Source organism: Effusibacillus lacus, assembly GCF_002335525.1.
Lineage (GTDB): Bacteria > Bacillota > Bacilli > Tumebacillales > Effusibacillaceae > Effusibacillus > Effusibacillus lacus.
In genome coordinates this window covers 1-57,671 of the sequence record NZ_BDUF01000011.1, presented here as the reverse complement: position 1 = coordinate 57,671, position 57,671 = coordinate 1, and the positions used below count along the sequence as shown (strand labels likewise).

The window sequence follows — 57,671 nt, the reverse complement described above, 5'->3', positions numbered from 1 at the left end:
CCTTTTTTCCAGAATTATACTCAGTTCACCTGACGGGTCCTTCCCTCCCAGTATTGATCCCGCAGCGTACGCTTGAGGATCTTGCCGGCGCCTGACTTGGGAAGCGCTTCCACGAAATCAACCGATTTCGGCACCTTGTAATTGGCCAGCCGTGTTCCGCAGAACTCGATCAATTCCTCCGCCGAAACCGTTTGTCCCGGTTTCAGAACGACTACCGCCTTGACCGCTTCTCCCCATTTTTCATCCGGCACTCCGATAACAGCCGCCTCCAAGACGGCAGGATGCTGGTAAATCACATTCTCCACTTCGACAGAATATACGTTCTCGCCGCCGGTAATGATCATATCCTTCTTCCGGTCGATGATGTAGACAAACCGGTCTTCATCCATGGCCCCCATGTCCCCGCTCCAGTACCACCCGTCCTTCAGCGCAGCAGCCGTTTCTTCCGGCCGGTTCCAATATCCTTTCATGATGTTTGGCCCCCGGGCGATGATTTCACCCACAACCCCGTAGGGAACTTCTCTTCCCTCCGGGTCGACAATCTTTAGATCGACATTGAACAGCGCTTGGCCGCAGGAAGCAAGTCTTCGCGTGTCTTTCTGACTTCCGTCCACCACATGATGTTCCGAGCGCAGAATCGTTAGGCACGGTGATGCCTCAGTCATCCCGTAAGCCTGGAAAAACTCGCATCCGAGAACTTCAATCGCCTTTTTCAGCACCTCCGCGGGAATTGGAGACGCCCCGTACATTAATTTCTTTAATGACGACAGAGTATAGCTGTTTACATCCGGATGATTGACCACCATATTGATCATTGTCGGAACCAGGAGCACACTCGTTACATGCTCCCGCTGGATCGTCTCAAGAACCAGTCTGGGATCAAATGACCTGATATGGGCGTGGATGCCGCCAACCATTGTAACAGCAAATGTGCTGGCGCCATCGGCAGCATGGAACATGGGAGCTGCGTGCAAGTACACGTCATCGTGACGATATCCGATTGCCACCGCTACCTGATAGGCATTCACCGCAAGGTTCTTGTGTGACAGCATAACCCCCTTGGGCAGCCCGGTTGTACCCCCTGTATAATAAATCCCGGCCAAATCGTCATCTGCCAGCGCTGCTTCCCGCAACGAAACAGGTTCACTCACCAAGTCTTCGTAAAATACAGCGTTTGCCTCGGCAGCCGGTACCTCCTCGGCCAGCACGTAATGGCTAATCGCAGGCAATTCTGCCCTCAGTCGGGAAACGACAGGTATGAATTCCCGGTGAAAGAACAGAACTTTCGCCCCCGCGTCGTTTAAAATAAAGGAAATTTCCGGCGGTGCCAGCCGGATGTTCAGTGGCACCACAACCGCCCCCAGCAGGAAGCTTGCGTAAAAAATCTCCAGGTATCGAAAACTGTTAAACATCAACAGGCCGACGCGGTCCCCTTTTTCCACACCCATCTCCTGCAGCTTGCCGGCCAGCCTTTTGACCCGTTCGCCAAACTCCCCGTATGTGAATTTGGCATCCCCGTCAATAATGCCTACTTTGTTTGCATTGTTGAGCACAGTGTTGCGAAACTGAGTTGTCAACAGCATAAAATCGGTTCCTCCCCCGGCGAAAATAATGGTCATTCTCTGTATTCCAGAAAATTCTGCACTTTTGAGCCAAATCCTTCTTCTGGTCGATAAATTTCTATGTGAGACCCAAGACAAGTATGAAGAGGAATACATGGGGCCGCCTGAACGCCCATCCCAAGTACCCTGTGATGGGCGTCCCCGTAATCAATACACCAATTGTCCGTTGGAGACCACTGTTTTTCCTTTTTTAATCACCGTATCCACATGGTTGATGCCAAAATGGTAGGGCAGGTAGGCAAGGTTGGGAGCGTTATAGATCACCAAATCCGCCTGTTTGCCCGGCTCCAGACTTCCGATGACATCCCCGCGTCCGATCGCATAAGCGGCGTTGATCGTCATGGCAGTGATCACTTCTTCCGGCGTCATTCTCAAGTTGAGACACCCGAGCGTCATCACAAGCTGCAGGGATTCCGTCGGGGAACTGCCGGGGTTGTAATCGGTAGACAGCGCGACTGGCACTCCCATTTCGATCATCTTACGGGCCCTTGCGTGCTTCTGCAAACGCAGGTTAAAAGAGGTAGCCGGCAGACAAACTGCAATCACGCCTCCCTGCCGCATTTGCTCAAATCCTTCATCTGTTGCTGCAAGCAGGTGTTCGGCGGAAATGCACTCCAGTTCACCCGCCAGCTCCGCTCCTCCCATCGGCTCAATCTCATCGGCGTGGATTTTGCAGCCGAATCCCATCTCTTTCGCAGCGGTCAGGATTCGTCGCGACTGCTCCACGGTAAAGACCCCGTGTTCACAGAACACGTCGCAGAACTCGGCCAGTCCCTGCCGTTTCACTTCCGGCAGCATTTCATGGATGACGAGATTCACGTAGTCGCCGGATCGCCCCTTGTAATCTTCCGGCACTGCATGGGCGCCCATAAACGTGGAAACCAGATCCGCCGGATGGGTCTCGTTCACTCTTTTGGCCACACGAAGCTGCTTGAGCTCGTCTTCCAGCGTCAATCCGTAACCGCTTTTTGCCTCAACGGTGGTGGCTCCATAAAGCAGCATGATGTCCAGACTTCTGCGGGCTTTCCGGTAAAGTTCCTCTTCGGTTGCCCTCCGGGTGGCCCGCACCGTACTCAGAATTCCGCCGCCCTGGGCCAAAATGTCCAGATAGGATACGCCCTGGAGTTTTAAAGCGAGTTCATGTTCGCGGGACCCGCCGTGGACCAGATGGGTATGCGGATCCACCAGCCCCGGCGTGACCAGGCGGCCTTGTGCATCCAGTTCTTCTGCAACATAGAGACCGGTAATCCGGTCGCGCACCTCTTTCTCCGGACCTGCTGCGACAATTTTTCCATCCGCAATGGCCACCGCTCCATTTTCCAAATGGGACACTTCCGACATCGCTTCTCCGGCACGGGGACCCGGATGACCCTGCATCGTCACCAGATTTCCGATATTGTAAACCAGCAAATCCACTTGCTGCACGTTCATGACTTCCACCCTTCCAAAAACCAAGCTGCCCGAAGCTCTCTTCGGGCACGCTTGGATTGTTGTTCTGACACATTCCGGTTAGATTCCGAGCATGGGAACGCGAATTCCATGTTTCTTGGCGGTTTCAATCGCCAACTCATACCCTGCATCCGCATGGCGGATCACACCCATCCCCGGGTCGCTGTTCAACACGCGGGACAGCCGTTCTTCCGCTTCCTTGCTGCCGTCCACAACGACCACCATGCCTGCGTGAAGCGAGTATCCCATTCCGACGCCGCCGCCATGGTGAACTGATACCCACGATGCGCCCGCCGACGTATTCACGAGCGCGTTGAGGATCGCCCAGTCTCCGACAACATCGCTGCCGTCCTTCATGGCTTCCGTTTCCCGATTCGGAGAAGCGACGGAACCGCAGTCAAGATGGTCGCGGCCAATCACTATCGGAGCGGAAAGTTCGCCTTTTCTCACCATATCGTTGATGGCCAGCCCCATTTTTACCCGTTCACCGTACCCCAACCAGCAAATCCGTGCCGGCAATCCTTGGAACGCCACCTTCTCGCGTGCCATGGTGATCCAGCGGCGGAGATGCTCGCTTTCCGGGAACAACCGGAGCACCAGTTCATCAGTCTTATAAATGTCTTCCGGATCGCCCGACAGCGCTGCCCAGCGGAATGGGCCTTTCCCTTCACAGAACAGCGGACGGATGTACGCCGGAACAAATCCGGGGAAGTTAAACGCGTCTTTGACGCCTTCATCCAATGCGACCTGGCGGATGTTGTTGCCGTAGTCAAATACGACGGCCCCAAAATTCTGCAGATTCAGCATGGCCTGTACATGGGCAGCCATCGACTGTTTCGACAGCCGCACATATTCTTTCGGATCTTTCTTCCGCAATTCGGCTGCCGCTTCCAGTGAGAATCCGGCCGGAACGTAGCCGTTCAGGGGGTCATGCGCCGAAGTCTGATCAGTCACAAAATCAGGAACAATCCCTCGTCTTACGAATTCCGGATAAATTTCCGCCGCGTTGCCGAGAAGTCCAATCGACAACGGTTTTTCTTGTTCTTGTGCTTCCCGTGCCAACATCAAGGCTTCATCCAGATCCCGCACCATCACGTCCAGATAACGGGTTTCAATACGGCGCTGAATCCGTTCCGGATCCACCTCGACACAGATGGCAACCCCATCATTCATTGTCACGGCAAGCGGCTGGGCGCCTCCCATGCCTCCCAGTCCCGCTGTCAGGGTCAAAGTGCCTTTTAGAGTGCCATGTGCATGCTGGCGGGCCGCCTCGGCAAATGTTTCAAACGTGCCCTGCAGAATCCCTTGCGTGCCGATGTAAATCCAGCTTCCCGCCGTCATCTGGCCGAACATCATCAAGCCTTTCTTATCCAGCTCATGGAACGTTTCCCAATTGGCGTAAGCAGGTACCAGAACCGAGTTGGAGATCAGGACCCTCGGCGCCAACGGATGCGTTTTGAAAATCCCGACCGGTTTGCCCGATTGGATCAGCAGGGATTCGTCCGCTTCCAAATGGGTCAGACACTCCACAATCTTGTCGAAGCAGTCCCAATTGCGCGCAGCTTTCCCGATTCCGCCGTATACCACAAGGTCTTCCGGCCGTTCCGCAACTTCCGGGTCAAGATTGTTCATTAACATCCGGAGAGCGGCTTCCTGCTGCCAACCTTTTGCTGTCAACTGAGTGCCGCGCGGTGCACGAATGGTACGATTGTTCACTATTGTCATCCTTATCTCTCCCATCCCAGATTCATTTCCTTTACTTTCCTCGTTTCATGTACCCTGCCAGGAATGTCAGAATCGTATACAATGCGGTTCGCACGGTAGCTCTGCGGGGATCCTGCACCGGATCCACACACACAATATCAAATCCTTTGACTTTCGGATTCTGCCCGAGGATGTGGACAGCCTCGAACAACTGCCAGGATGTCATTCCCGCCGGCACCATCGCCGGCACTCCCGGAGCGTAGGCTTGGTCCAGGACGTCCATGTCGACCGTCACATAGATGGCGTCCGTGCCGTTCCCAGCGACCGCCATGGCCTGTTCCACAATCGGCTCGATCCCTTCTCTTGCCACCTGCCGGGCAGTGAATTGGGTAATTCCTTGCGAAACCGCATATTCACGATACGGCTTGGAATTGGCAAAACTGTGAATCCCGATTTGCGCGATATGCTTCCCTTCGACCGTTCCCGATTCGAGCAGTCCCCGGATCGGGGTACCGTTGGAGGGCCCGCCGTCCTCAAGATTCCGCACATCCATATGGGAATCGATCTGGACAATGCCGACGGGTCCGGGATACCGTTTCTTGAACGCTTTCACCGACGGGCAGGTAACCGAATGATCGCCTCCCGCGATGATCGGAAACAGATTTGGCAGAGCCTGATACACATTGGTCAGTCCCTGTTCGATATTGGCGTGACATCTCTGCAGATCGGTAACATGCATCTGAATATCGCCCATATCGCGGGCGTTCAATTCCTGCAAATCCACATCATAGTCAATGCTGTACGTTGTCACATTCGGGAACAGCTCGCGCAATGCGTTCGGTGTCATGGAGGCGCCCGATACGCTGATCGAGGTCTTTGAGAGCGGTACGCCGATAAACCCGATTTCGACTTCGTCTTCCCCTTCCCAAGGCACGAGCCACTGGGCCACTTTCGTTTCATACCGGTCGCGCCAGTTTGACCGGCGCACCAGCTCGGGCGGGTTGAGCAAATGGATCTTTTTCAAACTATCACCCCTCAAAATACGGAATTAAGCGCCCAAGTAAGCTTTCTTGACAATGTCTTGCTTGCGCAGATTATCGGCCGTATCGTTGAAGCGAATCTCACCGTTCTCCAGGACATAGCAGCGGTCCGCAACCGATAAAGCCATGCTCGCATTCTGCTCCACCAACAGGATCGTCATGCCGCGTTCTTTGATTTCGCGTATCGTCTTGAAGATATCTTTCACCACAATCGGGGCAAGTCCCATCGACGGTTCATCGAGAATCAACAGCTTCGGATCGGCCATCAGCGCCCGTCCGATCGCCAGCATCTGCTGCTCTCCGCCGCTCATTGTCCCCGCCAGTTGATTCTTTCTTTCCGCCAATCGCGGGAACAAATGATAGACAAAATCCGTTTCCTGCTGCAGGATCGACTTTGAAATCTTGCGGGAGTAGGCGCCCATCAGGAGATTGTTCGCAACCGTCAGCTTCGGGAACACCCGTCTTCCCTCCGGCACCATGACAATTCCTTCTTTTACGATTTTATGGGTGGGCAGTCCGTTGATTTCTTTCCCGTTGTAGCGGATGGAACCGCGGGAAGGGATTACGCCGCAAATCGCGTTCAGGGTGGTGGTCTTTCCAGCGCCGTTTGATCCGATCAGGGATACAACTTCCCCTTTCCGGACATGCAGGGACAGGCCGCGTACCGCTTGAATGCCGCCATAGGATACGTCCAGTTTTTCTACCTCTAACATTCAGACCACCTCCGTCATCTCTTCTTTACCGATATAAGCCTCGATGACATCCGGATTCTCTACGATTTCCTGCGGCGTGCCGTCCGCAATTTTGATCCCGTGATCCAATACGGCCACGCGGTCGCACAAACCGACAACCATTGCCACATTATGTTCAATCAGAATCACGGTGGTTCCGTTTTTGCGAATCTGCCGGATCAGGGACGACATTTCCTGCACCTCTTCCGCGTTCATCCCCGCAGTCGGTTCATCGAGCAGCAGAAGCTTCGGTTTTGAAACAAGGGCCCGCGCAATTTCCACACGTCTTTGATTTCCGTAAGAAAGGCTGCCGGCAAGACTCCCCTCATATCCTTTCAGACCTACTGTCTCGAGAATGCGCAGGCTCTCCTCCTCTGTCAGTCTCTCTTCTTCCTTTGCCCTCTTCAGACCGAGAATGGAAGACCACAGACCCGATGAGGTCTTGCCAAACATGCCGACCTTCACATTCTCCAGAACGGTTTCTTCCTTCAACAACCTTATATTCTGAAACGTTCTCGATATTCCGCAGTTCGCAATCTGGAAAGGCTTCAGCCCGTGAATCGCCCTACCTTCAAACTCAATCGATCCTTCGTCCGGTACGTAAAGACCGGTCAAGATGTTAAAAAAGGTGGTTTTTCCTGCCCCGTTCGGTCCGATCAGCCCCAGGATCTCTCCCTGACGGACTTCCAGATTGACCCCGTCAACCGCCAGCAATCCGCCAAACTGTTTGGTGATACCCTGAACCTTAAGCAACGTGACCACCTTCCTTCGCCTTTGCTTTACGGAAAAAGCGGAACTGCGACCGTTTGATGCCAAAATTGCCGAACAATCCCTTTGGCTTGAAGCGCATGACCAGCACCATCAACAGTCCGTAAAGCATCATTTTGTAGATATCAAGGTACTTGGGATCAATCAGGTCAAATTCAAAGATCCGGAAAATTTCGGGCAGAAAATACAGCAGAGTGACGCCAAAAATCGTTCCCCGAATGCTTCCGAGCCCTCCCAGCACCACCATGCTGAGAACAGTCGCCGACACTGAAAATCCGAAGGACTCGGCGCTGATGAACGAAACTTTGTGAGCGAACAGGCTTCCTGCAAGACCTGCATACGCTCCCCCGATGGCAAATGCAAGAACCTTATAATAGGTCGTATGAATTCCCATAGCTTGCGCCATCGTCTCATCTTCACGAATGGTTCTCCATGCCCGGCCGATCCGCGAGCCGGTCATTTTCTTCAACGCGTAAATGGCGAGCAGCATCACGACTGTTGAGAGAATGAGATATCCGGCATTTTTCAACTCGATACCAAATATCGACGGTGCGGGAATCGAATCAATTCCGAAGGCGCCCCCGGTAATTGCAGCGTTTTTAAAAAACGACTGGACGATCAGTCCCAACCCCAATGTGGTAATTGCCAGAAAATCCTCGCGTACCCGGAGACTCGGCAATCCCAGCACCGCACTTACAACAAACGTGATTCCGATCGACACTATCATCGAGATCCAGGGATTCACGCCGTAGGTGACTGTCAGTATGGCTGACGAATACGCACCAATCCCGAAAAAGGCTGCATGCCCGAGAGAGACCTGACCCGCATAGCCTGTAATGAGATTTAAACCGAGGCCAAGCAATATATAGATGATCCAGAAAATCACGATATCGACGTAATAGGGATTCAAAATCGCATCCAATTGCAATCACCTACACTTTCTCAACGTTTTGGCCAAACAGTCCGGATGGTTTGACCAGGAGGATTGCAATCAATATCACAAACGCAATTGCGTCTTTATCGATAATCATCCCTGTCAGAAAACCGTCGCTCAACGATTCGATAATCCCGAGGATCAATCCGCCGACAACCGTTCCGGGAATCGAACCGAGTCCGCCAAGAACTACCACACAGAATGCTTTCAAGCCCGGAATGGAGCCCATGGTCGGAAACAGGGAGTTGAAATTCAAGGCTACCAGTACACCCGCCGCGGCGGCCAGCGCGGAACCGATCATAAAGGTTACGGACACCACCCGGTTCACGTTGACCCCCATCAGCGAAGCGGCACGCAGATCCTGCGCCGCCGCCTGTGTCGCAATCCCCATTTTCGTAAACTTCAGGAAGAAATAGAGGAATGCAAGCCCCAAAAGCCCTGCGGCTATGATGTACAACTTCACGTTTGTCAAACTGATCGATTCCGTCAACTGCATGATCGATACTTCAATTCCGGCCTCGGGAAATGCTTGCGGTTCCGAGGAAAACAGGATCTGGAACAGATTCTCGAGAAAAATCGCCACTCCAATCCCGCTGATTAACGTAGTGATCGGGTGGACTCCCCGCAGCGGACGGTAGGCGTATTTTTCAATCAACATCCCTGCACCGGCCGCCACAGCCATCGCGAAGAGCATGGCCACAAAAAAGTTCATTTTGAGATACAGGATGCCGACCATTGCCGCAAACGCACCGACCATGTAAATCACACCGTGTGCGAAATGCAGCAGTTTCAGGACACCGTATACCATCGTTAAACCGACGGCAATCAGCACGTACAGGAACCCCAGCGTCACACCGTTTACTAACTGTTGTGCAAGCACGTCTTGCATCACTCCTTTCCGGGAAAAGAGAGGTGAAAAAAAGGGACCTCCGGGGGTCCCCTTTCCCAGAACTCTTCAGATTGTCGGGTTTTATTGATAAACTTTCGATGTTACGTATTGGAACTTGCCATCCTTCACGTTCATGAACACGACCGGTTTGATGACCTCGTGATCTTTGCCGAACGTAATCTTGCCGGAAGTCCCTTCGAAATCTTTTGTTTCACTGATCGCCTTGGCCAGCTTTTCCTTGTCGGAACCCGCTTTTTTCAACGCTTCCAGAATCACCATCGCCGCGTCATAGCTTTGGGACGAAAGCATGTCCGGCTCCCCTTTGTATTTGGCGCTCCAGGCTTTCACGAATTTCTGCACGACTTCCCGCTGGTCGCTTGTATAGAAGGAAGTGGTGAAAATGGAGCCTTCGGTATTGCTTTTGCCAAGCTCCAGATATTTCGGGGAGTCAAATCCGTCCACTCCCAGCAATTGGGCGCTGATCCCCAATTCCTTAGCCTGTTTCACGATTGCGGAAGCTTCATTGTAGTATCCGACCACATACAAAGCATCCGGGTTGGCCGCTTTGACTGCGGTGAGGATGGAACTGAAATCTTTGTCCCCCATTTTGAACGGGCGATCAATGACAACTTTTGCGCCCATTTTTTCGACTTCCGCTTTAAATGCGCCATAGATGGATTTTCCATAGTCGATTTCCACATAGAGAACGGCGAAATTCTTTTTCTTCAATTGGTTCACCGCGTAGTCCGCCATCGCCTTCCCCTGAACCGGTCCCGTATATATGACACGGTTCACATAGTCGCCGCCCTTTGTCACATCGGGATGCACGGCGTAGGCCACGACCATCGGAATCTTGGCTTCCTGAACTTTCGGTGCAACGGTTTTTGACGGGCCGCTGTAAGCGCCTCCGACAAGTGCCACCACTTTGTCGCTGTTGATCAATTTTTGAACCGCTTTCAACGCCTCTTCCGGCTTGCCCTGATCATCCTCCGCCACCAATTCGACTTTCTTGCCGTTAATGCCGCCTGCCGCATTCACCTGTTCCACTGCCAGCAGCGCTGCGTCGCGGCTGTGGGTTCCGTCGGTTGCGGTGGGACCGGTCAAGGGTCCGTACCAGCCGATCTTGATGGTATCGGCTCCGTCTTTTGCATCCTTACCGGAATTCGTTTGCGTTGACTTGCCGCCCGCACACCCGGCAACGAGCAGCGAAACACTTAACAGACTCGATAGAATAAAAGAAAGCTTTTTCAATGTGAGACCCCCTGTCCATCCGTTTCGTCTAATCTTATAACTATTTAGAAAATTTCTTCTGCACCAAATTCTACAATGAATTCTGCCGATTTTAAGCGGATGAAGTTGCCCAGAATTAGCACAATTTTGCTTTCCGGTATTCGGTGGGAGTCGTGTTCATGTATTTTTTAAAGATACGGCTGAAATAGTTGGCGTCCTGAAATCCTACGTGCATTGCCACCTGCTGTACGGTGAAATCGGTCGTTTCCAGATAATACAAGGCTTTCTCCAGGCGGATTTTGTTGAGATAGTCCACAAAACTGCAGCGGGTTTCTTTCTTGAACAAGCGGCTGAAATAGTAAACGCTCAAACAACAATATTGTGCTACTTCACGCAGAGAGACGGCTCTGTCCAGGTTCTCTTTCATGTACCGGACCGCTTGTCCGATTAAAGGATGGCAGCTTGAAAGTTCCGGGTCTTCCACTTGTGTCGCCAAATGGTCCACGTAGTCGCAAACTTTTTTCTCAAACTTGTCATAGCGGATGGTACTGTATAACCCCTGAATGAATTTGGCGTTTTCCGAGAGAACGGTCGCAGCGTCAGCCCCCGATTCGATCACGATTCTTGTGATGCTCATGACCAGATCGACCACTTCCGACTTAAACATGTTCACATTGTACTTATGGACTTGGGCCAGTTTCTCCATCAGGTTTTTGAGCAGCGTCACAGTCCCCCCCTTATCGCCGATCCTCACCCGTGCCAGCAGTTCTATACGTTCCCGGGAAGAAAGCGGATGGTTCCGGGCGGTGTTTGTGCTCCTTTTCTTTTCATAATGAAAAATCAGGCGGTTTCCTTGGAAAAAGCGATCCACCATCGATTCTTTCGCTTCTTCATACGAATATTGCAGCAAATAGGGGTTGTCACAATACGTCCCGATGCCAATGGAAACCGACACACCCCGGGAAGAGGCGTGCCTTTGAATTTTGCGTGCAATGTTCCGGGTGACCGCTTCATAATTTTTCTCCAGCGGATGTTCCAGCGAGAGTTCCAAAAGAACCGCCAATACGCCCTCCTCTGCCCAAATCCGGAGGAACGGCTCTTTTATGGAGTCCTGCACGCTTTGCACGATTTGTCTTCCGATCAACATCCGCCATGCAAGCGGCTTCCCCAGCGCCAAATCCGGATACCGGTCGATCGACACCACCATTACCGTATTCGGGCGAACATGGATGCCGAATTTATGCTGCAAATCTTCAAAACCTGCCTCATGAACAACCGTCCCCGAGATTAAAAGGTGAGAAAAGGCGGTATTGTACGGTTCCTGGTCCATTTCCGATCCCTCGCTCCGTCAAGTTTTCCCTCCCTGGGAGACTAATTGATTCAACCATACACCATCCAATAACAGGTTCGCCACATGTTCAATATCCGGCGTGAGCGATCTGTCCTGCAAAAGAGGTTTTACCGTCTCCCGGACCAAGTCGTGCAATCTGCGGGTGGCAGGGGCCAAGAGATGGGGTCCGTGATGGTCGGCTGCTTCACAAGCGGCAATCAATTCGATTGCAAGCACCCGGGCCACATTCTCAATAACCTCTTTCGCGTGCCGTGCCGCATTGGTTCCCATGCTGACATGATCCTCCTGGTTGGCGGAAGACGGAATCGAATCCACACTGGAAGGGTGACACAACACTTTGTTTTCCGAAACCAGTGAAGCCGCCACATACTGCGGAATCATCATGCCGGATTCAAGTCCGGGACGCCGTGACAAAAACGGCGGCAGCCCGCCGGAAAGCTGGGAGTTGACCATTCTTTCCAGGCGCCGTTCCGAAATATTGGCCAGTTCGCTCAAGCCGATTTTCAAAAAGTCCATCGCAAACGCAACCGGCTGTCCGTGAAAATTCCCGCCCGAAATCACCTTGCCGTTCTCCAGAAAAATCAAAGGGTTGTCGGTTGCGGAATTGATCTCGATCGAAAGTTTGTCTTCCACGTAGGTTAAGACCTGTCTTACCGCACCATGCACCTGAGGGATGCAGCGAAGGGAATAAGCGTCTTGAACCCGCAGCTCCCCTTGTCGGGTCGTAAGCTTCGAACCCTGCAGAATCTCTCTCATATTGGCCGCTACAGCCGCTTGTTCAGGATAGGGGCGCACCTGTTGAATCCCTTGATCGAACGCGTCGGGGATTCCGCGAAGCACCTCCACTGTCATTGCGGCAATTAAGTCGGCGATGCGGACCAAACGTTCGGCCCTTGCATAAGTCAATGCTCCAATTCCGGTAATCGCTTGGGTACCGTTAATTAACGCCAACCCTTCTTTCGCTTTCAAACGGACCGGATACAATCCCGCTTTGGAAAGCGCCTGTTCCGCCGGCATTCTCATTCCCTGATAGTCGGCCTCCCCTTCCCCCATCAGAAGAAGCGCCAAATGGGAAAGCGGAGCCAAATCCCCGCTCGCTCCAAGCGACCCTTTCGCCGGAATCACCGGATGCACCCCGTGATTCAAGCAGTCCTCCAACAATCGAAGCGTGTCGGCCGAAATTCCGGAATACCCTTTGGCCAGTGCATTGGCGCGAAGCATCATGATGGCGCGCACCACGTCCTGCGACAGGGCCGGCCCCACCCCGCAGGCATGGCTGCGGATCAAATGGGTCTGCAGTTGTTCGACATCTTCCGGTGAAATCGATACGTCGGAAAACTTGCCAAACCCGGTCGTCACCCCATACACCGTCTCGTGATTGGCAACCATTTGCTCGACGCGATTGCGGCATCGCACCACCCGCTCCCAGGCTTCCTTAGAAATCGAAACTTTTTCCCCCTCCTGCGCAACCCTGATCACATCTTCCAATTTTAGTGTCAATCCGTCCAACGTTACCATAGCAGTTATCTACCCCTTTCCCGCTTTATCAAAATAAAAGGGGCTGCATGAAAGGTTCATCTTCCATGCAGCCCTTTTATTGTGGGCCTATGTTCAGTTGTCCTGCTACACCTGTTCATATGCCTCGCCACCTTATATACAATTATTGTATTTGTGAAACTTTCGTCCGTGAAGACTTTCTTCCTCCTTGCGCCCACTCAATTTCGCTGCGGACACGGGTCAATTCCTTCTCAACCTGCAGAATCTCTTCCAGCTTGGCGCCTTTGGCGACCGGTTTTGGTTCCACCTCAATAGACTTTGGCTTCCAACATTCGGTTACTGTCAGACATTCAGATTTTTCACATTTAATTCACAAAATGAATTAGTATGTAACAATTGATGAATATGACATATTATAATACAATCGAATTTAGTAAAGGTACCCCATATTGGGTGGAAAGGATATGATCTGTCGCATGAAAGCTAACGCTTATCCTGTGGAATTGCATGATATTTTACAAACGGAACGGGTGCATCATAACCTGTCCGTGCCCAAACTGGTGGAAGCGGCCCTGTCCCGGAACGAAGGGATTCTTGCCTCGTCAGGCGCTTTTCGGGCCACGACCGGCAAATACACCGGTCGGTCACCCAAAGACAAATTCATCGTCGACGAGCCCTCCATTCATCATAAGATTGCGTGGGGGCCGGTTAACCAGCCGATTTCCCCGGAACAGTTTGACCGCCTGTACCAACGGGCTTTGGAATACATGAAAGAGCGTGAATTGTTTGTATTCAACGGATTTGCCGGAGGGGACATTCGTTACCGTTTGCCAATTCGCGTAATCAACGAATATGCTTGGCACAATCTGTTCGTTCATCAATTGTTTGTCCGTCCCACCCCGGAAGAACTTGAGGAGCATCAGCCGAAATTCACGGTGATCGGACTGCCGGGGCTGAAGGCCGATCCGATTGCCGACGGGACCCATTCGGAGACCTTTATTGTTGTATCCTTTGAAAAACAGGTAGTTCTCATCGGCGGTACCGAATATGCGGGTGAGATGAAAAAATCGATTTTCAGCGTTCTTAATTGCATGCTTCCCGAACAGGGCGTCTTCCCGATGCATTGTTCCGCAAATGTCGGGGAGAAAGGAGATGTAGCCCTGTTCTTTGGATTGTCGGGCACCGGGAAAACCACTCTCTCCGCTGACCCCGACCGCCGGTTGATCGGGGATGACGAGCACGGTTGGTCTGACCGCGGGGTGTTTAATTTTGAAGGCGGTTGCTATGCAAAATGCATTGGCCTGTCCGAAGAGAAGGAACCGCAAATCTGGAACGCCATCCGCTTTGGTTCCGTGCTGGAGAATGTGATTCTCGACCGTGACACCCGTGTGGCCGATTATCACAATAACTCCCTGACCGAAAACACACGGGCGGCCTACCCGATTGATTACATCCCGGGCGCTGTCATACCCGGAATTGCAGGTCACCCCGAAGTGATTGTCTTCCTGACGGCAGATGCATTCGGAGTGCTGCCCCCGATCTCGAAGTTGACCCGGGAACAGGCGATGTACCATTTCCTGTCCGGCTATACTTCGAAACTGGCGGGAACCGAACGGGGCGTAACCGAACCGGAGGCAACGTTCTCCACCTGTTTTGGCGCACCGTTCCTGCCATTGCGACCATCTGTTTATGCCAATATGCTGGGGGACAAAATTGACGCCCACAACGCCCATGTGTATCTTGTAAATACTGGATGGTCGGGCGGTCCTTACGGCATTGGCAAACGCATGAACCTTTCTTACACACGGGCCATGGTAACCGCCGCCATCAACGGAAGCATTAAGCATGCAACCTTTACGGCCGATCCGGTCTTTGGCGTCCTGATTCCTGACCGCGTTCACGGAGTGCCGTCCGAAGTGCTCAATCCCCGCAACACATGGGCAGACAAAGCGGCTTATGATGAGAAAGCCCGTGAGCTGGCGGCCCGCTTCATCAAGAACTTCGAGAAGTTCCCGGACGTGGCGGACGAGATCCGGCAGGCCGGCCCCAAAATGATTTAGATTGTTGTATTAAAAGCACCCGATCTCCTTCTAACGGGTCCGGTTTTCGGGTGCAAAAATGAAAAATGACATGTAAAATGACGTGCTACTGACATACAGTTTTGGCACGTCATTTTCTATTGTTTTAACAGGGTCATTTAAAATCTCATTTAAAATGACACTGCTTTTGACAGGGGAATTGTTAGCTAATGGAGTTATGAAAATGATTTATGAAGAGTAAGTAAACTGCACCAATTGTTGTGTCAATTTTGTTGAAACCAAACAACAATTATGATGAATTATGACAAAATTGTGTGGTATTTTTTTGGCATAAATAATTAATTTTCACGAGCAACATCTTACATTTTTATAACCATTGTGGAGGCTAAAATGAATTTCTTAGAAGTGCTACGGTTACTTGAAAAAAAGATCCCCATGGATAGAAGTAATCGTGCCCATTGGCTCAGCTACCATACACATATGAGAAGTAGGACGGGGATGATACACCCGTTTATCAAAGTTTTATGTCAAATTCTCACGAATATTAATCAAACATACCCGGGCTATGCCACTATTATGGCGGAAAGAATAAGTAGTTACAAGGGAACACAGATTGACCAATTTGAACAATTGCTTCAACTGTTTGCTGAAGTATTGGTGCTAAACAGAGCCCTTGAAGTATCGGATATCATCGAAGGAAATAAATACTTGTTATCTGAACCAAGAGAAAGAGAAGGAGTTAAAAATCCCGAATTTCGCACTATAATAAACGGTATTCCTTGCGCTGGTGAAGTGAAGGCACCTTCTCTTCTGGAATTTCAGAAAGATCGCCCGAGCAGCTTCCAGTATACGACTCGTTGGCCGTTTACCATTGATGCGAAAGATCAGGGGACAAAAACACTTCTACCGTTAGACAACCGTATTAAAGATTTTTTAAAATCTTCTCAGAACAAATTCAAGGAATATGTCAAAAATAATGCATTTGTGAACGATTTTCGATTACTCTTTATCGTTTGGGATGATTTTATTTATGAACCCATAACTGCTTTACTACATTCTGCTTCGGGCCTTTTTACGCCTAACTCGTTCTACGTGGATAAGAATGGAGAACCCGTTAAGTTTCCTTTAGTTGATGGCGTAATTATTATTCGCCATCTTCAACAGTTTGTATTAGCACTTCAAGACCGTACCTTGGTCCACGGCTTGAGTCATCCTTTTCAACTCATTAATCCTCGTACTCCGTGTGCCTTCATTCAAAACCCTTTTGGGCGATCCGTACCACAAGTATTATTAAATACCTTTAATGCGGTTGACCCACGGAGCCTTCCAGCGTCGGAATATCAGATTACCGACTGGGTGGATTGGACAACCGGTATCAGTTACACTGGTTTAGATCAAATACCACAAGAACTTTATCCAAAAATATTCGAAACGATAAGAAGGGCGACAAACAGGGAAAAACGCCAACTATTGGAAGAAAAAGGGAAACGATTGTCGATTGAACGTGGAATACCTTATAGGAATTTAATAAAAGTGGGGAGAAACGATCCTTGTCCATGCGGGAGTGGGAAAAAGTATAAAAGATGCTGTCTTTAAACAACCAACTTGGTTCGAAGATGTCTTTTTCTCAGATTTTATGAGTACTACTCATTACCAATAATATCGCTGTTTGGAGCAGCTGGCTTGCAATAGCGGCACCGAGTGCCGTTAAGGTAGCAACTGGCTTGCGATAGCGGCACCGAGTGCCGTTAAGGCAGCAGCCGGGTTGCAATTGCGGCACAGGGTGCCGTTAAGGTAGCAACTGGCTTGCGATAGCGGCACCGAGTGCCGTTAAGGCAGCAGCTGGTTTGCAATAACGGCATAGGGTGCCGTTATTCCCTTCTCCTGGGTCTCTTGCATCGCAATAATGGCACCGAATGCCGCTGGACAGGATTAGGAACCGGTGTAAACAGTTTCTCCACCGATCACAGTTTCCAGCAGCATATCCGGATCTTCCCGGCAGATATCCCGGTCCAGGATAGTCAGGTCCGCATATTTCCCCGGTATCAACGTTCCTTTGACCGCTTCCTCCCGGGTGGCATAAGTGCCTCCCACTGTAAACAATCTCACTGCTTCTTCCATTGTCAACCCGCCATCGGGGGGATCCAGGGTAGTTCGGGTAATGCCTGCACGTGCAAATGCCACAGAATTGGCGAGATACACATGGTTACAGATCCTTGTAAGAAAAAGGGGATGGTGCGGCACCGCTTCATCAAGTTCTGCCAGTGTGGGAATGTGTGCATCTGGGAAATTGTTGGTGTGATCCATTGTACAGAATCTTCCATGGGTAAAGATTGTTGTCAATTGGTTTACCCCCACCACAATAATAGTACACACACTCCGGAAACTACCGCCAGTGCTGCAGTGTCTTGCTTCGTCCACCGCAATTGATACCATGGGGTCCGCTCCGCAGTCCGGTTGTACCCCCGGGAATCAATCGCCGTTGCCAGATCATCTCCCATTCTTAAGATGGAGATCAGCAGAGGCACCGCCAGCTTTGGAAGATAAATGGGAGACAACTTCCGGCTGCCTGGCTTCCGGTTCCCCTTGGCCAGCAACGCTTTATGCAGTTGGCCCATTTTTTCCAGAATCCAGGGTACAAACTGCAGCGCAACCGAGACAGCAAGCGACAGATCCCGCGTTGGGACACCCAGTTTCCGCAAAGGACGGATGCCCCACTCAAACCCTTCCCGCAAGGGAGCCCCCGATGTGGTCTCCGTAAACACAAGCCCCAGCAAAACCACCAGCAGAAAACGGGCCACCCCGATGGCCCCGTTGGTTGCCCCTTGATAAGAGATGCCAACCGGTCCGATCCACAAGTCCGGATTGCCAAAGGAGATCGCCGATATCAGAAACAGGAAGATGTACATCACAGATAGGGAGCGGAGGAAAGTGCCGGCTCTCCGCCAGTTGATCTGAGCGATCATAAGCAGAGCGATGGCCAGCAGAAAAGCAGTTGCAATCCCCCATAAGGCGGTCAACTGGAGACAAGCCACGGACAGTCCCACCATCGCCGCCCATTTGGCCCTTGGATCCAGTCGGTGAAGCAGGGACTTGCCCTGGCGGGGATGGGGGTTCCAAAGAGACTGTGAGTCATTTTGCACAACCCCAACGGGTGTTGCCGGGACTGTTGTGACCGCCAGGCTGCCTGTGGGCACTTGCTGTTCGTTGGTCCCCATCCTGCTCTCATCAGATTTCTCCAGGGATGCAAGAAACTCCTCAACGGTTGTGGGCGCCCCCATGTCTTTGCCCCTCATTCTTAAAAGGTAAGAAATACGGACGATGGAGGGGAATTCAAGTCCTGCTTCCTCCATGAAAAAAGGGTGTTCCGCCAATTGCGAAGGAATTCCGTTATATACGATCCTGCCTTCCTTGAGCAGCACAATCCTGTCAGCCAGCGGGAAAAAAGCATCCAGTTCGTGTGTGGCGATTACAATGGTGATGCCATCCCGTTTTAATTGATAAAGAATGTCGAGAAGGTCACGGCTGGCAGACGGGTCCAGTCCGGCCGTCGGTTCGTCCAGCACCAATGCCTTCGGTTTCAGCACCAGGGCCGCAGCGATTGCCACCCGCCTTTTTTCCCCGCCGCTGAGCAGATAGGGAGACCTCTCCAGAAACTCATCCGGTTCCAATCCTACTTGGTTCAAGGCTTGTTTGATCAGAGAGGGTCTTTCCCTCTTTGGTACCTTGTGCATCTGCAGCCCCAACTCAAGTTCCTCACGGACTGTTGCCGCAAACAACTGGTTCTCCGGAATCTGAAACACGATTCCCACTTGGTTGCAAGATCCGCCTTCAAAAATCACCTCGCCGGAGGAAGGGGTCTCGAGACCCGACAGCAGTTGCAGCAGCGTAGACTTGCCGCTTCCCGTCCGTCCGCACAAAACGGTAAAGGCTCCCGGAGAAACGTCAAGATCGATGCCCTCCAGCGCCGTTTCCCTCCCGTATTGGAAACTTACATCACGAAGCTGCATTCGCATAGCAGGTCCGCCACCTCCCTTTCCTTAAGCGGCAAGTTTTGCATGGGAACCCCTTGTTGCTTGAGCCACCTGCCGATTTTTACAACAGCAGGCACGTCCCAACCTGCCCGTTCGGGAATGTCCGTATCATAGAATAGGGTTCGCGCGTCTCCGTCAAAAGTGATCTGTCCCCGCTCCATGAACAGGATTCGCGGTGCTTCCAACAGTTCTTGCAAGCGCTGCGTGACCCATACGACGGTCACTCCCGACTTCCACAGGTCGTGTGCCCGCGACAGGATTTCCTTCCTCCCGACAGGATCCAACATGGCAGTTGCTTCGTCAAACAACAGGCACTGTGGTTCCAACACCAGCCCGCTGGCAATGGCAAGCCGTTGTTTCTGCCCGCCGGACAGGGTGGAAACCTCCGCAAACAACTTGTTTCCAAGTCCCACCTGCCTGGTCGTCCTGTCAATCCGGGTCAGCATCTCTTCCCTTGGGATTCCCCGGCTCTCCAGGCCAAACGCCACGTCTTCCGCAACTATGGCGCCGGTGATCTGGGCATCCGGATTCTGAAACACCATCTGAACCTTCTGTTTGACAAGATCCCGTTGTTCCGGATCCAGTAAATCCAGTCCTGCCACTGTCAAGGAGCCCGACGTGGGCATGACCAGTCCGTTGCACAGACGAAGCAAGGTTGATTTTCCCGAACCGTTGGCCCCTGTAAGAGCCACCCACTCTCCCTGCGCAATCTCAAGATCCACACCCGCCAAAGTCTGGATCTGCCGCATTCCGTCCCAGTACGAGTGAGAGATATTCCTCATATGAATCATTACAAAAATTCCTCTCTTCACAATTAATGGTCACGCATGGTATGATCCAGATGGAAATAGTTAACTACCTAAATAGTAATGGTTAACAATCAAGGGGGCAAGAGTAAAAATGAACAAATGGACAACCCGCGGACTGGTGTTCAGCGCCCTGTTCGCCGCCATCTACATGGCACTTACTTATGGGAAGCTTTATCTCCCCATCTCGCCCGTCCCGATTTCCCTCAGCAACTTCGGTGTGATGCTGGCCGGCAGCATCCTGGGAGCCCGGTACGGCTTTCTGGCAGTCGCAATTGTAGTGGCTCTGGCATTTGCAGGACTCCCTGTCTTTGGCGGGAATGGCGGTATCGCCCTCCTCCTGGGGCCGTCGGGAGGATTTATCCTCATGCAACCTTTTGCAGCACTCCTGCTTGGCTGCTTCGCATCCGGAATGGTTCGCGACAAACTCGCATTCATTAAGCTCTTGGCAGCGAATTTCCTGTTCGGTTCTCTTTTTCTCTATCCGATCGGACTTTCCTGGCTGGCTTACAAGCTAAATTGGTCGTTCTCCAAAGCCATCTATTCGGGCTTCCTGGTGTATATGCCGGGGGACATCCTAAAGGCTGCTGTCTGCACCGTCGTGGCGCTGGCCGTATGGCGGGTCTACCCCACCGAAAGAATTACCGGGCAAACTCTTGTGCGGTAAGTTTGGACAGCAGAACCCCGGTCAAATTCGACCGGGGTTTGATTTTTCAATACGGATTATACATTAAACTTTGCCAACGCCTTTTGCATATCTTCCGCCAGTCGGGATAATGATTGAGCGGAAGCTGCAACTTCTTCCATCGCTGCAAGTTGTTCCTGGCTCGCTCCGGATGTTTGTTCGCTCGCGCTTGCTCCTTCTTCGGCTGTCTTCCTGACTGTCTCAACGGAACCTATAATCTGCTGACTTCCCGCTGCCGCTTGCTGCACTGCGGCCGATACTTCTTGCACTTTATTGGTTACATTGGAGACCGCTTGTTCAATTGAATAGAATGCCTCGCTTACATGTTTGGATTTCTGCAAGCCAATGCTAACCTTTTCAGTCCCTTGCTGCATGGATACTACTGCTTGATCGGTCTCTTTCTGAATTTCTCCGATCAAACCCGAAATCTGTTGTGCCGATTTGGCGGATTGTTCCGCAAGCTTGCGAACCTCATCTGCCACAACCGCAAATCCACGACCCATTTCTCCGGCACGGGCCGCTTCAATCGCTGCGTTGAGTGCAAGCAGGTTTGTTTGGTTTGCGATATCGGTGATCAACGAAACAATATCACCAATTTCTTTTGATCGATTGCCCAGAGTTTTGATGATCGACGCTGTCTCTTGCACGGTAACGTTGATTTCATTCATTTGGTTTAGAACTTCATTAACGGCATTGACGCCCTCTTTGGATGTATGAGACGCATCTTCGGCCAAGGCGGACACTGCTTCACTGTTTGCGGCAATTTGGTTGATGCTGTCTGACAGTTGATTTACGGCGGCTGCTGCTTCATTGACACTTTTCAGCTGTTCTTCAGCTCCTGCCGCTACTTGTTGGGTAGCGGTTGCGATCTGTTCAGCCGCTTTTGAACTTTCTGCCGCACTTGCGGTTAATTCTTCGGAAGAAACAGCTACGTGAGCTGCTGTATTCCTAACGTTATTGATCAGATTTCGCAGATTGCCAACCATCGTATTCACAGCAACAGCCAATTGTCCGATCTCATCATTTGATTTCATCTCCAGTCTTTCTATCCGAAGATCTCCGTCAGCAACACGATTTGCCGCCTCCATGACTCTGTTGACAGAGGACGTAATATTTCGAATCAGCCAGCCGCCAATCAGCAGAATCAGAACAAGTGCAATCACGACTGTACCAATCGTAAAAGTTTGTGAAGTTTGATTGCTGTTTTTGATTTCGGACATTTTATTTTCGGCATAAACTTCTGCAATTTCCTCGATTTGATTTAAACTGTCTCTGGCAACGTCAAATTTGTCGTTCAATGAGATTATTTCATAGATCAAAGCGGCCCTCTCTTCGACAGGGACGTTTGCCATTGCATCTATCAGCGAGTTGGAGGCATTTTCCCAATCATTGAAATTTATATAAAACAGGTCAAAATTCTCGAAAACGTTACTTTTCGTTTCCGGGTGTTTGAGTTCCGCAAATCGGATGCGATCCTTCTCAAATATTGCTTTTGCCGTTTCTACTCTCTCTCTGGTTTGCTTAATGTTGTTTTTGTAAGATTTTAACAATTCCTGATAGTTTTGATTTGTTGATTCTGTGAATAACAACGTGTGCAAGGCAACAAGCGCCTGGTACATATCTCTGTCGGCGTTGAGAACACTCTTGGAAGACTTGTAAGTTTCCGCATATAATGACTCCTGTAATTCTTCCGTAACAGTGTTTAGCTTTTGAATGGAAAATGCAGTTGCTACGATAAACACTAAAAGCGGTATGCCAAGAATGGCAAACAATTTCGTCTGCAACCCGAATTTTTTAAACATTCCGAATCCCCCCTCCCCAAAGTTTCAAGATCAGACAGTCTACGGCACTTTCCCAAAATTTTTAAAAATATATTCCAGTTGACATTAACTTACTATACGAGGAAAAACAAGTAAATGATAAGAAGGTCACCGCAAACTGTTGATTTTTCAGCCAGCTTCCCGTATAATGAATTTCTGTGTTATTCCTTACTCTCACCCATTCAAATACTCCTTTAGACCCCTTGTTTTTTTCGGGGTGTATCAAGGTGAGGGTCATAGGCCATAAGGAAAAGGAGGAAGTTCAAATGCGTGCATACGAAACTATGTACATTCTTCAACCGGATCTGGAAGAAGAAGCTCGCAAAGCCCTCGTGGAGAAGTTCAACAATATCATCACTGACAACGGCGGTCAACTGGAAAAAGTGACCGAACTGGGTCAGCGTCGTCTTGCTTACGAAATCGAAGGCTTCAAGCAAGGCTACTATGTGCAGTTGAACTACAATGCAGAGCCTACGGTTCCGCAGGAACTCGAGCGCGTTCTTCGCATCAGCGACGAAGTGATTCGAATTCTGACGACTGTAGCGAACGCTTAATTCTACGAGGAAGGAGATAAGTAAAATGAACGATTTTAAGAAAAAACGCGGCAAGCGCCGCAAAGTTTGCAAACTTTGTGTGGACAAGATCGAACATGTGGATTACAAAGACACCAACCGTCTGAGCCGTTTCATTACGGAGCGCGGCAAGATTCTTCCGCGCCGTATCTCCGGCAACTGCGCGCATCATCAGCGTCAAGTCACCCGTGCAATCAAGAATGCCCGTGTGATCGCATTGCTGCCTTACACGGTTGAAGGCTAAACTTCTTGACAAACCTATAAAGATTCCTTTATTCTATTAGAGTCTAAGCAGAAGCGCTCGCTTCTCACCTGCTTGCCGGTTGCGATCAGGTTCATCTGTGATACGGTCTGTTTTCGTATTCATGGCGGGCGCATTATGCGCCCGCTTTCTTATTTTATTTGGAGGTGACTCACTATTAGTCGCGATCACGAAGTTCAGATCAATGAAGAGATTCGTGCACGGGAAGTGCGATTGATCGACGAGAAAGGCGAACAGCTTGGCATCATGCCTCTGAACAAAGCATTGGATCTGGCTGCAGAGCGTGAACTGGATCTTGTCAACGTTGCACCGACCGCAAAGCCCCCCGTATGCAAGATCATGGACTACGGGAAATTCAAATTCGAACAACAGAAGAAAGAAAAAGAGGCTCGCAAGAATCAGCAAGTGATCAACATTAAGGAGATCCGACTGTCACCAACCATTGACGAGCACGATTTCCAGACCAAGCTCCGCAATGCAGTCAAGTTTCTCCAAAATGGCGACAAAGTGAAAGTCTCCGTCCGGTTCCGCGGCCGTCAAATCACGCACACGGAAATCGGAAAGAAAGTCCTTGATCGCATGATCGAGCAGACGAGCGAATTGGCTACTGTGGAACGTTCTCCGAACATGGATGGGCGTCAGATGATTATGATTCTTGCTCCAAGAAAGGGATGAAATAGCGATGCCGAAAATGAAAACCAAGCGTTCCGCCGCAAAGCGTTTCAAGCGTACAGGTTCCGGCAAACTGAAGCGTTCCCACGCTTACACCAGCCACCTGTTCTCGAACAAATCCGAGAAGCAAAAGCGTCAACTGAAAAAAGCCGCTCTCGTATCCAAGGGCGACCAGAAGCGCATTGCACAACTCGTAACCTATATCTAAGTCTGAAGGAGTTGAAACATCATGCCGCGCGTTAAAGGTGGTACGGTTACACGCCGTCGTCATAAAAAAATCCTGAAACTTGCACGTGGGTACCGTGGTTCCAAACACAGACTGTTTAAGACTGCGAATGCCCAAGTCATGAAGTCCTTGCTTTACGCATTCCGTGACCGTCGTCAGCGCAAGCGCGACTTCCGGAAGCTGTGGATTACCCGGATCAACGCTCAAGCTCGCGTAAACGGACTGTCCTACAGCAAGCTGATCAACGGCCTCAAGAAAGCAGGCATCGAAGTGAACCGCAAGATGCTGGCTGACCTGGCTGTCAATGACAAAGATGCATTTGCATCCATCTGCGAAAAAGCAAAAGCTAACTGATGTGTGTTAAAAATGCTTTGACCGTTAAGCCGGAATCGGCTTAACGGTCTTTTTTAGCATTTCTATCAGGCATGTTCTTCTCCCTGCGAGATTCTTGCAGCACCCGGGAACATCTCATTGACTTCCCAGGACTCGACAATCCGCCGCGCCTGCGCGAAAGGCAATCCAAACCTTCCCATCAGGTAGGAGATTGCCGCAATTTCCAAAATCGCATGCGGCACGGTTGCGCCTTCCACTTGGATTTCATACGGAAAGTACCGGACAAGCGGTCTAACTACCGCAAGCACTTGGCGGGCCAGCGGGGACCCGGGTCCATAAATCTGGCCGCCATAAGGCATTTCCATACCCATTGGCTGTGTGGGAGCCATCGGCACAGGTGCCATCCCGGGATACCCATATCCCGGGTATTCCGGATACGTCATCTGTCTGTATACATCCATCCAATCGCCCATGTAATACATGTTGTTCCTCCCTGTTCGCGGTTTGTTTTCACGTTTTCAGGGTATGATGGGGGCTTTTGTCCTGCCCCTGGCATATCCGCCCATTTTAGTCTGCCACGGCTGCATCCGGAACCACCTGAGCAGCGTTTGCCGCTTCACCCGTTTTTGACTGCAGCCTGTAAATGAGCCTGTACTGGGCAATACCTGCCAGGGCCAGCCAAACAGCCAATATGCCAAACAGCACAAGACCTCCCAGGTATTCGAACACAAAACCGCTTAGGACCGGTCCCACAGCCTTGGACAGTTGCCAACTCAGTGTGAAAATTGAAAAATACCTTCCCCGCATGTCCGGAGGAGCTATCAAGGACACAGCCTTCTGAATATGAGGCCCGTTCATCATTTCACCAAGGGTAAACAGCAATTCCACCAAGACAAGCAGGACAAAAGCAGGAGCCACCCCGTATCCAATCGCCACTAAGGCAAACAGGAAATACGATGCCAGAATGACCTTGTGCCGGGCAAAATGCTCCGTTTGCCTTGCGATCCACATCTGCAGCAGAATCACAGTCGTTCCGTTTATAGTCATCAGCCAGGTGAACACTGACAGATAATTATCGTAGTGATCTTTGAGATGCAAAGGAAACGTGGACTCCACCTGGGTATATAACATTCCTACCGGAAGGGCAAAGAACGTCATCAAGTACAGATTTTTGTGTTCCCGGAATCCAAGCTTTGGCGCTTTGCTGCGAATCGTATTGGCCTTGATTTCCGATGGCAGAGTTTCAGGCACTTTCCACCAAACCAGAACCGTGTAGATCAAGAAAGCACATGCCGATAAGGCAAAGACAAGCTGCGGATTCTTTGTGAACACCGCCAGCCCGAGGAGCGGTCCTGCCGCAGCTCCCACGTTCAAAGCGGTATGCAAGAGCGCAAAGACCTCCGCCCGCTTTTCTTCGGGTACGACATCCGCCACCTGGGCATTGGCCGCCGGGAAGAACATAGCCATACCCATCCCGTTCAGAATCGCCAACACGGCAAACTCCCAAAGGGAATCGGCAAAGACAAAGCCCGTCATGGAGATCATCTCGACAATCAAGGCGATCATCATGACCGGTTTTCGCCCGTACCGGTCTGCAAGCGATCCGCCCCAGATGTTCATGAATACCCCGCTTGAGAACTGGAGTCCGAGAATGACCATGGGCATCATTACCGAACCGCCCAACTTGTCATACAGGTACAGCACGAGGAAAGGCCGCAACATAAATCCGGCCACCGTTGTCAGGATGGTACCAAACACACGCACCCAAATGGCCGTATCATACTGATGGACGAAAGCTCTAATCCGGTTCATCCCAAACCCCTCCCTTGCTGAATATTACTCATTTTACAGTTTCATCCAACGCTTGAATAGTGAAACTGCGCTTATTGCTCAAAGTTCCAATTTTCCAACTATATCGGGTAGGAAGGGATGCCCCGAATCTGATAGAATAAAAATCGATCAGAGGTTTTCGCCAACGCAACTGATTGTATCCGGACTTCAGGAAGGAGGAGCCTCGATGACCACTGCCGTATTTTACGTTACACTGGCTTTGCATTTGCTGGCTGTAGCTTTCAAACTGCTGCTGCTGTTCATGATTCCACGGCTGAAGAACGTAGCGCAAGTCCAGGACTTTCTGGTTAAGTATAAAAAAATGGATTCGGCTGCCAACCGGACCCTCTGGCTTACAGGCGGCGCCATGATTCTGGCCAACTACCGGCTGCTGTTCCAAATGTGGCTGCTGGTCTCCATGCTGATCTACATGGTGATTTTCTGGATTATCAAGCAAGTGGCCCTGAAAGGCATGGAAGAAGTGGCCGCCAGCAAGAAGATCCACGCCCGCGAGGAACTGCGGAAACTCCGCATCTCCAATTGGTGTGCCATCATCATTGTGTTCATCTTGCTGATGTCCATCGGCACCCTAATGATGACCAAACCGTTTTAATTAAACATCCGACGCCGCTTGGAAATCTGTTTGTAGAAAAATTTGGCTATCCTCATGAACAGTCCGGATTTTAACCCTATTCCCATCCACCTGTAACCCGGCAAATGGGCAAGTACATACAGAACGCCTTCCGCTCCTTTGTACCGCTGCCCTTCTATAATCACTTGCATCTCCGTCATTGCTTCCTGATAAGGTATGTCATAACGAATCAGCACTTCCGGATCCTGCAGCGGGGTGAATGCCAAAAGCCCTGTCCGGTCCTTGCTCCTTAGCCACTGGACACTCCCCTTGCAAAGATTGCAATCTCCGTCATAGATCACGTGAATCCGATCATCCATTCCGATCATCTCCCGACCCATGCCGTTCCTTCTTTGTTACCATGATTTCCTTCAGCATTTCGACAAACGAAAGAGCCGCTTTTGACAGATACCTGCCTTCCCGGTAGGCCACAACCAAAGTCCTGGTAGGAACAGGTTCTGCCAATTGCATGTAAATCGGCCTGATCGAGGTCCAACCGGAACGGGCCACCATCTCCGGCACCAGTGTGATCCCCATTCCTGCCGCCACCAGGGACTGCACCGTTTCAATGTTGGAGCTTTCAAAAGCAATCTGCGGCTCAAAGCCGGCTTCCCGGCAGAGATCCAGTACAATTTGCCGAAATCCCTGTCCCTGTTTCAACAGAATGAAGGGTTCACGGCGCAAACTGGCCAGGTTGACACGTACGGGCTTCCCCTTCATGCCCGACTTCCGAGCCGTTTTCTTCGCCAGAGGGTGTCCGGGAGGAACCGCCAACAGAATTTCTTCCTTCAGGATTGGTTCATACACCAGAGAGGGTTCTCCCAATGGCAGAGTAAGCAGCGTTATATCGGTCTTCCCTTTAACGGTCAATGTTTCCAGTTCCTCTGTCGTATCTTCCACCAACACCGCTTCGATGCCGGGAAACTTTTTCTGAAAAACCGGCAGCACCAAAGGCAACACATGGGCTCCTGTAATCGGGAGACTGCCGATGACCAGGCGGCCCTTTTTGAGATTGGCCACATCCTCCATTTCACGGCGGAGCTGATCTGTTAAATCAAGAATTCTGCCTGCAGTTGCAACAAACCGCTCCCCTGCAAACGTCAAGTCGAGCGGAGTGGACGTACGGTCAAACAGCTTTACCCCCAACTGCTGCTCCAACTTCAGGATTTGCTGGCTAAGAGAGGGTTGGGCGATGTGCAGCTTTTCGGCCGCTCTGGAGAAACTCCTTTCCTCCGCCACTTTGAGCACATATTGCAATTGACGCAATTCCATGCCGGTTCCCCCTTAAAATAGGATGTTTTATCCCGCGTTGACCGCATGGACGCGGTCGCTCTTAGCGGGGTATCCTCTGCTGTTGATTGCTTCGGTTGGCCCACATCCGTTCCAGCATGCCGGTCGTAAGATAGACACCGGCAAAGACAAGCAGACCGCCCCACACTTGCGATGCAGTGATAGTTTCTCCCAGCATCAGACTGATCAACGCCGTAAACACCGGAATCAGATTCAGAAAGATCCCCGCCTGGCTTGCCCCAATCGCCCGTACCGACATGTTCCAGAACACAAAAGAACCCACGGAAGGAAAGATCGTCATGTACAGAATTCCGGTTACTGCCACCATGCTGATCGACCCTGTGTCAATTCCCTGGATAAAGGCAAACGGGGCCATGATCAGTGTCGAATAGAACGTCGAAATGGCTGTTGCCGTAATAGGCGGCACACCGGCAATTCGCTTTCCGATAATCGAATAGAGAGTCCAGACGATCACCGCACCGATCATGAGCAGGTCTCCCTGGTTGTATTCAGTATGAAAAAGCTGTCCAAGGTTTCCTTTTGTCAGTATTACGAGGACCCCAATCAGAGACACCACAAACCCGCCCGCCTGAGGCAAGGAGATTCGTTCCCGCAGCAGAAATACGGAAAATAATACAATCACACCTGGATTCAGCGCACTGACAAGGGCTGCGTTGGTTGGTGATGTAAAGGCGAGCGCCGAATACAAAAGCAGATTGTACCCGATTACCCCCAGTATTCCCATGGCAACCAGCGTCGGCCACTCCTTCCCGGCGTGCCTCCAATTCGGCTTCTCAAGGAAATGTGCAATCGGAAACAGCATGCCCAACGACAGCACCCACCGTGAGAAAGTGATCCAAAGGGGAGACATCTCGGCAATCACATATTTGCCGAATATATAGTTGCCTGCCCAAAACAGATTGCAGAACACCAACAGAATCCAAGCCTTATATTTTCCCATAGTCCCCTCTCCTCCCGGTATCACCGATACATTATAGATAAAACCTATTCGTTTTATATTTACTATATATTTGACCTATCAATAACTCCATGGTACAACAATACTAAGATTAAATAAAGCACAAGTTTAAACACTAAAGGGGGAAACGTCAAAATGGCCCACCCGCGCACGTTGTTCGAGAAGATTTGGGATGCGCACGTGATTCATGCAGAAGAAGGGAAGCCCAGCATTCTCTATATCGATTTGCATCTGGTTCATGAAGTTACATCACCGCAGGCCTTTGACGGTCTTCGCATGGCCGGCCGGAAGGTGCGCCGCCCGGAGCGGACATTTGCCGTAATGGACCACAACGTTCCAACCACCGACCGGAGGTTGCCGATTGAAGATCCCATATCCAAACAGCAAATGGAGACCCTTGCCCGCAACTGTGAAGAGTTCGGCATCCGCCTGGCCGATTTGCACAGCCCCGATCAAGGAATCGTACATGTAATCGGACCGGAACTCGGGCTGACACACCCCGGCATGACCATTGTCTGCGGAGACAGCCACACCTCCACCCACGGCGCCTTTGGCGCGCTGGCGTTCGGGATCGGCACCAGCGAAGTGGAGCATGTATTGGCCACCCAGTGTCTGTCCCAGTCAAAACCCAAAACCATGGAAGTGCGAGTGAATGGAAAACTGCCTTTCGGTGTCACGGCAAAGGATTTGATTCTTGGGATTATTGCCAAATTCGGCACTGATTTCGGCACGGGGTATGTAATCGAATATACGGGTGAAGCAGTGCGGGAGATGTCCATGGAAGAACGCATGACTGTCTGCAATATGTCAATTGAAGCGGGTGCCCGTGCCGGACTGATAGCTCCTGATGAGACCACCTACTCCTACCTGCGGGGACGCCAATACGCCCCTCAAGGGGATGCGTTTGAGGATGCGGTCAAGAGATGGTACCAGTTAAGAACGGATGAGGGAGCCGTCTACGACAAGGTTGTGGAGTTTGACGCAGCCAGTTTGGTGCCTCAAGTAACATGGGGAACCAGTCCGGGCATGGGAGCCGATATTACCGCGCGAGTGCCTGCTCCGGAGGATTTTGCAACTCTCGCTGAACGAAAGGCGGCAGAGGCCGCATTGGCCTATATGGGACTCACACCGGGAACCCCCATCAGTGAAATCCGGATTGACCGGGTATTTATCGGTTCCTGCACCAACAGCCGGATTGAAGATTTGAGAGTGGCGGCTCAGGTGGTGAAAGGAAAGAAAGTGGCAAGCCATGTCAATGCCATGGTAGTGCCGGGTTCGTACCGTGTTAAGCAGCAGGCGGAACGGGAAGGACTGGATCAAATTTTCAAGGATGCGGGGTTTGAATGGAGAGAACCGGGATGCAGCATGTGTCTGGCCATGAACCCCGATGTTCTGCAGCCGGGTGAGCGGTGTGCGTCCACTTCCAACCGGAATTTTGAAGGCCGTCAGGGCCGGGGCGGACGCACCCATCTCGTCTCCCCGCCGATGGCCGCTGCAGCTGCCATTGCGGGACACTTTGTCGACATACGGAACTGGGAATAAAGGAGGGAGACTCATGCAACCTTTTGTGAGACACACTGGCATTGTAGCACCGCTGGACAGAGTAAACGTGGATACGGACGCCATCATTCCCAAGCAATTTTTGAAACGAATCGAACGGACCGGTTTCGGGCAATTTCTTTTCTATGACTGGCGCTTTGACGAACAGGGACAGGTGCGGGAAGACTTCGAACTGAACCGGCCGAGATACCGGGGAGCCTCCATTCTGCTTGCCCAACAGAATTTCGGCTGCGGATCATCGCGGGAACATGCTCCGTGGTCCCTGCTCGATTATGGGTTCCGTGCCATTATCGCGCCATCCTTTGCCGACATCTTCTACAACAACTGTTTCAAAAACGGGATCCTGCCCATCCGTTTGCCCCAATCGGACGTTGATGCCCTGTTCGCCCGAACGGCGGAAATCGAGGGTTACCAGTTGACAATCGATCTGGAGCAGCAAACTGTAAGCGACAATCAAGGCTTTCAGTCTTCCTTCGAAGTGGACCCGTATCGTCGCGAACTGCTTCTGAAAGGACTGGACGACATCGGGATTACTCTGCAGTATGAGGACAAGATTCGGGCTTATGAAGAACGGCTGGCTTAGACCAACTATTCTCGTCAGGCCAACCGGAACGAATTAGCGGCACAGAGTGCCGTTAAGGCAGCAGCTGGCTTACAATAGCGGCACAGAGTGCCGTTAAGGCAGCAGCTGGCTTACAATAGCGGTACAGGGTGCCGTTAAGGCAGCAGTTGGCTTGCAATAGCGGCACAGGGTGCCGTTAAGGCAGCAGCTGGTTTGCAATAGCGGCACAGGGTGCCGTTAGGGCAGCGGCTGGCTTGCAATAGCGGCACAGGGTGCCGTTAGGGCAGCGGCTGGCTTGCAATCAGCGGCACAGCGACTCAATTTAGAGATTTTCAGGGACTTATTATCTGTATTTGGCCCTCGATTTTTAAGATAAGGGGTTTTAAGGGATTTATTTGACCTTCTTTCAACCCTTTCCCCTCAAAACTCCCAGAATAAGCACTCGGGAATCCCTAATTCAATGATAATCCGCTAAAAACCAGAAATAAGTACTTGAAAATCCCTTTTTCTGCACACAGAGGATCTGCCCAAAGTACAAAGAGACCCTCATATTTTTGGTAACATGTTCCGTTTGGAGCAGCATATTTATTTTGTAAAGATCAATATAAAAAACTCTTGGTATTCGCCAAGAGTTTTTGTTGTCTTGAAATGAATTAGTCTCTTATACGTTTACCAAAAAACGTGCCAATGTAAATGCTTAGAGTCTTGATACTCTCCAAGATTAGTCATTACTCTACACGCTCCGTACTTTGATACGAGTTGGGATGCAACCTTTTTTACAACGTCAATCAACTCAATAAGTAGGTCTGTATCACTTTCCTCTAATGTAAGAAGAGATAAAACGTGTCTTTTCAGAATTACAACAATATGGACTTCATAATGGGCGGATATGATAATATGTGAGAACATTATCAGTCTCAAAAACTTTCTGAACAGGGGTTTTTCCACTAAGAACTTCCTCACAATAAAAATCTTGCGTCATATCTAACCTCACCTTTTCTTCCTTAATGGTATTAATAATGCCCTTCATAGTTGACAAGTAAATTCATGGTCATTTCTTTCCATAAATTTATTCCATCAATAAATCCTATGTCAATTTAAATCCAATTTTGTTGTTTAAATTGGCATAATCCTTGATAAAACAAGAAAATGGCGTCAAAACTTATGTCAGTTTACACGCCATTTCATATGTCTTTTAGTGTCTTTCTACCTTAAAACGGAACCCGTTATGCTTTTGGGAAGGCCACTTTGCTTATCTGATCCAGGCAAGCCCGATCGATCCGGGCCCCGCGTGCACCGCGATGGCGGAGCCCAGTTCCTGGACGGACACTTTAAGGTTCGAATACATCTCCTGAAGTTCTTTCTTCCACTCGTTGGCTTGTTCCCACACATTCGTATGTATCACACAGATCCGAAGATCCTGGGAACGGTATTCGGACAACAATTCAAAGATTCGGCTTTTGGCCTTTTTGAAACTTCGCACCTTTTCAAACACCACTGCCCTGCCATCGGGAAGGTGCAGAATCGGCTTGATCTGCAGCAGATTGCCCAAGAGGAATTGCGCCGCATTCATCCGGCCCCCGCGATGCACAAACTCCAGATTGTCCAAAATAATATACGCGCTGAATCTTTCCGGATAAGTCTGCAGAAACTCTACGATTTCAGCAAAATCTTTCCCTTCCCGTTCCATTCTCTGTCCATCAAGAACCATCTGGGCAAGCGGAAAGGAAGTAATCTTCGAGTCAATCACCGCCAAATCAAATCCGACCATTTCGGCCGCCATCCTGGCAGTCTCCAAGGTACCGCTGAGGTTGGCTGAAATAAGAACGGCAATTCCTTTCTTGTAGCCTTCGTCCATTATCCGCTTATAAAGTTCAGCAAAATCACCGACTGACGGCTGTGAGGTCTTGGGCAACTCCCCTCTGTCAATTCTTGCATAAAACTCTTCGTTGGTGATCTCCATCCCGTCACGAAAGCTTTCATTGTCAAATACCACATACAGGGGGATAAGATGAATGTTGTGCTCCGCTGCTTGTTCCGGCGTAAAACCGGAAGTGCTGTCTGTTATCCAAGCGATTTTTGTCAAATGAATTCGCCCCTAAGATTCAAATGAATTCAACTAATTATTGCGAAAAAAACCTATATGTGCAAGCGAAAATCTTATTTGTCAAGATGCGCAAAAAAGCCGTCCCATTATGGAACGGCACCGGGTCATCGGCCTTTCCTGATTAGTTGCAGATTGTTACTGACGAACTGATTCCCTGACTTCCCCGTTGGGCAGCATCGCGTATTCATGAATCTTGCCGTCCCCATTGGGGTAATACATCAGACAGGAACTTGTTCTGTTTGATAAAGTCCGGATCGGCCTTTTTGCCGCCCTTTTCCCGGCACCCTGTGCTACAATAGAGGAAAACTTTCTGGAGGCCGCTATGGAGGCAACACTTGAAATCATTGTTCGTTCAACCGAAATTGATGTGAACGGGCACGTGAACAATGCCAAATATCTGGAGTACCTGGAATGGGGACGGGAAGAGTGGTTTGACCAAAACAACCTGCAGTATGAACATCTGCTGGAGATGGGAGTGCAAACCGTCACGGTCAACATCAATATCAACTACCGGAAGGAATGCCGGCAGGGAGAAGTGCTCCTGATCAAGACCCGACCGGAAAAGTTGGGGCGGACAAGTTTTGTGCTTCAACAGGAGATCTGCAAGAAGGACAGCGGAGAACTGGCTGCCGATGCGGCTGTGACAGTGGTGACAATCGATTCGAATACGCGAAAAAGCCGGCCGGTGCCTGAGGAGTTGGCACGACTCTTTTAGAGCGCCGTGACATTTTTGCCGCCTTCCCTATAGAATGTACTAAACTTGATACAGGGAGGTTCGGACTGTGAAATTTTCCACCATCGTCAAAATGGGGGGCCATACATTCAACCTTCTGCAGAACAAAGATTTGCTGGAAATTTACGGCATGGCAAGCAAAGGGCTTAAAACCTACATGGAAAAGCAAAAACAACAGCAGCCAACTGCCCAATACATTCCGGTCTACATTCCACCCCAATACCCGGCACCGATTGATTCTGCCTATTGGAACCGGATGGGTTACGGACCGTACCCAGGGAGCCCCAGAATGCCAGTTCCTCCCCTATATCCGGTACCCGCTCGCACCCAAACACGGCAAGGAACCAAAAAGTAAAGGCCATTCCCGAAAAAAACGGGCATGGCCTTTTTTTCTGCAAGAGTTCCTTTCTTTCCCGCAACCCGCGATTATCTCGCCCGGTCTTGGAGGTGTTTGTCAAGGTGCGGTTTGGGAGTAATCCTTTGTATCCGGCTCAAACCACTTGATCCCGATGCTGGGGCGACCCGTTTCATCCTGCGGATTCACTTGGATTTCTTTCTTTGGAACCGGTTTGCGGTTCATCACAATAACAGCTTTGCTTGGATCATCCACATAAAAGGTAAGCCCCCGCACCTGATCTATGGTAATTTCCTGTCTTCCGAACAGCGGGTCCTGAATGGATTTGACATGGATGATGGTCTTGCCGTTTTTCTTTGTCATCTTGTATTCAACAAACTGCTGGGCCACACTATAATTCAGCAGACGGGAAGTGCGTGCCACCAGGATCTTGCCTTTGTAATGGTAGTCCGCCAATCTGCGGAGCGCTTCCACATCCGAATACCAGTAAAATGGAAAGGGAGTATTGGAGCCGCCAAAGTGCTGTGCATAAATGCAATACTGGTTTTTTGCAACCAATTGGTCCAGGCGTTCCTTCGTCAAATATTTGCCGATGTCCCCGTCATCCGGACTCCAGGCCCACTCAATCTGCCCTTTGATAACTTCGTGCGTGTATCTGTGAAACCCCCATATTTTCTGACCGTCCCTCAACTGAATGGGGAAAATGGGGTTGTCCTGCCCGAACTTGTCCTCCCCAACTGAGTTCCATACGAAGCGCACTCCATTTTTGATGGTGAGATCCGTATGGTAATAAGGGGATTTTGGATCGTCACCCGCTTGATAACGCAGAAAGTTCAGCGGGTTGTGCGCACCAAAATTTTGCCTGTTCCCCTCGTTTCCATGGTTGATCCAATAATGAGGGCGGATACCCACTTTGTTAAGATTCTCCCATGCGGCAATTGCCAATTCCCTGGAGAAAACCACATCTTCTCTGTTCTTCCGGGAAAAATCACCGAAAGTATGCATTCCGTCAATCCAACCCGCATCAAAGTAATGCTTCAGTAACTCAGGCTTGTTAAACGCATTCGGGTCTGTAAGCTTGTTTAACGTAATGACGGCATCTACAGTTTCTCCGTTGACATCTACCTTGTGCCGGCTGTCATTTCCCATGTACACCCACATCGTATCCCCAACATCCAATCCCAACCCGGGTCCTGCAGGCGTCATCTCCCTCGTGTTCAGAAAGCGATGGTAGATCGCAAATTCACGGGGTGTTGTGTCATCGATGTCGCTGGCAAACGCAAACATGGCGCCGTATGGATAGGGAAACTTCCGGAGATCCCGCACACGGTCAGGCGATGGCAAAGGTACCTCGAACTTCGGGCGAAGGATCCGGTCAAATCCGGTGCCCTCCTGATCATCTTCGACGGAAGTGTGATCCAATTCCAGGGAGGATGTAACCCCTTCTTCTGCATAAGCCGAGAAGACGGCCTTTGTCCGGTGGATCTTGAAGACAGTCACCGGCACAAACAGAGTGATAATAATGAGAACTGCCAAGATGCGAGATAACAAGGAAAAACGCCCCTATGAATTAATTGTTAAATCTCAGTCATTATATCATGTACCCGTTAGATTGCGACACGATGGATTCTTTAAAAAAATGTAAAAAAGTTTGCTTGCCCGGGGCAAATTCTATAGAATTTTAGAAGATCGACATTGGATGGAATTGGATCAGGAGGTTGCTTATGAACAAGAGTCTGCTTCAGTTTGACTACTCCAAAGCACTGGCATTTTCAGGTCAACATGAGATCGATTATTTGGCACCGGCCGTAGAAGTTGCACACAATTTGCTGCATCAGAAAAAGGGTCCGGGCAATGATTATGCAGGTTGGGTGGACTTGCCGGTCGCCTACGACAAAGAGGAGTTTGCCCGGATTCAACAGGCAGCCGGGAAAATCCGGGAGGATTCGGATGCTCTCGTCGTTATTGGCATCGGCGGTTCCTATCTTGGGGCACGGGCAGCCATTGAAATGCTGACCCATTCATTCCACAACCTGCTGCCCAAAGGGAAGCGAACCGCACCGGAGATCTACTTTGCCGGTCAGAACATGAGTCCCGCCTATCATAAACAGCTGCTGGAACTGCTCGAAGACAAACGGGTTTCGGTGAACGTGATCTCCAAGTCGGGAACCACAACGGAACCCGCCATCGCGTTCCGGATATTCCGCGATTTCCTTGAAAAAAAATTCGGCAAAGAAGAGGCCCGGCAACGGATCTATGCAACCACCGACCGTTCCAAAGGAGCCTTGCGAAAACTGGCCGAAGAGGAAGGATATACAACCTTTGTAATCCCGGACGATGTCGGTGGGCGTTATTCGGTGCTCACAGCTGTCGGATTGTTGCCGATTGCTGCAGCAGGCATCGACATAGAAGCCATGATGCAGGGAGCGGCCGATTCCTATAAGGCATACTCCGCTCCCGATCTGAACCGGAACCCGTCCTATCAATATGCAGCCATCCGCAACGCATTGTACAACAAGGGAAAAACGGTGGAACTGCTTGTGAACTACGAGCCGTCCCTGCATTACATATCCGAATGGTGGAAGCAATTGTACGGAGAAAGTGAAGGAAAGGATCACAAGGGAATCTTTCCGGCCTCTGTCGACTTTTCGACCGACCTGCATTCCATGGGCCAATACATACAAGAAGGCAGAAGACATTTGTTTGAAACGGTGCTTCAGGTGGAGAAGCCCGCCGAAGACATTACGATTGGTGTTGACCCCGCCGATGCAGACGGCTTGAACTTCCTGGCAGGCAAGACCATGGATTTTGTGAATAAAAAGGCATTTGAAGGAACCCTGTTGGCGCATACGGATGGAGGAGTACCGAATCTTGTCGTTCGTCTGCCGGAGATCTCCCCCTACACCTTCGGGAACCTGGTCTATTTCTTTGAAAAAGCGTGTGGCATCAGCGGATACCTGCTGGGGGTCAATCCCTTTGATCAACCGGGTGTGGAAGCCTATAAGAAAAATATGTTTGCACTGTTGGGAAAACCGGGGTTCGAAAAAGAGAAGGCCGAACTGGAAAGCCGGCTGCGCGACTAAGACAGAGAAGAACAAGGAAGGATAAGGCTATGGAGTCTTCTCCTTCCTTTTTTATGGGAATTTTATTATCGAAAGGAACAAATACGCTTGAGGTGCGCGAATGGAATGGATGATTCTTTGGACTTTTGTGGGTTTGTGCGCAGTGTCCTTCCCATTTTTATTGCAAAAACACCCCCTCAAGGATTGGCTGCTGGTATATTTCATGACGGCTGCCCTGTCTACTTTTGTTGGAGTTTTTGTAGTGGCTGCCGGATGGCTGGAGTATCCCGCCCGGCTGTTTCCCCATGCGTTTCAGACCAGTGTGGTATTTGATTTTTTGGTATTTCCAATTGCGTGTGTTTATTACAACTTGACCTCCTATCGTTCAAACCTGGGAGGCATTCTGGCGCAAGCAGTGCTGTACAGCGCACCGATAACCGTCCTGGAAGTCTGGTTCGAGAAGCATACTCAGTTGATCAAATATCACCGGTGGGACTGGTATCTCACCTTCCTGTTGCTGGTTCTGACCTTCTTGCTGATTCGGGGAATCATGGCCCTTATCAGGCGGTATTCCGCAACCAACGCCATGTGACGAGGAGCAGGACAAAATACAGGAACACTACTACACTTGAGATACCCATAGCCCATCCGTATTGCATTGAGAATACTCCCGACCATTTCAGAGTCCAGAGGTAAACCAGCATGATGCCTGCCCAGAGTCCGCAATACCATAGCCGACCTTTCTCAGGCAGAAATTGGATGAACAGATAGCATGTGATCGGCCAAATGGTGAGGTCTGCGGTTATCGGGAGCCAGATCTCCATCCATTTGGGACCGTGAATTTTCCATAGATGAAACCAGTCCACAAGCAGAAAGTGTTCGAAGAATCTTATAAATATGGCAAGCAGCAATAAGGGCACCAACCTTTTCAGCAAACGCAATTCGGCCAACTTGGCAAACAGCAGAATGGCTGCGGCTTCGAACAGAAAGATTGCCATGGAATGACCTCCATCATTGGTTTATTAGGGTGAAAGCATGTACTATATTGCGGTGTTTTTCGTTTCCTGGATATGGTGGTATCTTAAAGCGGACAAAACACGACTTCGGGAGATGTTTGGTGCAGTCGTTTTCACAATGTTCCTGGGTTTGCTCACCGACCTGATCATGGTGCATTATAAACTGTGGGATTATGAAGGATTGCCTGAACCGATCTATACTATCCCTTTGCTGCTTGACTATAGTGTATACCCGGTTGTGGCGTATCTATTTGCGCAAAACCTGCCCGAGACATGGGGAGACATCTTGAAGCGAACCCTGATATGGACAGGTTTCGCCATATGTTTTGAATGGATCACGCTGAAGACAGGCCATATGGAGCACCACCAATGGTGGAACCTCTGGTTGTCGCTGGCTGCCGATATTCTTATCTTCCTGTCGATGGCCGCGATCTTCCGGTATTATCGAACCGCCTACCTGCGATCTGAAAGCAACCCCGGTTAATCTGAAATGCCCGGTTTTAAATACAACAGGGCTGTCCCACACATGCTTGTGAGGACAGCCCTCTTACTTTGATTTATCGTATCAACCAAAGTTTATTTTTCACGGGTTTCGTGTTCTTCCGATGTGCCGGGGTCCATGTCGAAATCCTGGTTGACCCGTGTCCAGATGTGCAGATCATTGATGATGCTTGCCAGCGAATAGATTTCTCCGTATAGGCGGCAAACAGCTTCCCAATCCTCTTCTTGCGCTACCCGCAACTGTCGGGTATCGATTTCTCTCTCAAGCTCCATGATCCGGTCGGGAATCCGGGCTTTAATCTTCTCCCATTCAAGTATCATCTCGTGACGCTCTTCCGGACTCAGTTCTTCCCATTCCACCGTCAGCTTTGGCAGCTTGATCCCCAGTCGTTCGTCGTATTCAAACCCATATCTCATGCCTGATCCCATCCCTGTGTGTGCTATATCTTATCGTACATCTTTTCTCGATTTTTTCCAACCGTGGCGCTTTGTTCAATCCTTTCTTGCAGAAGAATCGCCATTGCCACCGCCCATGCCAACGGTTTGTTGCCATTGGGGCGGTCGGTGCCGCCAATGTACAGTTCGGGAATGGTTCCATCCTCAGGCAGGATGCTTATGGTTTTCTCCCAGTACTCATGAGCTTTCCGATCCTCACCCAGCATGGAGTAACATAACCCCAGCCAGGGGAAGCCGAAGCACCATTCGGCTTCCCGGCCCCCGTTGTAGTAGCGATCCCCCAAATAGCGGATGCAGCCGAATTTTCGCTCAAGTGTACTTGTAACATCTTCGAGAATACGTTGTGCCATGTTTCTCGATACAACTCCAAACGGATAGATTAACGACAGAAGCGCCAGATCGGTTTGCTTTGAAAAACTCTCCCGGGGCAAGAGCTGACGGAGAGCCGCCTCCCCTTTCTCAATCAGATGGGCCGGTATGTCAACCAGCATGTTAATGGACTTTAACCCGGCCACACAGGCACCCACACTGGAAGAGTGGATTTCAACCGTTTCCTCCCACATGCCATTGTCCGGTTCCTGCCAGTATTCCAGGCATGCGAGATAATCCACCAATTTTTGCAGGATCCGGCGGTCCGCATCACTTCGAATCATGGGCTTTCCTTGCCGGATTCCCACTCCCGTTCCCCAAAGGAATAACCCGATGGAATCGTTTTGTGCGTGCCCCCATGGAACTGTCAATTCCATTAAGTCTTTCGAATAACGGGCATGAATGTATTCGTAAGGAAGAACCGGCTTTTTTTTCGTATGGATGTCGATTTTCCATTCATAGCGCAAGAACAGGTCCAGCAAGGCATGATATGTTTTCTGATAGCGGTCACAATTAGAGGTAAGATAGGGGAGAACCGCATAGCATACATCACGGATCCAGACATAGGAGTAATCCTGCGAGGGACTGGCGATATAGGTGCCATTGGGCAATCGCATTGATTCGAGAACGTCATGTAGCGCTTTCATGGCAACCTCCCTTCAGTGATGTGACCAACCGGGAAGCGAAATTCTCCTCCTATCTCTTGTATACGCTTCCGTCCCCAAAATGGTCCAAAGCAAACACACAAACAAGCCGCCCCTGCATATACAGGAACGGCATCTGTCATTGTCAATCCATAATTTTAGATTCCGGCGCCAACCGGCTGCATTCCCATCTGGTTTACTGTGCTGCGGAGTCCCTGTTCAAGCGTGTTGCACATCTGCGTAGCTTGTTGCAGACGCTGAACCGCATTTTGGTGTCCTTGAAGAGCATGCTGCAGATTTTGAACCGCCATGCGTTCACGCTGGATTATTTGCTGTAGCATTTGAGCGTTTTGGGATTCCTGCTGGATCATTTGCTGGTACATTTGACTGTGTTCTTGAGTCTCCTGAATGACTTGCTGCATCAATTGGCGGCACTGGTTCAACTGTTGGAACATGTTCTGGGTGTTGTACATTTGAGTTTCCTCCTCGGATGTGTTCTCCAGATACTATTATCCCCGTTTTCCGGATTATCATGTGCCATCAAGCAAAAAAGGAGACCTGGTATCAGGTTCTCCTTCAGAAAGAGTATAAACTGCAGGCTTACGGGTATTTCGCAATCCTCTGCTTGTATTCCTTTCAAAGGGGAACTGCTTTGGACGACCACTTTGCGGTTGCTCCTTTGCCAAGAATCGCCCCGTAGGCGGCAGCCACTTCAGAAGCCAGTTCTGGTGTGAAGTACCGACAGATCCCCAATCCAACTCTTGTCTCCAATGACCGCATCTTCATTGACAACAGCCCCGTCGCCGATGCGTACATGATTGCAAAGGGTGGCACCGGACAAGCAGGCAGATGTGCCGATGTAGTTCCGCACCCATATGACGGACCGTTCTACCTCCGCCTTCCGCCCCAGCCAGTTGTGCCGGCCAATAATTGTGTACGGACCGATTCGAACATCCGATTCAACAACTGTACCTTTCCCGATAAAAACCGGCCCTTCCAACCGTACAAGATCGTGAATGGTGACATTCTCCCCCAGCCAGACGCCGGGAAATGCTTCAATCCCCGGAATTTTCACTCCTACCAGACCGTCCAGTATGTCAAATTGGGCCTGCCGGTACTGAGTGAGATTGCCAACATCCGACCAGTATCCTTCCGCCACATACCCGTACAAAGGAAGACCAAGGCGTAACATGAGCGGAAACAAATCCTTGCTGAAATCATATGCCCGGCCTGGCTCAAACAGATTCAGGATTTCCGGCTCCAATACGTAAATCCCCGTATTCACCGTATCGCTGAAAACTTCGCTCCAACTTGGCTTCTCGAGAAACCTGACAATCCTGCCATCCGGTTCTGTCATCACTATCCCATATTCGAGCGGAATGTCCACTTGGGTCAGAACCAGCGTTCCGAGAGCCTTCTTCTCTTCGTGAAAAGCAACGGCTTTGCTCAGGTTAAAGTCTGTCAGTGCATCGCCGCTGATTACCAGGAAAGTCCCATCGAGGAATTCGGCCGCATTTTTCACGCTGCCGGCAGTGCCAAGCGGTGAAGTTTCTTCAAAGTACCGAAGCTTGACGCCAAACTCCGTCCCGTCCCCAAAGTGATTCTTGATCATCTGGGGCAGGTATTGCACCGTAACCGCAATTTCAGTGGTCCCGTGTCGCTTCAGCAAATCAATAATGTATTCCATGCAAGGACGATCCAACAGCGGCACCATCGGCTTCGGCAGATGACAGGTCAACGGACGCAAACGGGTCCCTTTTCCTCCCGCCATAATCACGGCTTTCATGAGATAACCCCCTCAACCAGGTTGGCAGTTTTCCGCGTAACTTTCTTATATGCATCAATCGTTTGCTGGGCGATCCGGTTCCAGTTGTACCGCCCGATTTCATTAAGCGCCGTTTCTGCCAATCGTTTGGCCCATTGGGGATTGGCCAGCAGATCCCGTATCTGGCGCGACAGGGAGCAGGCGTCTCCAGGCAGCATTTTTAATCCGTTGTGTCCATTCTGCACCACATCGGCCAACCCTCCCACATCGGCAACGACAACCGGCACCCCTGCCGCCATCGCTTCCAAGGCCACTATTCCGAAGGGCTCATACAGGCTGGGAAACACGGCAACATCGGCCATTCCATACAGCCGGTTTCGTTCCTCGTCCGACACGAATCCGGCAAACAGAACCTTACCCCGAATCCCCAACCGGTCTGTCAACTGCTCCAGTTCTTCTTTCGCCGGTCCCTTCCCGGCAATGACAACCTTGGCCTCCGGGCAATCAGCAAGGATGGAAGGCACCGCTTCCAACAGGGTATGGACCCCTTTTTCCCGGACGAGCCGTCCGACAAACAGCACAATTCGTTCGTTCTCCCCCGCATATCGATGCTTCGCACCGATATGTTGTTCCCTTTGTCCCAGAAGCTCCGGGTCGACCCCATTGGGGATCACTTCCAGCTTCCCGTGTGGCAGTTGAAACACTCGTTCCACTTCCTCCTGCATGTAGGTACTGCAAACAATGACACGCTGCGCTTCATAGGTCAGCTTCCATTCCATGCTGCTGATATATCTCTGGAGTTCGGTATGGATTCCCTGATTGCGGCCGTGTTCGGTTGCGTGGATAGTGGCGACAAGCGGCAATTCAAACAGATTCTTCAAGGTCTTTGCCGCATAACAGACAAGCCAGTCATGGGCGTGAATCAAATCAAACCGGAGCCCTGAATCTGCCAGCATTCGACAGGCATCCAGCATCATCAGATTCAACTGGAACGCCCAGTGGACAAATTCTCCGCCATCGGGCTTCATGACATGAACCCGGTGCACATGTACCCCCTCCACCATTTCATATGGGGGGACTCGCCGATTTCGGCGGTTACCACATGCACCTCCCATCCATTGCGTACCAAATAGCGGGAAAGGTCATACACATGTCTTGCGAGTCCACCCACTGTCATCGGCGGAAATTCCCAGGACAGCATCATGACACGGGGTCGTTTGGGATCAGCATGGTATTGTCGAATCCGTTGCTTGGATCGATAGACCCTGTAATCCAGACCGGGAAACAGATTGTCGATCTCTTCCAATTGCGTCAGCCAATCGGGGTCGATGATTCCGGACTTCAACATTTCATACAGCCGGGTAAACCGATTTACATGCTGTTTGGTTCGCTTGACTGCATATTCGACCATCGTCTTGTTGTCCATGATGAACGCCCAGTCGCTGCTTTGGGCCAACATCAGTTCCCGGGCTGCCTGCTTCAGAGCCCGTTCTGCAATCGGATTGGGATTCTCATGCACGTTCGCCAGTTCCACCATGCGCTGTTCCACTTGGTGCAATGCGGGATAGATCCAATCATTCTCTCCCCTAAGCCATACATCGGCGTACCCGTTCCGGCCCCAGGAGGACATGGGCAAACGGCATACCTGATAGTCGAAATAGAGTTCCAGGTATTCGGACGGCGTTAGGGTCTTCACCGTATCCTGGTCAAAGTGAATCTTTCTCAGCAGCATGTCTAACCAGACCGGCCCTTCATACCACCAGTGACCAAACAGCTCCGCATCATACGGGGCCACAATTACCGGCTTGCGTCCCATGTGCCAAGCCCAATGATCCGCCTGTTTCTGCCGGTTAAACAGGAAATGCTCCGCGTGACGGGCCGCTTTCTCCCTGGCCCAATCCGGATTGTACGGTTCCTTTTGTTCGCCGCCGCCGGTGATCCGAAAATATTTGATACCCGTATTCACCCGGATTCCGTCCGGGTGAATGTACGGAGCGACAGTTTCAAAGTCCAGGTCAAATCCGATATCCCGGTAATATTCCCGGTAGTCATAATCCCCAGGGTACCCCTCTCGAGCGCTCCACACCTGTTGGGATGATTCCCGGTCGCGGGGAAACGCGGCAACGCCATGCGGGGTAAGAACAGGCGAAAGCGTGCCGAACACCGGGACCGGCTCTCCAGTCTCAACACCGTGGGAATCGGTAAAGAAATACTCAATTCCACATTCCTTTAAAATCAGGTCCAGGCCGGGCATAAATCCGCATTCCGGCAACCAGATTCCCCTGGGGGGCCGGCCGAAGTGCGATTGGTAGATATCAACACCGGTCCGAATCTGGGCGCGTATCGCTTCTTCGGTCATCATCAGGGGCAGAAAGGCATGCGTGGCTGCGGATGTGATGATCTCCAGCTTGCCAAGCTCCTGCAAATCGCGGAAAACGGTAACCGGATTGCAACCATTCTGGAGATAAAAGGATCGAACGCTTGTGAAAGTGTCCGCATAATGCCGGGCCAGCCGGTTGAAATCAGGGGAATTGGAGGTCCGTGTCACTTCCCTGTCTGCCAGTTCAATCAAACGATCCAGGTGCTGCAGGTACCTTTGCTGCAGCAATTCATCCGTCAACATGGAAAGCAGCGTCGGGGTGATGGAAATGGTAATCCGAAAATCCACCCCATCCCGCACCAGACCCCGAAACACTTGCAGAAGCGGAATGTACGTCTCCGTAAGCGCCTCAAACAGCCACCGTTCCTCCAGGTACTTGTCACTTTCGGGATGCCTTACATAAGGCAGGTGAGCATGCAGAACCAGCGCCAGATATCCTTTGGCCATCAGCAGCAGCCCCCTTTTTCCCCGACCAGAGTGTACCCGTCAAACTGATCACCCCAAGGCTGGTCGGGAACAGGTTCAGGAGTGGTCATTCGATTGGATGGCTCACCGTGTTTCTCCGTCTCTGACATACTCACTTCCAGAACAGATGTGGGAGTTGCTGTCCTTTTGGTTGGAACCGGTACGCTTGTGTTTGCACGTTGGGATTCAGGGTACTTGTGTACGGTTACTGTGTTCGGAAGAGAGGTACAAGTATCGAAGAAATGATCACGTGTGTGAAGCGTGCCAAACCGGACTGAAGGTTCCATTCGGTACTGCGGGGGAAAGCGGGGTGTCTCCACAATGTTGGATCGCAGGATTGCAAAGAAATGTCCTGACAATGTGGTGGTGCCAAAGTCCAATTGATAGTGTCTTCCTGGCTCAAGGTTGTGAATGTACCAGTTGTCGGACAACGGGTGCACCTGGATTCTCCGGGTGGAATTTGCATTGTACCCGTTAAAGCCGAGATGGGTGACATCGTACACTTGCAGGAAGAAGGGAAGAGAGTTCCAATCGGCCTGAAAATGCTCGCTGATCAGCCTCTTTCGAAGATCTTCCAACTCCCAGTAAACAAAGATGGTGTCAGGTTCTTTCACCATTGCGACAAGACGGTTGGTCTGCCAACTGCGGCTCCAAGATTGATCAAATAAAGTTGGGTTCATGATTCCCTCCCTCATACGACTCAATCTCTTATTTATGCCTCATCTGTTACTTGTATGACGAAAAAACAGCGGCGAAATTCGCCGCTGTCACTCCATATCCAAGTATAGATCTTTTCCTTCCAGCAACCTTTCCAGAGCTTGATAACTCTGTACGCCGAATGCCCCGCGGTTGCCTGCCACAAAACAGGGGACGCCGGTCACCCCAATCTGATCCGCCAAACGGGTATCCGCCAGCACTTGCGCTTCATACTTCCCGCTTTCGAGAGCTTCTTTGAAAGCTGTTTGGTCAAGACCGATACTGCCTGCAATTTCGATCAGGGTATCCAAATTGTCGATATTGCGTTCCTCTTGAAACTGCGCCCGAAAGACTGCCTCATGGTATTCCTTTGCCTTTCCTTGTTCAATGGCAAACTTGGCACCCTCGTGAGCTTTGCGGGAGTGGCGGGCTAGGCCAAAAGAAAACACCGCCCGGCAATGGGCGGGTGGGAGTAGATTGGCTGCGAAAGAGTCTACTGCTCCGGATACACAAGCTCCACTTCGTCAACGGACATTCCGTAGGTGATCGTTGCTGCAACCAGCTTCTTTTTCCCGTATACCACATAGGTGTAACAATAATCGACTCCGAGGACATCTCCCCAGTTTTCAGCCGTATAGGTAAGCATCAATCGCTTCTTCCCCTGTTCGGATAATCCGGAAAACGCCTTTAGATCCGTCTCATCCGTCAACTCCAGGAACATGGCCGCCTCTGTCGTGGACAATCCCAGGTTGTTCTTGTACATTCCGTCTACAACGTGCTTCTTGATGCGCTCTTTAAGGGATTTGATTACGGCGTTTTCTTCAGGGAACGAAGCCTCAAGTTTATCAAAATCCTGATGGGTCGTTTCCAACCAGGGCGTTGCGTGGTCAATGGCAACAGCAAAGTTTAGGTCAGCCCCGGAATTGATAATACCCAACGTTGTAATCCCGATGACTTCCCCGTATTCGTTGAACAGAGCACCGCCTGAACTTCCGAAAGTAACGGGAACACTTATCTGTATCAGGTCAACTCCCGATTCTTGTCTGAAACTGCTGATAATCCCTTCTGAAACGGTATTGGAGAGACTCAGGGGATTCCCGATGGCAATGACATGCTCACCTTTTTGCGCTTGCTTGGCAGATCCGAACTTAACAGACGGAATTCCCGTCTTCTCTTTCGTCTTGAGCAGGGCCAAATCCTGCTGTTCACTGTAAGCCACTATTCCCTGGACTTCGTATTCTTTCTTGTCCTTTGTCAAAATGACCGCTTTGGACGCTTCATCGACCACATGGTAATTGGTGAGAAACAATCCGTCTCCTACCGCAAATGCACTTGCTCGCGAATTGTTATCCGTGATCACCATTACCACTTTGTGGTCATTTTCCGCCACGATTTCCTGGATGGACATCTTTCTCCGTTCCGCCGTCATGCCTTGAGTCGAAATGACCACGGTATTGGTGCCACTGTCCCAGTTGACACCCGCTCCCAAAGCTTCTCCGACAAACCGGACAGGCACCATGGTCCGCCCGTTGATCAGCTGGGCTTCCACATCCAGAGTGACAGGCTGTCCGTTCTTGATCGCCAACTTTGACCCGACTTGAAGCACTATGGTGGTGCTTCCCCTTGTTGCCGTAACTGTTTGCGTATCCCCGTTCCAATCGATCTTTGCTCCCAAGGATTCAAATATGCCCCTCAGCGGAACCAGCGTTCTCCCGTTGACCAGTACAGGCGGCTGGTCATAATGCTGTTCTTTGCCGTCAATTGTGACTTTGATGCCTGACGATGCATTTGCCATGCCTGGTCCAGCCAAGACCGCAAACACGACAAGTAAAAGAATAAGTATTTTTTTCAACGTATTCCCTCCTTGACTGACTATATACCACTCCTCCTGCAAAAATCCTGCTTGGACAAGATGACAAGAAAGTTCACAAAATTGTTATATAATACGGCAAATATTCCATTGACTGAACGAGCATTCATTGTTTATAATTTTCAGAAAAAGGAGGGGTGTACGGATGGAAACCTTGGTACAGCAAGCCCTGTCAGAAGAGGTCAGAGAGACCCGTGAAGTGGAAGCTATTATAGAACAGATCAACGAATATTACCGTTTTCTTGACCGGTAGCCACAATCTGTTTTATAATACAAGAGAAAATGATTGACTGAACTATAACACGGAGCATATAATAAGAGACAAGAACGCAGCAAAGGAGCGCTGGAGATGGAGAACAGAATCACGGAGATGCAGGTTGAGGAAACGGAAGTTCAGGAAGAAGAGACAATTCTCGGAATGATCAATGATTACTACAGCCGAATGGACGGGTAACGAATGATGACGATCCAAATACGAAAACCGGTGTGACTGGATGATACAATCCAAGTCGACGCCGGTTTTTTGTTCTTCTCTCATTTCCTCAGAATCCGTTCAAGTTCGGTCAGATCCTGAATCGGAGATAAACAGGAATAGTTTTCGCAGACATAGGCAGTTGCTTTGCCATCTTTGGCCGTCTTCCCTTCCACAAACGGGAATTGGTTAACCACTTCCGCTTCTTTCCCCATCGGGTTCAGCACTACAACAGCATTCGGCAGAAAGGTTTTGCGAACGGCCTCCAGCATCTTCTTCGTGTCCTCCGCATCCGGATCCCCCGCGATCACGATTTCTTTGCTGCCGTACACGGCAAACTGCAGCGCCATTAACATATGGCTGTACCCGGGCGGATAGGCCTTCACGTTGCCGGAAAATGCCTCAAACTGCCGCTCGGCCAATTTTTCATACTGTTGGTTGCCTGTTAACCGGGCTAACCGCAGCAGATTCAATGTCATAACCGAGTTTCCGGAGGGGATGGCCCCGTCATAGATCTCCTTCGGGCGGGCAATCAGTTGTTCACTGTCGCTGCCATAGAAGAAGTATCCGCCATTTGTGTCATCCCGGAACAGGCGATTGACCTCCTCAGTCAAGCTCAAGGCGGTCTCCATATGTTTCAGGTCAAAATCGGCCTCGTACAGTTCCAAGAACCCCCAGATCAGAAACGCATAATCATCCAGATAAGCGGGGAAAGCGGCTTCTCCCTCTCGGTAGCGGGCCAGCAGACGGCCGTCCTCACGCCGCAGTTTCGCCAGAATGAATTCGGCCGCCTTCCGGGCGGCATCCGAATATCGCTTATCCCCCAGTACCTGCGCCCCTTTGGCCATGGCGGCAATCATCAACCCGTTCCACGCGGTCAGAATTTTGTCGTCCTTGCCCGGGTGGACTCGTTTGTCACGCACCTCAAACAGTTTGTGACGGGCCTCTTCCAGCACCCGGCTTAACTCTTCTTCGCTCATCCCATATTCTTTCGCAATCGCATGATGGTCGGTGTCGATGAGATTCAGATGACTGGTATGGCATTCAAAATTGCCCTGTTCCGTGACGCCGTAGTAGTTGCAGAAGATTTCACCCGCGCGATCCCCGAGATGCTCCTTGATCTCTTCCGGACGCCAGACGTAAAATTTGCCCTCTTCCCCTTCCGAGTCCGCATCCTCCGCCGAGTAAAACCCGCCTTCCGGGCTGGTCATGTCCCGCAGCACGTAAGCGAATACGTCCCGGGCAACCCTGCCAAAGAACGGGTTGCCGGTGGCCTGGTACGTTTCCAGGTAGGCGTTGGCCAGCAGGGCATTGTCGTAGAGCATTTTTTCAAAGTGAGGGATCAGCCACATTTCATCAACCGAATAGCGTGCAAACCCAAGACCGAGGTGGTCATATATGCCTCCGCGGTACATCGATTCCAGCGTATGTTCCACCATCGAGAGCGCTTTGTCGCGACCCGTTTGTTTCCAGTAGCGAAGCAGGAAACCGAAGTTGTGGGGGGATGGAAACTTCGGTGCGGAGCCGAACCCGCCGTAAGTTTCGTCAAAGTTAGCCACAAACCGTTTGAATGCACCCTCCAGGACTTCTTCCGTCAAGCCGTCCCCGACGGCCCCTTCGAACCGTGGCTGCAAAGCCTGGGTGATCTGTTCGCCTGCACGCTCGATCCGCTCTCGCTCGGAAGTCCATTTGTCCGTGATCTGGCTCAGGATGTCGAGAATCCCCAGGCGTCCATACTTGCGTTCTTTCGGAAAATAGGTCCCGGCAAAAAACGGCTTCTTATCCGGCGTCATGACGATGGTCAGCGGCCATCCACCATGACCTGTCATCTCCTGGCAAACGGTCATATATAGGTGGTCCACATCCGGTCGTTCTTCCCGGTCGACTTTGATGGACACAAAGTGCTTGTTAAGGAAAGCTGCGACTTCGTCGTCTTCGAAAGATTCCCTTTCCATTACGTGGCACCAATGACAAGTAAACTGGTGATACCTCTCTTTACTTCATTTCGCGCCCCGCAGGGCTAGGAATAGCCGATGGATAAGAAAATAGGCTTACCTTCACGCTTTGCTTTTTGAAAAGCTTCCGGCGACCAAGGATACCAGTCAACAGGGTTGTAGGCATGTTGGAGCAGATAAGGTGACTTTTCATGTATAAGACGGTTAGGTTTACGAGTTACATGGTTGGATGACAATTTTGACATCTCCTTTATTGGTTGATGATTCCAGTATATCCTAGACAGGTCATTACAATGAAGAAAAGTCCATTGAGGGTGAAGTGCACTTAACCTCGGCCCGCACCTCAAGGATTACATTATCATCGTGAAACATTCCGGAAGCTGGGACAGTCGAAACAAAAAGGACGACTCGTTATTGAGCCGTCATAACTACGATTTATTGCGCTGTTCCCGTTTTTCCATTTCGATCTTAAACTCAGCAAGACGCGCAGCCGCTAGATCGTAGACTTCTTCCCTATTTTTAGGACCTATCGCAATAATCTCCATACGGATTTTTTCGTCGGCCGTTTGGGGGTTGACTGGCCGGTAAACGATCCGTAAACTCATTGCTTTCGGCTTGATTTTCATAAAACCGAACAGGGGCCCGATCAATGGTTCACCGTAACCTTCAGGTTTGATGAGGGGTCCCTTCTTAGCCATAGCCACTATAAGTCCTAGGATAGTGTTGAATTCTTTTCGGTACCCTTTGAGGTTGTCAACAGCGTCTTAAAAATAAAAGAAGGGAATCAAAATCCCTTCCGTTCATAAGATTTTTGTCCAATCCGACCCACTCACCTTTCAACTTCTATAATACAAGTTATTTCAAGTGAGGGAAGGGATAATTCACCGGTCAGTCCCTGACCGCCTTCCGGACGCTGGCATAAAAATTCTTCCAGGCAGGCGACATTCCGCGTGAATCCGCATCGGCCGGCATGCTTGGATTGGCACCTGCTTGCACGTGATCGTGATTCTCTTTCTTCTGATGTCTTTGCTGTTTGGCTTTCATCTTTTCCCGTTTCCGCCTGGACATGTCTTACTCCTTCCCGATCCATTCTTTTCGCAGCGTGAACAGTTCCTTCAATTCATCCGTCGACATTTCGGTGATCCAGTTTTCCCCGCTTCCCACAATTTGCCTGCTCAGGTCCTGTTTGCGCCCGATCATCTCATCAATCCGCTCTTCCAGCGTCCCCAGGGAAACAAACTTGTAAACCTGGACATCCCGTGTTTGTCCAATCCGGAACGCGCGATCCGTAGCCTGATTCTCCACGGCGGGATTCCACCACCGGTCAAAATGGAACACATGGTTGGCGGCAGTCAGATTCAATCCCGTTCCCCCCGCTTTTAACGACAGTATGAAAATTCCGCACTGCTTCTCAACGGGCAGCGACGGATCCTGAAACCGGGCAATCATCTGATCCCGCTTGCTCTTCGGAACTCCGCCATGCAGAAACAAAACCGGTTCTTTCCGCTCCTTCTCAAGAATGGTCTGCAGCAAATGCCCCATCTCCACAAATTGTGTAAAAATCAGGCACTTGTCCCCTTCTTCCCGCAGTTCCTGAATCATTTCCAGCAACCGGACCAGTTTGTTGGAACGGCCGTCCGAAACCGGTCTCCCCGTTTCTTTCAGAAACAGTGCCGGGTGGTTGCAGATCTGTTTCAGTTTCGTTAACGCTGAGAGAATCAACCCTTTTTTCTCCATGCCGGTAAGTGTCTCAAGTTTCTCAAACAAGTCTCGGACCACATTTTCATATAGCGCACCTTGCTCGGCAGTCAGGGACACGAAGGTTTTCATTTCGTTCTTGTCGGGTAGATCCAACCGGATGGCGGGATCTTTCTTGACCCTTCGAAGCAGGAAGGGGCGGATAAGTTTCTGAACCTGTCCGATCAACAGGGAATCATTCTTCTTTTCAATCGGATTCACATAGTGTTGGGTAAACGCCCGAAGACTGCCCAAATAACCGGGATTGACAAAATCGAAAATCGACCACAGTTCCGTCAGGCGATTCTCAATCGGTGTCCCCGTCAAAGCGATTCGATGAAAGGCGTTCAGCTTGCGAATGGCCGCCGATTGCTTGGTGTATGCATTTTTGATGTTTTGCGCCTCATCCAGGCAGATTGTGTCCCATCGGACAGAAGACAGTTCCTCTTTGTCCAGGTGAGCCAATGTATAAGAGGTAATCACCAGATCGTAGCCGCGAACGGCCTCGGCAAAGAGTTCCCCTTTGTCCCGTTGCGGTCCGTAATGCAGATAGACCCGCAAAGACGGGGCAAACCGCTCAAGCTCCTTCTGCCAGTTTCCCAACACGGAGGTAGGGCAGATCAGAAGAGCCGGCCCGAAGTTCGTTTCTTTCCTGGAACAAAGCAAATAAGCAATGAATTGAATGGTTTTGCCCAATCCCATATCGTCCGCCAGACAGCCGCCAAGACCGAATCGGCGCAAAAACAGCAGCCAGGACACGCCTTCCTGTTGATATTTCCGCAGTTGGGCGTTTAATTCCGCCGGAGGTTCCACCATCTCCACGCTGGAGGTCTGTTGGAGTTTCTTCATAAACTGCTGCAAGTGACTGTTGAGTTCCACTTCAAACCGCAGCGGGGCGTGGGCGTCTTTCCCGGCGATTTCCGCGCTGGAATCTTCATGGAGATTGTTTTCGCCACAGGCAGTTTGATCTTCCTCCGAGCCGAGCAGATACATTTCCAGCACGTCACGCAGGGACAACCCTTTGTTTTTCTGGACAAGTTTGAATGTCTGCCGCACCTGATTGGCGAAAGCGGGATCCAACTGAACCCATTTGCCGCGAATTCGCATCAGCCGTTTTTTCTCGGTCGCCAGGCGAACAAACTCTTCTTCTGTCAGATCCAGGTTTCCGACAGCGACCTTCCAGTCAAACTGCACGATTTGATTGAGACCCAACAGGGAATTCCGGTCCGATCCGACGGAAGATTTGATTTGCGCCTTCAATTTCGGCCGCAGATTCTTCAGTTCCTCCCACCAGGACGGCAGAAACACGGAAAATCCGGCCTGGATCAGACGAAGCCCGCTTTCGTTCATAAATTCCCACGCCTGCTCGTCGTCAAGTTCCGTCAAAAATAGATCCGGCCGGTCAGCAGACCCCAGCCAGGGAACAATCTGAGTGATTTTGGCGGCGTCTCTCAGGATTCTTTCCTCTGTATAGCCTAGCCAGTGACCGGGGAAATCACCTTCCAGCGGTCTTCCGCTTGCATCGGTTTCCACCAGCAGGTAGGGATTGTCTTTGTCCTGCAGAATCAACCGCAGTTTCCAATTCTCCCCGTCCTCCGGTTCCACCAATTGAACGCAGGTGCGAAAGGGAATTTCATCCCGCTTCCAGCCGATTGCAACCAGCCACTGCTCCTCATCCAGCCAGCCATCGACACCCCCAGGCTCATTGTGTACGGGAGATGCCTGCAAGAACCTGTGCTCCTGAACGACCTTCTCCCAGGCTGCCGCAACTTCCGGTTCTTGCCGCAACACATCGGCCACGACGGAATCGAACCAGTCTTCCAAATACCGGATTCCATGTCGTTCCGCTTCCCGCAGGACGGTCTGCCAGGACCTTTCCAGATGTTCCGGTTGCCGCAATTCCCAACGCAAGTGCCCCCATTTCCACCCGTCAAAGGACGGGGCAAACCAACCGTGGATCAGAGCTTCCCGACAGATCCGGGCCGCTTCCTGTAAGAGCAAAAGCTCGCCGCTCCATTCGATTGTTCCATGCAATGTGTGGGATGGGGACGCCAGGAAATGAAGAGCCGTTGCCGGAGAGGGAGCACGCCCGCTCTGCCGTCCCGTTCGGCGATGTCAATCATCGCACCGTAAAAAGAGCGGCGATCCCAGGCAAACAATTGTGTCTTCAATCTTTCGGGGAAGATGGACACCCCTTTTTCCCCGGTTGCCCAAAGAAAAAACTCTCCTGTCGCCAATCTTGTCCCCTGCAGAATGATTGTATCCTGAGCGATCATCCGACGACCTTTCCTTTCCGCAATTCCTCCTGAAAGGCGCGATAACGACTGTATTTGGCACTTACATACTCGATATACCGCGCCCAGCGAGGCTGTTCCCTGAGATGCCGGTACAATTGTTCCAGCTTCTTCATGAGCCGGACCGCCTCTCTGTAGGAGTCCCGATTTTTCTCAAGGATACAGCGCTCCACCGCCTGATGATACAACGGCAGAACGGATTCTTTCTGTTTCGATTCCACTTTCTTCAAATCGACGGGGTCCACCTCGTACAGCGAAAGGCCGCAGAACAGGTTCAAGTCCACCCATTCCCGGTACCGGCCCTGCTCGATCAGGTATTTGGCATAATGGCCGTAACTGGTCGGCAGCAGATAGATTGCGGTTGCAACCCACTCTTCTTCTGTGGCCCGGTGTTTTTTTGCTTCCTGCCAAAAGTGAAAATAATGGCTGAGGTGGCGTTGCCCCGAGCGTTTGACAATCGGTTTCAGCCATTTCAGCCAGTCGATCAGCCTGTCCCATTGGCTGCTGGACACAAAGTATTGAAAATATCCCCACAACACCGCGGGGTCTTGGGCCGAAAGCTCTTTTTCGGCCTTTTCCATCGCTTGCCGATCACGGCCGTCCAAAATGTCAAAATGAACCAAAGCTATGATCAGGGCATCCTTGCGAACCAATGAGAGATCCGGTTTCTTCAATTCTGACCGCAGCCGGTCACACTCTCCGATGATCCATGGTTTATAATTCAATAATCGGCCCCATAAAAAGCGGTAGACAAAAGACCAGTCCGTCAGCGTTTCACGGGCAGGAAAAGCGTTCTCGGCCAAAAAACGGGTTGTTGCCGCAAGATACTGTGGATATCGTTGACTGGCTTCCACCGGATCGATGCCTTCCACAATTTCCACCAGGTCGTCGATCCACTGTGAAGACTGATTTTTAAAATAGGAATCATTGTCGTAATACAAAGAGTAGCCGCTGACTTGACTGTAGATTCGATCAATCTGCTGCATGACGAACAACCACACATGCAGTTGGTAGAGCCGTTGAATCCCGGGACTCCAGTTCTGACACAGCGGGAAAAGATGATTTCGAACGTTGAGGTAGAAGGATCCTATCGAATAAGGCCCGTATTGCCGGGGGTTGCCAAACTTTTCGGAAAAATAGAGGTGCCATTCCTCCACGGGACCTGATTCCTGCGGGGCCGCGATTCGTGGTTTCGTTGGAGATTTCTTGGCTTTTCCGCCAACAGCAGAAGACGGCAAGGCCCTTGCATCGGCGGCAACTTGCGAAGCGGCTGCCGCAATTTCCTCCTGGCCTGCCCGGTTCGCCAAAAAGTCATAGGCCGACAGCCCGACTTCGTCCAAAGCCTCAAACAGCACGGCAGCCATGTGTTTGCAGTACCCCTCATAGGGACAACTGCAGGAACTGTCCGGGAAAGAAGTCAGATCCATATAGACCCGGTACTTCCTTGTCCCGCGAACCGTCGCCTGGATGACGGTTCCTCCTTCCATGTCCAAGCGTTCAACCGCACAGTCCTGAAAGTATTCCCAGCCCCTTTTCAGTATGGTTGAGGAAAAATAGGGGTGAATCCTGGTGATCAAATGGTTCATGTTTAAAATCAGCATAATAGGTTTACCTCGACAAACAGTTTCAATATTTCAATTGTATCAAATAATTTTTAACGTGCACGATGCCCATTTTTGCCATTTATCGATACGCTGTCGTCCCTAATGTGTACTGCACTCATTTCATACTGACTTAAGCAAAAGATCCCTTATTTCCTGCAGCAGGGCGTTTGTTTTCCTTGACTCCTCAAGCGATTGTTTAAAGAGTTGTTTTAGTTCTCTTATCTCTTCCATCTTTCCGGTTGAGGGAATATCAGACAGGCCAAAGCGGATTCCCGGTTGGCTCCGGTTCACCGGCCTTTCATAGGGCTCAGGTTTTTTTTCCACCAAATATTGAAAATCAATGTCCTGCCCGGCAATTTTTTGAACCGTCTTGGAAATTACATCATGATACCTGCTTTCCAGCCAATCCTTTTGAAAATCATTGGAGACAATGATCTTTAGGGTATTCTCTTCCAAAGAAGCTTCTGTATCCCGAAACCAGGTTTCATAGGAGGTCGGGGACAATTCAGACTTTAATGCCGCCAGGATCCTGCTCCACAAATCGCTCGGAACTTGTCCGTCTGTTTCGGCCAGGTCATTTTGGAATGGTGCCAAGATATCGGTTATCAACCCCCGAGAAATGAGAGACTGCAAGCGTTCATCAAACCCCGATAACTTTTTTGCCGGATATAAAGAAGTAAGTACGACCTGCTTGTCCGATTCCAAAAGATGATTGATACCAATAAGCAGCATTTCTTGCGTTTGAAACTGACCAGTCAATTGCTCAAATCCATCAATTAATAGAACGTCTATAGTTTTAAAAAACTGTTCAAATTCCCGGCTTTGGTTATTCCAGAATTGGTCTCCGGTGGTGTAAGCCACTTTCAGTTCCGGGTGTTTGGCGCGGATTTCATTTCCGATTGCCTGCACCAAATGGGTCTTGCCTTGACCTGAAGGTCCATAAACGTACAGCGGATTGAATGCCTTACCGGGTGCATTTACAACCGACATTGCCGCTGCGTGGGCAAACATGTTCTCCGAACCGACAATAAACCGTTGAAATGTAAAATCGGGGTTTAAGGCACCAGTGTACTTATCGACTGGTATCATGGCCACTGCCTCCTCTTGTACCCGGGGGATTCCCCGTGTGTGGATGATACAAGTGTATCACTGTTTGTCTGTTTCGATTAGGCAACAGGTGTTTTGTTCTCCTGCCGTTTGAGAAAATCGACCGATGACGACAAGTATTTCGAAGTATAATGAATTTACCAGGCGCAAACGGTAAAAATGCATAAGTCGTTATCGGGTGGGTTTTCGGGAATCACTCAGATAAATACGTTTAGGTACAAAGAAGGGGTGAGAAATTTGGAGATTGGTGAAATTGACGTGGTCAAGCTGAAGGATGATCGGGAGGGGACGGTTCTTCTGGTTTTTCCTGGCCCGGAGTACCTAATTGAATTTCCAGATCCGGAAGAAGAGTATGTACAGGAAACAATTAAGCATCACTATCACTTTCAGTCCCCTTGTTGCTCGGGTCTCAGTTGTAACGGTGTGAAGAAGTAATTCTTCTGACTCAAGTTTGACACAGTGCATTAAGGAATAGTGGTATTAAGTCAATAGAGTAGACACAAAAAGTAGAGATTTTATGCTGCATTTTTAATAGATTGATAGTACATACGTTCGTGTTCGATGGGT

The 57,671-nt window shown here is 50.6% G+C and carries 57 protein-coding genes, 1 pseudogene and 1 other annotated feature; of the genes and pseudogenes, 16 read left to right on the top strand and 42 right to left on the bottom strand.

What is annotated here, in order from left to right; translation table 11 throughout:
- Positions 1-20: 20 nt before the first annotated feature.
- The 12 genes from EFBL_RS03045 to EFBL_RS20230 form a co-directional block, all read right to left on the bottom strand.
- Positions 21-1,583, bottom strand: a complete 1,563-nt coding sequence (locus tag EFBL_RS03045) for a fatty acid--CoA ligase (RefSeq protein WP_096180721.1) — start codon at positions 1,581-1,583, stop codon at positions 21-23.
- 186 nt (positions 1,584-1,769) lie between these two features.
- On the bottom strand, positions 1,770-3,053 hold the full coding sequence (gene hutI, locus EFBL_RS03040) for an imidazolonepropionase (protein WP_165912504.1): 1,284 nt from the start codon (positions 3,051-3,053) through the stop codon (positions 1,770-1,772).
- Between the two features lie 78 nt (positions 3,054-3,131).
- Positions 3,132-4,796 (bottom strand): urocanate hydratase, encoded by a 1,665-nt coding sequence (hutU, locus tag EFBL_RS03035; RefSeq protein ID WP_096180664.1) that lies wholly within the window; start codon positions 4,794-4,796, stop codon positions 3,132-3,134.
- 31 nt (positions 4,797-4,827) lie between these two features.
- Positions 4,828-5,799 (bottom strand): agmatinase family protein, encoded by a 972-nt coding sequence (locus EFBL_RS03030; protein WP_096180663.1) that lies wholly within the window; start codon positions 5,797-5,799, stop codon positions 4,828-4,830.
- Positions 5,800-5,823: 24 nt separating this feature from the next.
- On the bottom strand, positions 5,824-6,528 hold the full coding sequence (locus EFBL_RS03025) for an ABC transporter ATP-binding protein (protein WP_096180662.1): 705 nt from the start codon (positions 6,526-6,528) through the stop codon (positions 5,824-5,826).
- Positions 6,529-7,299: an ABC transporter ATP-binding protein gene (locus EFBL_RS03020; RefSeq protein WP_096180661.1), complete on the bottom strand. Its 771-nt coding sequence runs from the start codon at positions 7,297-7,299 to the stop codon at positions 6,529-6,531.
- Positions 7,292-8,236 carry a branched-chain amino acid ABC transporter permease gene (locus tag EFBL_RS03015; protein WP_231705668.1) on the bottom strand — a complete coding sequence of 315 codons (945 nt, stop codon included), beginning with the start codon at positions 8,234-8,236 and terminating at the stop codon, positions 7,292-7,294. The genes EFBL_RS03020 and EFBL_RS03015 overlap by 8 nt, the downstream gene beginning before the upstream one ends.
- Before the next feature lie 10 nt (positions 8,237-8,246).
- On the bottom strand, positions 8,247-9,137 hold the full coding sequence (locus EFBL_RS03010; RefSeq protein ID WP_231705667.1) for a branched-chain amino acid ABC transporter permease: 891 nt from the start codon (positions 9,135-9,137) through the stop codon (positions 8,247-8,249).
- 81 nt (positions 9,138-9,218) lie between these two features.
- Positions 9,219-10,388, bottom strand: coding sequence for an ABC transporter substrate-binding protein (locus EFBL_RS03005; RefSeq protein WP_096180658.1), 1,170 nt, complete (start codon positions 10,386-10,388; stop codon positions 9,219-9,221).
- 115 nt (positions 10,389-10,503) lie between these two features.
- Positions 10,504-11,697, bottom strand: a complete 1,194-nt coding sequence (locus tag EFBL_RS03000; RefSeq protein ID WP_096180657.1) for an AraC family transcriptional regulator — start codon at positions 11,695-11,697, stop codon at positions 10,504-10,506.
- 18 nt (positions 11,698-11,715) lie between these two features.
- Positions 11,716-13,236: a histidine ammonia-lyase gene (gene hutH, locus EFBL_RS02995; protein WP_096180656.1), complete on the bottom strand. Its 1,521-nt coding sequence runs from the start codon at positions 13,234-13,236 to the stop codon at positions 11,716-11,718.
- Between the two features lie 142 nt (positions 13,237-13,378).
- On the bottom strand, positions 13,379-13,522 hold the full coding sequence (locus tag EFBL_RS20230) for a DUF4349 domain-containing protein (RefSeq protein WP_131927682.1): 144 nt from the start codon (positions 13,520-13,522) through the stop codon (positions 13,379-13,381).
- A 169-nt stretch (positions 13,523-13,691) separates the two neighbouring features.
- Here EFBL_RS20230 and pckA point away from each other — a divergent pair, with 169 nt between their 5' ends.
- Both pckA and EFBL_RS21075 read left to right on the top strand, forming a co-directional pair.
- Positions 13,692-15,275, top strand: a complete 1,584-nt coding sequence (gene pckA / locus EFBL_RS02990) for a phosphoenolpyruvate carboxykinase (ATP) (RefSeq protein ID WP_096180719.1) — start codon at positions 13,692-13,694, stop codon at positions 15,273-15,275.
- 369 nt (positions 15,276-15,644) lie between these two features.
- Positions 15,645-16,850: a YecA family protein gene (locus EFBL_RS21075; protein WP_231705666.1), complete on the top strand. Its 1,206-nt coding sequence runs from the start codon at positions 15,645-15,647 to the stop codon at positions 16,848-16,850.
- Between the two features lie 336 nt (positions 16,851-17,186).
- On the opposite strand, the gene EFBL_RS02980 is transcribed toward EFBL_RS21075, so the two are convergent.
- Genes EFBL_RS02980 through EFBL_RS02970 form a run of 3 tightly spaced genes read right to left on the bottom strand, consistent with a single transcriptional unit; the run spans position 17,187 to position 20,079 of the window.
- Positions 17,187-17,597 carry an amidohydrolase family protein gene (locus EFBL_RS02980; protein WP_172899629.1) on the bottom strand — a complete coding sequence of 137 codons (411 nt, stop codon included), beginning with the start codon at positions 17,595-17,597 and terminating at the stop codon, positions 17,187-17,189.
- 5 nt (positions 17,598-17,602) lie between these two features.
- On the bottom strand, positions 17,603-19,270 hold the full coding sequence (locus tag EFBL_RS02975) for an ATP-binding cassette domain-containing protein (RefSeq protein WP_096180655.1): 1,668 nt from the start codon (positions 19,268-19,270) through the stop codon (positions 17,603-17,605).
- Entirely contained in the window at positions 19,246-20,079 is an 834-nt protein-coding gene (locus EFBL_RS02970) for an ATP-binding cassette domain-containing protein (protein WP_096180654.1), read from the bottom strand. The genes EFBL_RS02975 and EFBL_RS02970 overlap by 25 nt, the downstream gene beginning before the upstream one ends.
- A gap of 109 nt (positions 20,080-20,188) precedes the next feature.
- Here EFBL_RS02970 and EFBL_RS02965 point away from each other — a divergent pair, with 109 nt between their 5' ends.
- Entirely contained in the window at positions 20,189-20,761 is a 573-nt protein-coding gene (locus tag EFBL_RS02965) for a biotin transporter BioY (protein ID WP_096180653.1), read from the top strand.
- Between the two features lie 56 nt (positions 20,762-20,817).
- Here EFBL_RS02965 and EFBL_RS02960 read toward each other — a convergent pair whose 3' ends face one another.
- Entirely contained in the window at positions 20,818-22,581 is a 1,764-nt protein-coding gene (locus EFBL_RS02960; RefSeq protein WP_096180652.1) for a methyl-accepting chemotaxis protein, read from the bottom strand.
- Between the two features lie 284 nt (positions 22,582-22,865).
- Between EFBL_RS02960 and rpsF the strand changes: the two genes are divergently transcribed.
- The 5 genes from rpsF (at position 22,866) to rplT (ending at position 24,685) form a co-directional block, all read left to right on the top strand.
- The gene (gene rpsF, locus EFBL_RS02955) at positions 22,866-23,153 is read left to right on the top strand and encodes a 30S ribosomal protein S6 (protein WP_096180651.1); all 288 of its coding nucleotides are present in this window, start codon (positions 22,866-22,868) and stop codon (positions 23,151-23,153) included.
- 25 nt (positions 23,154-23,178) lie between these two features.
- Positions 23,179-23,415, top strand: coding sequence for a 30S ribosomal protein S18 (gene rpsR, locus EFBL_RS02950; RefSeq protein ID WP_096180650.1), 237 nt, complete (start codon positions 23,179-23,181; stop codon positions 23,413-23,415).
- A 39-nt stretch (positions 23,416-23,454) separates the two neighbouring features.
- Positions 23,455-23,574: a sequence feature (ribosomal protein L20 leader region), on the top strand.
- 15 nt (positions 23,575-23,589) lie between these two features.
- On the top strand, positions 23,590-24,108 hold the full coding sequence (infC, locus tag EFBL_RS02945; protein WP_096180649.1) for a translation initiation factor IF-3: 519 nt from the start codon (positions 23,590-23,592) through the stop codon (positions 24,106-24,108).
- Between the two features lie 7 nt (positions 24,109-24,115).
- Positions 24,116-24,313, top strand: coding sequence for a 50S ribosomal protein L35 (gene rpmI, locus EFBL_RS02940; protein WP_096180648.1), 198 nt, complete (start codon positions 24,116-24,118; stop codon positions 24,311-24,313).
- 21 nt (positions 24,314-24,334) lie between these two features.
- Positions 24,335-24,685 (top strand): 50S ribosomal protein L20, encoded by a 351-nt coding sequence (gene rplT, locus EFBL_RS02935; protein ID WP_096180647.1) that lies wholly within the window; start codon positions 24,335-24,337, stop codon positions 24,683-24,685.
- A 65-nt stretch (positions 24,686-24,750) separates the two neighbouring features.
- Here the strand turns inward: rplT and EFBL_RS02930 are convergent, their stop codons facing one another.
- Positions 24,751-25,146, bottom strand: a complete 396-nt coding sequence (locus EFBL_RS02930; RefSeq protein ID WP_231705665.1) for a hypothetical protein — start codon at positions 25,144-25,146, stop codon at positions 24,751-24,753.
- 85 nt (positions 25,147-25,231) lie between these two features.
- The gene (locus EFBL_RS02925) at positions 25,232-26,476 is read right to left on the bottom strand and encodes an MDR family MFS transporter (RefSeq protein WP_096180646.1); all 1,245 of its coding nucleotides are present in this window, start codon (positions 26,474-26,476) and stop codon (positions 25,232-25,234) included.
- A 205-nt stretch (positions 26,477-26,681) separates the two neighbouring features.
- Between EFBL_RS02925 and EFBL_RS02920 the strand changes: the two genes are divergently transcribed.
- Positions 26,682-27,107 (top strand): hypothetical protein, encoded by a 426-nt coding sequence (locus EFBL_RS02920; protein ID WP_096180645.1) that lies wholly within the window; start codon positions 26,682-26,684, stop codon positions 27,105-27,107.
- Here the strand turns inward: EFBL_RS02920 and EFBL_RS02915 are convergent.
- From EFBL_RS02915 to EFBL_RS02905, 3 genes are all read right to left on the bottom strand, one after another.
- On the bottom strand, positions 27,104-27,445 hold the full coding sequence (locus EFBL_RS02915; protein WP_165912503.1) for a thiol-disulfide oxidoreductase DCC family protein: 342 nt from the start codon (positions 27,443-27,445) through the stop codon (positions 27,104-27,106). The genes EFBL_RS02920 and EFBL_RS02915 overlap by 4 nt on opposite strands.
- Positions 27,438-28,397: a LysR family transcriptional regulator gene (locus EFBL_RS02910; protein ID WP_096180644.1), complete on the bottom strand. Its 960-nt coding sequence runs from the start codon at positions 28,395-28,397 to the stop codon at positions 27,438-27,440. The genes EFBL_RS02915 and EFBL_RS02910 overlap by 8 nt, the downstream gene beginning before the upstream one ends.
- A gap of 61 nt (positions 28,398-28,458) precedes the next feature.
- Positions 28,459-29,376 (bottom strand): DMT family transporter, encoded by a 918-nt coding sequence (locus EFBL_RS02905; RefSeq protein WP_096180643.1) that lies wholly within the window; start codon positions 29,374-29,376, stop codon positions 28,459-28,461.
- 153 nt (positions 29,377-29,529) lie between these two features.
- Between EFBL_RS02905 and leuC the strand changes: the two genes are divergently transcribed.
- Together leuC and leuD are read left to right on the top strand one after the other, a co-directional pair.
- Positions 29,530-30,936 (top strand): 3-isopropylmalate dehydratase large subunit, encoded by a 1,407-nt coding sequence (gene leuC / locus EFBL_RS02900; RefSeq protein ID WP_096180642.1) that lies wholly within the window; start codon positions 29,530-29,532, stop codon positions 30,934-30,936.
- A 13-nt stretch (positions 30,937-30,949) separates the two neighbouring features.
- Positions 30,950-31,537: a 3-isopropylmalate dehydratase small subunit gene (gene leuD / locus EFBL_RS02895; RefSeq protein WP_096180641.1), complete on the top strand. Its 588-nt coding sequence runs from the start codon at positions 30,950-30,952 to the stop codon at positions 31,535-31,537.
- A 632-nt stretch (positions 31,538-32,169) separates the two neighbouring features.
- On the opposite strand, the pseudogene EFBL_RS02890 reads toward leuD, so the two are convergent.
- Together EFBL_RS02890 and EFBL_RS02885 are read right to left on the bottom strand one after the other, a co-directional pair.
- A pseudogene (locus EFBL_RS02890) lies at positions 32,170-32,498 on the bottom strand (HIT family protein).
- 270 nt (positions 32,499-32,768) lie between these two features.
- Positions 32,769-33,602 (bottom strand): DegV family protein, encoded by an 834-nt coding sequence (locus EFBL_RS02885; protein WP_165912502.1) that lies wholly within the window; start codon positions 33,600-33,602, stop codon positions 32,769-32,771.
- A gap of 343 nt (positions 33,603-33,945) precedes the next feature.
- Here EFBL_RS02885 and EFBL_RS02875 point away from each other — a divergent pair, with 343 nt between their 5' ends.
- Together EFBL_RS02875 and EFBL_RS02870 are read left to right on the top strand one after the other, a co-directional pair.
- Positions 33,946-34,338 (top strand): acyl-CoA thioesterase, encoded by a 393-nt coding sequence (locus tag EFBL_RS02875; protein WP_096180638.1) that lies wholly within the window; start codon positions 33,946-33,948, stop codon positions 34,336-34,338.
- Between the two features lie 67 nt (positions 34,339-34,405).
- Positions 34,406-34,711 (top strand): hypothetical protein, encoded by a 306-nt coding sequence (locus tag EFBL_RS02870; RefSeq protein WP_096180637.1) that lies wholly within the window; start codon positions 34,406-34,408, stop codon positions 34,709-34,711.
- A gap of 99 nt (positions 34,712-34,810) precedes the next feature.
- On the opposite strand, the gene EFBL_RS02865 is transcribed toward EFBL_RS02870, so the two are convergent.
- Positions 34,811-36,262, bottom strand: a complete 1,452-nt coding sequence (locus EFBL_RS02865; RefSeq protein WP_207907572.1) for a hypothetical protein — start codon at positions 36,260-36,262, stop codon at positions 34,811-34,813.
- A 173-nt stretch (positions 36,263-36,435) separates the two neighbouring features.
- Here EFBL_RS02865 and EFBL_RS02860 point away from each other — a divergent pair, with 173 nt between their 5' ends.
- Positions 36,436-37,794, top strand: coding sequence for a glucose-6-phosphate isomerase (locus tag EFBL_RS02860; protein ID WP_096180636.1), 1,359 nt, complete (start codon positions 36,436-36,438; stop codon positions 37,792-37,794).
- A 100-nt stretch (positions 37,795-37,894) separates the two neighbouring features.
- Entirely contained in the window at positions 37,895-38,365 is a 471-nt protein-coding gene (locus tag EFBL_RS02855) for a CBO0543 family protein (protein WP_096180635.1), read from the top strand.
- Here EFBL_RS02855 and EFBL_RS02850 read toward each other — a convergent pair.
- Positions 38,334-38,771, bottom strand: coding sequence for a hypothetical protein (locus tag EFBL_RS02850; protein WP_096180634.1), 438 nt, complete (start codon positions 38,769-38,771; stop codon positions 38,334-38,336). The genes EFBL_RS02855 and EFBL_RS02850 overlap by 32 nt on opposite strands.
- Positions 38,772-38,808: 37 nt before the next feature.
- Between EFBL_RS02850 and EFBL_RS02845 the strand changes: the two genes are divergently transcribed.
- A complete protein-coding gene (locus EFBL_RS02845) occupies positions 38,809-39,273 on the top strand; it encodes a CBO0543 family protein (protein ID WP_096180633.1) in 465 nt (154 codons plus the stop codon).
- A 92-nt stretch (positions 39,274-39,365) separates the two neighbouring features.
- On the opposite strand, the gene EFBL_RS02840 is transcribed toward EFBL_RS02845, so the two are convergent.
- The 17 genes from EFBL_RS02840 to EFBL_RS02775 all read right to left on the bottom strand — a co-directional run bounded on the left by EFBL_RS02840 (position 39,366) and on the right by EFBL_RS02775 (position 57,086).
- Positions 39,366-39,707: a hypothetical protein gene (locus EFBL_RS02840; RefSeq protein ID WP_231705664.1), complete on the bottom strand. Its 342-nt coding sequence runs from the start codon at positions 39,705-39,707 to the stop codon at positions 39,366-39,368.
- Positions 39,708-39,730: 23 nt separating this feature from the next.
- Positions 39,731-40,762, bottom strand: a complete 1,032-nt coding sequence (locus EFBL_RS02835) for a glycoside hydrolase family 15 protein (RefSeq protein WP_096180631.1) — start codon at positions 40,760-40,762, stop codon at positions 39,731-39,733.
- A 155-nt stretch (positions 40,763-40,917) separates the two neighbouring features.
- Positions 40,918-41,232 (bottom strand): hypothetical protein, encoded by a 315-nt coding sequence (locus EFBL_RS02830; protein WP_096180630.1) that lies wholly within the window; start codon positions 41,230-41,232, stop codon positions 40,918-40,920.
- A gap of 239 nt (positions 41,233-41,471) precedes the next feature.
- A complete protein-coding gene (locus EFBL_RS02825) occupies positions 41,472-42,545 on the bottom strand; it encodes a nucleotidyltransferase family protein (protein WP_096180629.1) in 1,074 nt (357 codons plus the stop codon).
- Entirely contained in the window at positions 42,542-43,570 is a 1,029-nt protein-coding gene (locus EFBL_RS21070; protein ID WP_231705663.1) for a glycosyltransferase family 4 protein, read from the bottom strand. The genes EFBL_RS02825 and EFBL_RS21070 overlap by 4 nt, the downstream gene beginning before the upstream one ends.
- On the bottom strand, positions 43,549-45,351 hold the full coding sequence (locus EFBL_RS21065) for a glycoside hydrolase family 57 protein (protein WP_231705662.1): 1,803 nt from the start codon (positions 45,349-45,351) through the stop codon (positions 43,549-43,551). The genes EFBL_RS21070 and EFBL_RS21065 overlap by 22 nt, the downstream gene beginning before the upstream one ends.
- Positions 45,351-46,049, bottom strand: coding sequence for a DUF4912 domain-containing protein (locus EFBL_RS02815; protein WP_165912501.1), 699 nt, complete (start codon positions 46,047-46,049; stop codon positions 45,351-45,353). Before EFBL_RS02815 ends, EFBL_RS21065 begins: the two co-directional genes overlap by 1 nt.
- An 87-nt stretch (positions 46,050-46,136) precedes the next feature.
- On the bottom strand, positions 46,137-46,514 hold the full coding sequence (locus tag EFBL_RS02810; RefSeq protein ID WP_096180627.1) for a DsbA family oxidoreductase: 378 nt from the start codon (positions 46,512-46,514) through the stop codon (positions 46,137-46,139).
- 44 nt (positions 46,515-46,558) lie between these two features.
- On the bottom strand, positions 46,559-47,917 hold the full coding sequence (locus tag EFBL_RS02805) for a stalk domain-containing protein (RefSeq protein ID WP_096180626.1): 1,359 nt from the start codon (positions 47,915-47,917) through the stop codon (positions 46,559-46,561).
- A 552-nt stretch (positions 47,918-48,469) separates the two neighbouring features.
- Positions 48,470-50,362, bottom strand: a complete 1,893-nt coding sequence (locus EFBL_RS02800) for a thioredoxin domain-containing protein (RefSeq protein ID WP_207907571.1) — start codon at positions 50,360-50,362, stop codon at positions 48,470-48,472.
- A 65-nt stretch (positions 50,363-50,427) separates the two neighbouring features.
- Positions 50,428-50,607, bottom strand: a complete 180-nt coding sequence (locus EFBL_RS21780; protein WP_207907570.1) for a DUF255 domain-containing protein — start codon at positions 50,605-50,607, stop codon at positions 50,428-50,430.
- A 183-nt stretch (positions 50,608-50,790) separates the two neighbouring features.
- Positions 50,791-51,060, bottom strand: coding sequence for a hypothetical protein (locus EFBL_RS02795; RefSeq protein ID WP_096180625.1), 270 nt, complete (start codon positions 51,058-51,060; stop codon positions 50,791-50,793).
- A gap of 190 nt (positions 51,061-51,250) precedes the next feature.
- Positions 51,251-51,430, bottom strand: coding sequence for a hypothetical protein (locus tag EFBL_RS02790; protein WP_096180624.1), 180 nt, complete (start codon positions 51,428-51,430; stop codon positions 51,251-51,253).
- 3 nt (positions 51,431-51,433) lie between these two features.
- Positions 51,434-54,100 carry a DEAD/DEAH box helicase gene (locus tag EFBL_RS02785; RefSeq protein ID WP_231705661.1) on the bottom strand — a complete coding sequence of 889 codons (2,667 nt, stop codon included), beginning with the start codon at positions 54,098-54,100 and terminating at the stop codon, positions 51,434-51,436.
- Positions 54,058-54,375 (bottom strand): hypothetical protein, encoded by a 318-nt coding sequence (locus EFBL_RS21060; RefSeq protein WP_231705660.1) that lies wholly within the window; start codon positions 54,373-54,375, stop codon positions 54,058-54,060. Before EFBL_RS21060 ends, EFBL_RS02785 begins: the two co-directional genes overlap by 43 nt.
- The gene (locus EFBL_RS02780) at positions 54,372-55,994 is read right to left on the bottom strand and encodes an SWIM zinc finger family protein (RefSeq protein WP_096180623.1); all 1,623 of its coding nucleotides are present in this window, start codon (positions 55,992-55,994) and stop codon (positions 54,372-54,374) included. The genes EFBL_RS21060 and EFBL_RS02780 overlap by 4 nt, the downstream gene beginning before the upstream one ends.
- Positions 55,995-56,117: 123 nt before the next feature.
- Entirely contained in the window at positions 56,118-57,086 is a 969-nt protein-coding gene (locus EFBL_RS02775) for a DnaA ATPase domain-containing protein (protein ID WP_096180622.1), read from the bottom strand.
- Between the last annotated feature and the right edge of the window lie 585 nt (positions 57,087-57,671).

Coding starts and splice junctions, on each gene's coding strand:
- EFBL_RS03045 (WP_096180721.1), bottom strand. CDS start 1,583: ATGCTGTTGACAACTCAGTTTCGCAACACTGTGCTCAACAATGCAAAC.
- hutI (WP_165912504.1), bottom strand. CDS start 3,053: ATGAACGTGCAGCAAGTGGATTTGCTGGTTTACAATATCGGAAATCTG.
- hutU (WP_096180664.1), bottom strand. CDS start 4,796: ATGACAATAGTGAACAATCGTACCATTCGTGCACCGCGCGGCACTCAG.
- EFBL_RS03025 (WP_096180662.1), bottom strand. CDS start 6,528: ATGTTAGAGGTAGAAAAACTGGACGTATCCTATGGCGGCATTCAAGCG.
- EFBL_RS03010 (WP_231705667.1), bottom strand. CDS start 9,137: ATGCAAGACGTGCTTGCACAACAGTTAGTAAACGGTGTGACGCTGGGG.
- EFBL_RS03000 (WP_096180657.1), bottom strand. CDS start 11,697: ATGGACCAGGAACCGTACAATACCGCCTTTTCTCACCTTTTAATCTCG.
- hutH (WP_096180656.1), bottom strand. CDS start 13,236: ATGGTAACGTTGGACGGATTGACACTAAAATTGGAAGATGTGATCAGG.
- pckA (WP_096180719.1), top strand. CDS start 13,692: ATGAAAGCTAACGCTTATCCTGTGGAATTGCATGATATTTTACAAACG.
- EFBL_RS21075 (WP_231705666.1), top strand. CDS start 15,645: ATGAATTTCTTAGAAGTGCTACGGTTACTTGAAAAAAAGATCCCCATG.
- EFBL_RS02975 (WP_096180655.1), bottom strand. CDS start 19,270: ATGCGAATGCAGCTTCGTGATGTAAGTTTCCAATACGGGAGGGAAACG.
- EFBL_RS02970 (WP_096180654.1), bottom strand. CDS start 20,079: ATGATTCATATGAGGAATATCTCTCACTCGTACTGGGACGGAATGCGG.
- EFBL_RS02965 (WP_096180653.1), top strand. CDS start 20,189: ATGAACAAATGGACAACCCGCGGACTGGTGTTCAGCGCCCTGTTCGCC.
- EFBL_RS02960 (WP_096180652.1), bottom strand. CDS start 22,581: ATGTTTAAAAAATTCGGGTTGCAGACGAAATTGTTTGCCATTCTTGGC.
- rpsF (WP_096180651.1), top strand. CDS start 22,866: ATGCGTGCATACGAAACTATGTACATTCTTCAACCGGATCTGGAAGAA.
- rpsR (WP_096180650.1), top strand. CDS start 23,179: ATGAACGATTTTAAGAAAAAACGCGGCAAGCGCCGCAAAGTTTGCAAA.
- rpmI (WP_096180648.1), top strand. CDS start 24,116: ATGCCGAAAATGAAAACCAAGCGTTCCGCCGCAAAGCGTTTCAAGCGT.
- rplT (WP_096180647.1), top strand. CDS start 24,335: ATGCCGCGCGTTAAAGGTGGTACGGTTACACGCCGTCGTCATAAAAAA.
- EFBL_RS02930 (WP_231705665.1), bottom strand. CDS start 25,146: ATGTATTACATGGGCGATTGGATGGATGTATACAGACAGATGACGTAT.
- EFBL_RS02925 (WP_096180646.1), bottom strand. CDS start 26,476: ATGAACCGGATTAGAGCTTTCGTCCATCAGTATGATACGGCCATTTGG.
- EFBL_RS02920 (WP_096180645.1), top strand. CDS start 26,682: ATGACCACTGCCGTATTTTACGTTACACTGGCTTTGCATTTGCTGGCT.
- EFBL_RS02915 (WP_165912503.1), bottom strand. CDS start 27,445: ATGGATGATCGGATTCACGTGATCTATGACGGAGATTGCAATCTTTGC.
- EFBL_RS02910 (WP_096180644.1), bottom strand. CDS start 28,397: ATGGAATTGCGTCAATTGCAATATGTGCTCAAAGTGGCGGAGGAAAGG.
- EFBL_RS02905 (WP_096180643.1), bottom strand. CDS start 29,376: ATGGGAAAATATAAGGCTTGGATTCTGTTGGTGTTCTGCAATCTGTTT.
- leuC (WP_096180642.1), top strand. CDS start 29,530: ATGGCCCACCCGCGCACGTTGTTCGAGAAGATTTGGGATGCGCACGTG.
- leuD (WP_096180641.1), top strand. CDS start 30,950: ATGCAACCTTTTGTGAGACACACTGGCATTGTAGCACCGCTGGACAGA.
- EFBL_RS02875 (WP_096180638.1), top strand. CDS start 33,946: ATGGAGGCAACACTTGAAATCATTGTTCGTTCAACCGAAATTGATGTG.
- EFBL_RS02860 (WP_096180636.1), top strand. CDS start 36,436: ATGAACAAGAGTCTGCTTCAGTTTGACTACTCCAAAGCACTGGCATTT.
- EFBL_RS02855 (WP_096180635.1), top strand. CDS start 37,895: ATGGAATGGATGATTCTTTGGACTTTTGTGGGTTTGTGCGCAGTGTCC.
- EFBL_RS02850 (WP_096180634.1), bottom strand. CDS start 38,771: ATGGCAATCTTTCTGTTCGAAGCCGCAGCCATTCTGCTGTTTGCCAAG.
- EFBL_RS02845 (WP_096180633.1), top strand. CDS start 38,809: ATGTACTATATTGCGGTGTTTTTCGTTTCCTGGATATGGTGGTATCTT.
- EFBL_RS02840 (WP_231705664.1), bottom strand. CDS start 39,707: ATGAGATATGGGTTTGAATACGACGAACGACTGGGGATCAAGCTGCCA.
- EFBL_RS02835 (WP_096180631.1), bottom strand. CDS start 40,762: ATGAAAGCGCTACATGACGTTCTCGAATCAATGCGATTGCCCAATGGC.
- EFBL_RS02830 (WP_096180630.1), bottom strand. CDS start 41,232: ATGTACAACACCCAGAACATGTTCCAACAGTTGAACCAGTGCCGCCAA.
- EFBL_RS02825 (WP_096180629.1), bottom strand. CDS start 42,545: ATGAAAGCCGTGATTATGGCGGGAGGAAAAGGGACCCGTTTGCGTCCG.
- EFBL_RS21065 (WP_231705662.1), bottom strand. CDS start 45,351: ATGGCCAAAGGATATCTGGCGCTGGTTCTGCATGCTCACCTGCCTTAT.
- EFBL_RS02815 (WP_165912501.1), bottom strand. CDS start 46,049: ATGAACCCAACTTTATTTGATCAATCTTGGAGCCGCAGTTGGCAGACC.
- EFBL_RS02800 (WP_207907571.1), bottom strand. CDS start 50,362: ATGGAAAGGGAATCTTTCGAAGACGACGAAGTCGCAGCTTTCCTTAAC.
- EFBL_RS21780 (WP_207907570.1), bottom strand. CDS start 50,607: ATGTCAAAATTGTCATCCAACCATGTAACTCGTAAACCTAACCGTCTT.
- EFBL_RS02795 (WP_096180625.1), bottom strand. CDS start 51,060: ATGGCTAAGAAGGGACCCCTCATCAAACCTGAAGGTTACGGTGAACCA.
- EFBL_RS02790 (WP_096180624.1), bottom strand. CDS start 51,430: ATGTCCAGGCGGAAACGGGAAAAGATGAAAGCCAAACAGCAAAGACAT.
- EFBL_RS21060 (WP_231705660.1), bottom strand. CDS start 54,375: ATGATCGCTCAGGATACAATCATTCTGCAGGGGACAAGATTGGCGACA.
- EFBL_RS02780 (WP_096180623.1), bottom strand. CDS start 55,994: ATGCTGATTTTAAACATGAACCATTTGATCACCAGGATTCACCCCTAT.
- EFBL_RS02775 (WP_096180622.1), bottom strand. CDS start 57,086: ATGATACCAGTCGATAAGTACACTGGTGCCTTAAACCCCGATTTTACA.